Genomic DNA, 45,412 nt, shown 5'->3' on the forward strand with positions numbered 1-45,412 from the left:
GAAGAATATCAAGACGAGTTTTTATCATGGGATGTTGATATCCATGAAAATAATGGAAGTAGTGGAGACGGTCTTTATGGGTATTATTGGTGAAGAACGTATCAGTATTAACTTCAAGATGATTAAGCAAGCGATTGATTACATTAATTAAAAGCAAGCCTTTATCATACCTTTAAATTTATTTGAAACATATCCACTCAATAGAAAACAATAAATATCTCATGAGGTAAAATAGTAATGAACGTTAAAGAATTGATTGTGATCCTTCAGCAGCTAAACCCAGAAATGGAAGTTATTGGATTTACCGCTAATGGAGAGAAGTTCAATGATGCAAATCGAGTATATAAACTTGAAGAACTAAAGCTGATTAAGGCACGTAGAGAGCGTGCAAGAACTAAGTTAGTTGATGCTACGTTGAATTTTTCTCCTGATGGTGAAGAGCAAGCCGTTCTCTTCTTAACAAGTGACTTTTAATCTACTCCATTGAGTGTTTTGTCCATTAAAGGTTTGGAATAAGTATTCTAAACTGTCCAAAATTGAGCCAGTGAATCACTCTACACCAGACTGATTCACGCTATCCCCTAAAACCCGCTCAAATGCACAGTTTTCGGTTATTCGAGGGCGTTTTTTACCCTAAAAATGAATCAAATCTCTTAAGAATTGATTCAATGCCAAATAATGGAAATTAAGTCGGCTTCTGGTCGTGAAAATTTGCGCTTAAAGGACAGAGTGATTCATCCATTAAGAAATTTTGTGGATTAAAAAAATAAGCTAAATAGGTACGCCGGAATTAACGGTATTAAGCACAGTCATGGAAGTGACCGTCCGTGGCATGGATGCCACGTTCGAGCATATATGGACGGACTGGCTGCGAGTCACTGTAGTGGCAGTGCTTAATCTCTATTGCTGACGGTTTTTAGTCCCTAATACCTGTTGTGTTATTTACCTTCATCATTAAATCTATTAACAATTCTTCAATGTCCGTGTAGTTTAGGTAGCTTATAAAAACAACAATAGGTTATCGCTATGACTTTACCCTCTGTATCACCATCTGCTATCTCAACATCATCGATCCCAAGATCATTTGGGTTTAACTTTTCTGCAAACAAAGCCATTTTTTCCAAGACCTTACTCGCTTCGGCTTTAGCCTTGAGCTTTATGGGCGCGGGTTTGAGTTCGGCGCAAGCGGCGACCAGTGCTGTGCCGGATGCGGCTAAGTTGGCGGCGGGTGTGGAGCAAAAGGTGATCGACTGGCGCCGCGATTTACATCAACATCCTGAGTTGTCTAACCGTGAATTTCGCACCAGCAAGATTATTGAAAAGCATCTGAAATCATTAGGTTTAGAAGTACAAACGGGTGTGGCGCATACGGGCGTGGTGGCCATTTTGAAAGGCGGGAAGCTGAAAGGTGGCAAGTCTGGTCCCTTGATTGCGATTCGAGCGGATATGGATGCCTTGCCTGTGACTGAGGTGGTTGACTTGCCCTTTGCCTCTAAAGCGACCGACACTTACCGCGATCAAACGGTGGGGGTGATGCATGCCTGTGGGCACGATACCCATGTGGCCATGTTGATGGGCGTGGCTGAAAACCTCGTGAAAGTGAAAGATAGCCTCGCGGGTGATGTGATGTTTATCTTCCAACCTGCCGAAGAAGGCGCGCCAGACGGGGAAGAAGGCGGCGCGGAGTTAATGCTTAAAGAAGGGCTGTTTGCTAAGCGTAAACCTGACCAAGTGTTTGGTATGCATGTTACCTCTAGCATGCCGAGTGGCATGATTGGTGTGCGCAGTGGTCCGGCGATGGCGAGTGAAGATTCCTTTACGATCAAAGTGAAAGGCCGCCAAACCCACGGTTCGCGTCCTTGGAATGGGGTCGATCCTATCGTCGCCGCGGCGCAAATTATTACCAATGTGCAAACGATTGTCAGCCGTCAGGTGGATATCACTAAAGCCCCTGCCGTAGTGAGCTTTGGTGCGGTTAATGGTGGCATTCGCTCTAACATTATTCCCGATGAAGTCGAGCTGATTGGCACTATTCGCACCTTCGACCAGCCCATGCGCGCCGATATCAAAGTGCGTTTAGCTGAAATGGCCGAGTTGTCGGCGAAAACGCTTGGTGCGAGTGCGACAACAGAGATCCACCCAGGTTATCCTGTTGTGGTCAACAATCCCGAATTAGTCGCTAGCATGCGTCCTGTGCTCGCCAGTGTAGTCGGCGATAAGATGCTGATTGAACCTGGGTTAATCACAGGTGCCGAAGATTTTTCTTACTACGCCTTAGAAGCGCCGGGGATGTTTTTCTTCCTCGGGGTGACGCCAAAGGGAACGGATCCAGAAACCGCGGCCAGCAATCATTCTCCGGCTTTTTATGTAGATGAAAGTGCGTTAAAAGTGGGAGTTGAGGCCATGACCAAAGTGGCATTAACGGCGCTTAACGCGCAATAAGCCGCGCAAGTCTTATTCCGTAAGCTCTTCGGTATAACTTGAGCTTACAAAAAATCGGCGCGGGATACGCTTTCTGCGCTTGATTTGTTAATCAATATGCCCTCATATGTGAATTTTTACAGCAAGGAGCGAACAAGATGAAGCGCACGCTATCGGCTCTGGTGTTGGCCATGGGACTTTTGAATCCCCTAAGCCAAGCACAGGCCACCACGGCAGAAGACATTAAGAGTTTCACGCTAGATAACGGCATGAAAATCATGGTGCTAGAAGATGCCTCTATTCCCAATGCCAACATGTACTTGTTTTGGAAAGTCGGTTCTCGTAACGAAGTGCCCGGCATTACCGGTATTTCGCACTTTTTCGAACACATGATGTTTAACGGTTCGAAAAAGTACGGTCCAAAAATGTTCGACCGTACTATGGAAGCCGCAGGTGGCGCGAATAATGCGTATACCACTGAAGACATGACGGTTTATACCGATTGGTTCCCCGCCAATGCGCTTGAAACTATGTTCGATCTCGAAGCCGACCGTATCGCAAACTTAGATATCAACCAAACTATGGTCGATAGCGAACGTGGTGTAGTGCAGTCGGAACGCTCCACTGGCTTAGAAAACTCTAACTGGAATGCCCTCGAAGGTGAGATCAAAGGCGTGGCGTTTTTAGCCCATCCGTATTCTTGGTCGGTGATCGGCCATGAGTCGGATATTGCCGCTTGGACGCTGGAAGATCTCGTGCAGTACCACAAAACCTATTATGCGCCGAACAATGCCGTGGTTGTGATTGCCGGTGATGTGAAGGTTGCCCAAGTTAAAGCCTTGGCCGACAAATACTTTGCGCCTATTCCTGCACAAACTCCGCCTAAAGCGATTCGCACCGTAGAACCTGAGCAAAAGGGCGAGCGTCGTACCTTTGTGCAAAAGGCATCGGTGAGCACACCGAATGTGATGCTGGCTTACCATATTCCGGCGGCGACTCACGCAGATTTTTATGCGCTGGATTTATTAAGCTCGATTTTAAGCCAAGGTAATAGCTCGCGTTTATATCAATCACTGGTTGATAGACAAGTGGCCTTAGAAGCGCAAACCTATATGCCGATGTCGGTCGACCCTAACCTCTTCTATGTGATGGGTGTTGCCACGCCTGAGGTGAAAGCCTCGACGCTGGAGCAGGCACTGATTGAACAAATCGATGCGATTGCGACAACGGGTGTTACCCAGCAAGAGCTGGATAAAGTTAAAAATATCAAGTTGATGGATTTTTATCGTTCGATGGAAACCATCAATGGCAAGGCCAATACCATAGGCACCTATGAGATGTATTTTGGCAGTTATGACAAGCTATTTAATGCGCCAGAAGCCTATAACAAGGTGACGCCAGCGGATATTCAACGTGTTGCCCAAACCTACTTACGTAAATCGAATCGCACTGTAGCTGTGCTGGCGGCAAACGAGGAGAGCTCCCAATGAAAGCGATGGCAATGAAATCAACGGCAGCGAAATCGATGGCAATGAAATCGACAGCAATGAAATCACTTAAGATGGCATCACTCGGGAAACCTTCTAAGTTAATGGCCGCATTAGCCCTAGGCACAAGTTTAGCCTTAGCAGGTTGTGCTACGACATCGGCGCCAAAACGCGTCGAAACTGGCAGCTTTGTGATGCCAAGTTACGACAAGTTCGTGCTGGATAACGGCTTAACTGTGTATTTAATGCCGCAGCGCGAAGTGCCTTTAGTCACCTTAAATGCCGTGGTACGTGCGGGAGCTGTCAATGACACCACCGCAGGCGTGGCGCAAATGACGGCAGAAGGTTTGTTGTTAGGGGCGGCGGGTAAATCTAAGGCGGATATCGAGCAGCAAGTGGATTTTCTCGGTGCAAGTTTAGGCGCTGAAGCGGATAAAGAAGGCAGCTATCTCAGCGCCGATTTTATGGCGAAAGATACTGATGTCATGCTGGGCTTATTTAGCGCGGCGATGTTAACGCCGGACTTTGATGCTGCCGAGTTCGATAAACTCAAGCAACGCGCGATTGCGGGTTTGCAGCAAGATAAAGAAAGCCCACGGGCGGTGATTGGTCGTTACTTCGATAAGCTGGTATTTGGTGCCCATCCTTATGGTAATGCGGCTTCGGGTAACAGCGATTCGCTTGAAAAAGTGACAGTGTCGCAACTGCGCGCTTTCCATAAGAGTTACTACCAACCGGCCAATACTGCGATTACCGTCGTGGGTGACTTTGATGTTGCTGCGATGAAGACCAAGCTGACGCAAACCTTTGGTCAGTGGAAAGGCAGCGAGAAACTGGTGCAGCCTGACTTAAATCAAGGCTTGCCTCAGTTAACTGCGGCTAAAGTTTTGCTGGTGGATAAACCCGATGCAATCGAAACCACCTTTGTTATCGGCGGTTTAGGCATTAGTCGTGACAATCCAGACTATGTCGGTTTAACGGTAGTGAACACTATTTTAGGTGGTCGTTTTACCTCTTGGCTTAACGACGAGCTGCGGGTAAACGCTGGCTTAACCTATGGCGCACGCTCAGGTTTTAGTCCTTATACCGACTCGGGTGTGTTTACTATTAGCACTTTCACTAAGACGGAAACCACTCAAGAAGCGATTGATCTCGCACTGAAAACCTATGCTCGTTTATGGGAGAAAGGCGTAGATCAAACCACCTTAGATTCGGCTAAAGCCTATGTGAAGGGCCAGTTCCCACCTAAGTTTGAAACCTCAGGCCAACTGGCGGGATTGTTGTCTGGCATGTATCTATACGGCTTCGATGATAAGTTTATCAATGAGTTCCAAGCTAAGGTGGATGGTTTGACCTTAGAAGAAACCCAAAGACTCGTGAAAACTTACTTCCCGCAAAAAGACCTGCAATTTGTGCTGATTGGCAACGCGGCTAAGATTGCACCTATCGCCGCTAAGTATGGCAAAGTGCAAACCGTGGATATTAAAGCGACGGGATTTGGCCAATAAGCCAAGCCATTTTAAATCAAGTTATTTTAAGTTAAGTCTTAAAAAATAAGATGTTAGTTTAGGTTCTGGTTTAAGTTAACCGATTAAAAAGGTCTGCATTGCAGACCTTTTTTGTATCTTATGGATGGTGTTTAACGCGCGCCAGGTTCGGCAAAGTGGGTCATCCACTTCTTCACTTCGTTATACCAGTAGACTGAGTTATTGGGCTTCATAATCCAATGATTTTCATCGGGGAAATAAATCATCCGCGATTCAACATGTCGACTTTGCAGGGTGTGGAACAGTTCGAACCCTTGGGTCGCCGGCACTAAGTAATCGAGTTGGCCATGACTGACTAAGGTAGGAGTGTTGAAGTTAGCCGCAAAGTAATGGGGCGAAATGGCTTTATACAGTTCTGGATTATCCCAATAGTTGCCAAATCGGGTGCTGTGTACGGCAAAGTCCGACGCCATTTGTGCATACATGTCGTAGACCGCAGCATGGATCAATAGCGCTTTAAAGGGATGCGGCTGACCTAAGATAATCGAGGTCAGGTAACCACCATAACTTGCACCACCCGCCACCATGCGATCACTGTCTATCCAGCTTTGTTGTTTAAACCAGTCTGCCGCCTTGAGCACATCCTCGAGGGGTTTTGTCTTCCAATCGGGATTAATGGAATCGGCAAATTCCTGACCAAAGCCGCTCGAACCGTGGAAGTTTGGCCACGCTGTGACATAACCCCAAGAGGCAAAGGTTTGCGCGTTCCAACGGTAATGGAAACCGTCGGTAATGGCATTGTGTGGCCCGCCGTGGACGAGCATAAACAGTGGGTATTTTTTGCTGCGATCAAACCCTGCGGGATAGTGAACCCACATTTGAATATCTTTACCTTGATAGCCTTTGTAGGTCACTGATTCATAAGTGCCTAGGTCGACATCTTTAAGAATGTCGTCGTTAAAGTTTTCTAGGCGTTCAATCTTACCGTTGCGAGGATTGATGCTAACCAAGCGAGCGGGATACAAGAAGCTCTGATTGGTGGCAATCAGTTCGCCGTCTTTGCCTATGGCGGGTTGGCTAAAATCGGTTGCCTCTGTGATGGCTTTTACTTTGCCGTTCTTGGCATCGATAGAGTAAATGCGGTTTGTGGCGGCGTCTTCCACAGTGGCATAAAAGCCCTTGTTGTCGGGTGTCCAACTGAATTGAGAGACAGAACGGTCCCAGTCTGATGTGAGTGTTGTGAGTTTACGGCTGTCGATATCCAGCAGCATCAGCCTTGAGGTATCGGCGTAGAAACCGGGGATTTTCTGGCGGGTAAAGGCGAGCGTTTTACCGTTAGGGCTAAAGCTAGGATTTAGATCCGGCGCTTGATTATCAGCGGTGAGATTTTCGGCCTTGTTGTCTCCAATCGTGGCGAGAAATATATCAATTTTAGGATCGACTTTATTCTCTGAACCATAGGCGTTGAAGGCAATCCAGCCCTCATTGGGGGAAACATCATAGCTTGCACTGCTTTGGTCTGAGCGTGGTAATTCATGGCCCGCAGGCTGGGTGATATTTTCGACATTACCGCCTTTGGCCGGAATTCTAAATACATGGGCTTGGCGACGTTCATCTAACCAGTGATCAAATTGGGAATAGGGCAAGGCGTTCCATTGATGGGCGGAAACCTTATTGTCTGTATCTGTGGCGAGCTGGGTTTTCATTTCTTCCCAGCTTTGATTGGGAAAGATATTGCTGATGAAATACAGATGCTTGCCAACCCACTTAATGCTGTTAACTCCTGTGGGAATATCGGTTAAGCGCTGCGCTTCACCCGGACCATCCATCGGCAGCAGGTAAATTTGGCTCGCCTCGTCTTCATTGCGCTTGCTTACAAATGCCAAGGTTTTGCCGTCGGGGGAAAACACGGGCTCGCTCACCCTTAAACCTTTGGCTGTGATGGCTCGGTTTTGCTTGCCATCGAAACGCCACAGCTGGGTCGAGCCTTTATCAGCTTTGAGATCGTACTCTGTGACTGGCGCGATAATGTGTTCACCCGTGGGGGATACAATCGGGCTACCGATACGTTTGAGTTGCCAAAGTAATTCCGCTGAGAGTGGTTTGCCTTGGTCTGCAAATGCCGAGCTAAAGGGCATCAGTAAACAGAGTAATAAAATGCCTGTCTTCTTCACTATGAGTCTCCTTGTGATACAAACAGTTACTAGGATTATGATGTTGCGTATTTTTGCTAAGTGGCAAGTTAGCATGAAAACCCGCTATGCCTGAATAAGCTGTTATGTAAGCAACTGTGAATCTTTGTTGGGTATCTCAGCTCAAAAGAGGTTGATGTAGGCGGTAAACTGTCAGGCTAACTGCAATACAAAAGCGTTCATTCCGTCGTTAAAGGAATCGTTTGTGATGGGGGATTTGTCGATTGATGCTTTTAACGCTAATGTATTGATCTGTTTCGGGTAGGTGCTAGAGATATGCCGCTTAAAATCGACCGTTTGAACCTTATGTTGGGTCTTGCCATTGTACTGAGCGTGTTTTCGTCCTTCTCAGTCATGGCCGCTAAGGTCAGTTTCAAGGAATTTTGTCCACAATTGGTGGGGCAATGGGCGGGTGATGCTGCCAAGGCGGGGGAAATTCCGAAAAAAGTGGCCGTTACGGGCTTTTGCTCCCACGATCAGCGCCAGTTGATTTTATCTGTGAGTATCGGCACGAAGGCGCCCTTTAGCGAAACTTGGTGGTTTAGGGAGCAGGGCGATCAAGTATTACTGACCTATTACGACGGTGTGGCGGAAGATAAACAGCAAGTCTTTAGTTTATATCGACAAAATGGGGATTATTCCCTGCTAGGGGAAGGGGTTGTCAATGCGAGACCCGCGTTGATCCAGTTACTCTTCGATGCTCAGACTCAGACTCAGACTCAGACTCAGACTCAAGCGGGTGGCTGGCAATGGACGCAGAATATCCAATATTTAGACGATGATATCGACCGCTATCAGCTTTTTCGTGGGATAGAGATGACGTCTGTCGCGCCATCGAATTAAGCCGACTTATTCATACTCGACAATACGCAACTCACTTTGGGACATAACTGAGTTATGGAGACTACTAAATTAGCGTTTAACGAATTACTTTGGGTATAGCAAAGCCTCTAGTGTAGTGGCCAATTTCACTTGGCCACTACACAAGCTAGGAACAAATGAGCTAAATGATCCCGCTATTGATTAACTAAAATTTCATAAGTGAAAGTTACATGCTCGGGTACATACTGTTCAGTATTTATTTCAGGTTGGACTTCTTCGATAGTCAAAACACAGAGAGCCCCCTCACTATTCAAGAGCACGGCTTTTTGTCCGACAGTAGGGGGTGATTGTTCGACCGGGGGTTAGAAAAGAATCAACTGTTGAGGGGGTAAAGTTTGAAGTTGTTATTAGCCCCACAGCTTTAAGGCCACCGTCAGTGTATACATAGACACTATTTCCTGAACACCCACTGAAATGAATTTTGAACTGGTACTCACCATTTCCAACTGTATAACCTGAATGCTCTCGATAGCGAAAAGTTACACGCCCATTTAGAGCTGGGTTTGCATAATTACCAGAGTCTTTCAGAACATCAATCCGCTCAAGTCGCGCTGCTCGTTTATGAATGACTGAGAGAGGTATCGCATGTCGTTTGTCTGCGGGAAGTCCTTCAATCCACCGCCATACTGCGTCTATCTGGGTTGATCCTGGATATCTCCTTGCATCAGGGTTTGAATTAAAATCAAAACCTTTAGGACTTTTAGCTTCTAGCCAACGAGGCAATCTATTGTTAGGGTTTCTAACAAAAAGAACGGACAGCCATGTGTTTGGTTTACTCTCAAAAACACTGCTTATCCATTCTGTCTCAATACCTACTCCTGATGTTGGGGCATTGTCTGCACGTTCGACATAATTTTCATCAACAACTAAAAGTACATGAGAAGCATCGGTTACTTCTTGCATGAAGCCACTTAAACTCGAACCATAGTCGACTGCTTCGTCAATTTTCACCGTGTAACCCATTAAATGAAGTTGGCTTGCGAGTAGGTGAACCCACTCTTTATGCTCATTTGACGTCCAAGCGTATGAAATAAATAAATCCGTTTTCATTTGAATGTGTTTTCCTTATGTTCATGACGCATTGTTTAAATGCAATATTTTACTTGAAAAGTCCAGACCTCATCAAAAATGCAATAGTAAACAAAAAGAGAATTTAAAAGCTACTCAGATTAATGACAATGAGCGCAGATCCATCAAACTTCTATCATCTTCGGATTACGATTTATTAGTTTGAACATATACCAAGGCAGCCCAAACAATCACACTCCCTAGCTCGAAATGGGGCATTAGCCTTTTCGTCGGATGAACAGTTCAATGGTCGTCAAAATTGTCACTGTTGCAACAGTGACCGTTGGCGGCATGGCCACTCTTTCACATCTGACCCATAGGGATATGGGAAATGCCACTATGATGTTGGGAACATCATTGGCCATGTGATCGCGGCATTTACACTTCCGTGTGCTGCAGATGCCGCCGTCGAGCCTATAGGGATACTTCTTGTAAAATAAAAGGGCGGCGTGTCACTGGGGAAACAGTGGCAATGTATATTACGCAATATCCGATTCAGCCGCCTTGCTTTGGGGAATATCTTTTAGTTGAACAAACAGCTAGAGGGTAGCGAGGATTGGCATTGTTGTACCAACGATCTTCTAAAGCAGGAATGTTTTAGTAGAGCCTTCATGGATACTTCTTGTGAAATAAGGCAGCTTATCACTGGGAAAGAAATCTTTCAGAGCAGATGGCTGAATGATTTGGCTTAGTGATTGGAAAATTGGCTGGTTAAGTCCAGCCTAATCCAAATCATATTCCTAGGTATTAAATAGCGCCTTCAAACCCGAGCTGACGCCATGCTTCGTAGCTGATAATCGCCACCGCATTCGACAGATTCAAACTACGGCTGGTTGCCGCCATCGGAATACGCAGTCTCTGCTCGGTCGGGATAGATTCGATAATCGCCATCGGCAAGCCGCGGGTTTCAGGGCCAAATAGCAGCACATCATCTTTTGCAAAACTCAGCTCAGTATGCGGACGACTGCCTTTAGTGGTGCAGGCCATAATGCGCTTACCTGCCATGGCTTCGAGGAAGGCATCGAAGTCTTTGTGGCGAGTTACATTGGTCAAGTCGGCATAATCTAAACCAGCGCGGCGCAACTTTTTCTCTTCTAGATCAAAACCTAATGGCTCAATCAAATGCAGCTGACAACCGTTGTTGGCGCATAAGCGAATGATATTACCTGTGTTAGGTGCGATTTCTGGCTCATAGAGTGCGATATGGAACATACTGGCCCGCCTATAGAAAAATGACGGCTGATTATACGGCAAACGGCAGCTAAGCACAGTGACAGAGTGATGCTTTATCACGTTCTCATTTGGATACGAGGAATGAACGCCACAATCGTTGTCGTCTGCTAAGCTTGAGAAAGCCACCGAGGGACCACTCATGTTCAGTCACTTTATCACCTTGTGTATTTTTTCTGTACTTTTCCTTCACAGCATTTTCACCCCAGCCTATGCCGCGGATGATGCTGTCATTAATGCTGGCGGCAAGCGGCAGATGACGGCTTATTTAGGGGAGATCCCTGGATTAATTAATGCCGATGGCACAGGGCCATTTGTGGAACTGGTTAAAGCAATTGATAGGGCAGATCCTGAGGTTGAAATTGAGATTAAGGTTTTCCCGCTTTCACGGGCGATGCTAGGCGTGACGCTTGGTCGTGCTGATTTTGGTTTGCCCGCAATCCGTAATAATGCCGCGTTAGATGCCTTACCTTACCGTTTTAGTTCTGTTTCATTTGGGCAAGTCACCCACGTGCTTTATACCAATGTGGATAAGCCGATAACGAAGGCCATGTTATTTGATCAGCAGCAAACGGGGCGCGTATTTACCGTGGAGGCGATTCCGGATTACATGCCTATCCCTGCGGAGCCTTCAATAACCATTAAACGTTCTTTGCTAAAACTTTCTCATGGCCGTATCGATGCCTTCGTTTGGGCACAGGAAGAGGCCGATATGATGCTGAAACAGTTGAAGTTGCATAATATCCACCGTGAAGACTTTGGCGATTTTGAAGATGTGTTTGTGATTGCCAAGGGCCCCGAAGGGGATGCCGTAGATGCATATTTGAGCCGCATGATTGAACTACTGCGGCAGACTGGAGAGTTAAGCCAGATTTATCAAACTATCCATCTGTCCTACAATGACTGGCAACCTTAGTTTTTAAATCAAATAGTTAACTTGATTAACTCCCACCGATAACGAGATATTCATAAACTTCACTTGCTAGGAGTGAAGACTGAGAATAACATATCTTCACATCAAGATACTTTTTAAAGAGTTATTATGCCTTTTGTAATCGCCTTACTCGCCCCTGTATTTTGGGGGACGACCTATGCGTTAGTGAGTCTCTACTTACATGACATGTCGCCCTATTGGGTGGCCGTGTGGCGCGCGCTGCCTGCGGGGATACTTATGTTGATGCTGCGTCCTCGCTTGCCAACGCTGGTGTGGTCAAAGCTCGGTTTGCTGGCTTTTTGTAATATCGGTGCCTTCTTCACCTTGTTATTTATCGGCGCGTATCGTTTGCCGGGCGCAGTGGCGGGGACATTAGGGGCGACGCTGCCGTTAATTTTCTTAATCTTAGCTTGGGTGATTGACAAAAAACGCCCTGGGATGAAGTGGTTACTATTAGGCTTAATGGGCCTTGGCGGGGTGATTTTACTGCTTAACCCGTCGGCGGATCTCGATCCTATCGGCGTGTTGTGCATGTTGAGCGCCACGACGTTAATTGCTTTCTCTTCTCGCTGGATGCAAAAGTGGGATGTGGGTGACTTTTTAGTGCTCACCGCCTGGCAGCTGTTTTTGGGTGGTTTGATGTTAATCCCGCTAGCGTGGTTTATGGCGGGCCCGCCGCAGTTACCGAGTCTGACTGTGGTGCCATCGTTAATATGGTTAGTGATTGCCAACACCGCCATCGCTTATTGGGCTTGGTTGTGGTCGATGCGAAATTTAGGGCCAGAAATCATGGGCATGGTCGCTTTAGTCAATCCCGTGGTTGCCGTATCATTAGGGGTCATGATTGTGGGTGAGACATTAGACATGCGTCAGTGGGCGGGGATAGGTGTAATATTACTGTCGCTGTTGTTGATGAAATTGCCACAGAATTTAAGGTTAAATCTATTTAAAAAAGTGCAGCCCTAGTCAGTATTTTGGGGTAAATGAGGGATAGATGCTAAAACGTTTGGATCTGAATTTACTACCCGTACTTGAAATCCTGCTTGAGGAACAAAGTGTGACGGCCGCTGCGGCGCGGTTGCATTTGAGCCAGTCGGCGGTGAGTAAACAACTGACACGCCTGAGGGAAGTGTTTGATGATCCTCTGTTTGAGCGCACCGCCTACGGTTTAAAGCCGACGCCTAAGGCTTTGTCACTCGCGCCTGAATTGCGCCAATGTTTACAGCAATTGGCGCAATTTACCCGGCCCGACACCTTCGAGCCCGCCTTAAGTCAGCGGCAGTTTAGAATGCATTTGGTTGAAACCACATACTCGCTGACCTTCCCGCATTTTATGCCCTCGCTGCTCGCCCAAGCGCCCGGTGTGAGTCTCAATTGCCAAACCTGGCGTCTCGATACTATGGACAGATTACTGCGCTGCGACATCGACTTAGCCATAGGTTGCCGCGAGTGGGACGAGCGTTCGCCTATGCATGTGAATCATATTCCCGACGACTTGTGCCATGTCGAGCTAGTGCAGGATTATACTGTGTGCTTGATGCGCCGCGATCATCCGGCGTTAGCACAAGAGTGGAATTTAGACACCTTCTTGAGCTATCGCCATCTGCAAGTGGCTTTTGGTGGCATAGAGCATTGGTTGCTGGATGATGTGCTGCAACTTGAGGGCCGTCAGCGCGATATCGCCGTGAACATGACCGACTTTCAGAGTGCTATGGCCCTGTGTGAACAAAGCGATTTAATTCTTTGCGCGCCGTCCCGTTATGCCTTTGCTGTGATGAAATCCTTCGAGCTTCAGTCTTTACCATCTCCTATCAAGCTGATCCCCGGCGCGTATTTATTGATGTGGCATAAACACTTCGAGCATGACTTGAGCCATAAATGGCTACGTGAGTTGATCATTAGCCAAGTGCTGCCGTCGATTACGCCTCGGGTTTAGGCTCTTTTGGCGCCGCTAACCAAGCGGTTAATGTGGGTAAGACTGCTTTTCCATCCGCTAGCCCTTGTTGATAGACGGCGGTCACCTTATCGATATTGCGATCGAGCCTGGATAAATTAAGTGGCTGCGCTGGGCGGATCACAAAGGCGTTATTTTCTGCAACTGCTTGGTCTAACTCGGTTAATGCTTGATTGTAAACTCGGTGGCGTTCACTTAACGCATGGGCAACCGCGGGGTAGCGTTTGTAGGCTTTGCGGGCTAACCAATTCATTTTCATTGCGGATTTTTGGTAATGCTGATCTTGAGTCAAGATCACCACTTGGCGTGCATAACCATCTTTGCGTGATTGCGCTAACGGTATCGGTTCGCCGATGCCGCCATCGAGGTAATGGTGTTGGTTAATCACGCTGGGTTTAGACATAAAAGGCAGGCTAGAGGAGGCGATGAGCACGTCGAGTAATTTATCGTGGTCATTAAAATCGGCCATACCGAAGTAATCGGTTTTCCCTGTATTGCAGTTAAAGGCGCCGACCTTAAATTCGGTATGACTATTTAAAAATGTATCAAAATCAAATGGCAGTAACTCATAGGCCATGCGGCGATAGGTAAAGTCTGTGTTGACATAGTTGCCTGTCGCCAACCAATGGCGCAGGCCCATATAGCGTTTATCGTTGAGATATTGCTGCTGAATTTGAAGATTACGCCCAAATTGGCGTGACACATAGGAAGCTGGATAAATGGCGCCCGCAGACACCCCAATCACATAGCTGAAGTTGAGCGACTGCTGCAAAAACGCGTCTAACACACCTGCGGTATAAATGGCTCGAAGGCCGCCACCTTCCAACACTAAGGCCACATCTTTCATTGAGTTACATCTTTTTTATTGGTTTATCCCAGCAGAATACCTCAGCTTAGCGCAGAAATGAATGCGCAAAAGGCACACTTAAGATGCGTGATCGACGTTGGTGTGATGGGACGCTTGCTTGGGCTTTATGGGTAAAATATTGGTCACGCAATCCTTTGTGCCACCATTTTGAACAGGCTGTTTAGATTGAACTGCAGGGGTAAAATCCGCCTGACTGAAGTATTGGCTAAGTGTATTGAGCGCTTCTTTCACTTTTGCGGGCTGCTTATCCCGCGCCGAAGTGACGCTGTAAACGCTGTAAGTATTGAGTGACCACTCGGGTAAGAGGGTCACAAGCTGGCCGCTTTCGAGATATTTATGTATTTCTGGTTCGGGCAGAGCGGCAAACCCGAGACCATCGAGAGTGAGTTGGATTAATGCCTGCATATTGTTGACCGTAATGCGCTGGCTTGTCAGTTCGAAGCATTCTTTGCTGCGGCTGTGAGTTAAGATTTCACTGTTAGCGCTGGGGTGATTAATGCGATTAAAGACAGCTAATTCAACGGGATGCTGAATAGTTTTGTGCATTGGCAGATAATCGGGCGAGGCGCACAGCAACATGCGCCAATCGGCTAAGTGGCGGGCAATTAAGTTGGAGTCTGATAAAGGCCCGATGCAAATCGCCAGATCTATGCCCTCGTTGACTATATCTATCGGGCCATCCTGCAGCAGTAAATTCAAACTTATCTGCGGATGCGCCGCCAATAGGTAGTTAAAGGGTTCGCTCAACAAGCCGCCGCCAAAACCTATGGGCGCGGCAATCTTTAATTCCCCCGAAGGAATCCCTTTCAAGTTATTGAGTTTCTGCTCAGTGCTTTCGACTATCGCGATGACTTTTCGGCAATTTTCATAGAACAAGCTGCCCGCTTCTGTGAGGGTAAGATTGCGAGTATTGCGGTGGAATAGACTGATCCCCATGTCCATTTCGAGCTTAGTTACTTGTTGACTCACCGCCGACGAGCTGAGATTTAATTGCTGCGCCGCGGCGCTCATTGAGCCCTTTTCTGCGATTGCCGCAAAAACGATCATGCCTTTGATCATGTTTTTATTCATTTTTAAGTAACTCTTACAAGTGAATACCTAAAGTCTAACTTGAGCTGATTGTAACATAGGGATACATTGCCGTATTGAAAATTGTTCTCATTTACAATCTTTGTCCAATGGAGACTTGTCGGTTATGTTGTTAAGTCGTAAGAAGTACCTCGCTCAAGTGATCACCGCTTTATGTTTGTTGCCCGCAGTACCTGTGACAAATGTCCTTGCGGATACCGCGCCTGATAAAGAAAAGATGATGGAAAGAATCGTGGTAACCGCATCGGGATTTGAACAACAAATTCGCGACGCGCCCGCATCTATCAGTGTGATCACCCGTGAGGATCTGGATAACCGCTTCTATCGCGACTTAACCGATGCCATGTTAGAAGTCCCGGGTGTAGTGATTACCGGCGGCGCTGACCGTCAGGACATCAGCCTGCGGGGCATGGGCAGCCAATACACGTTAATTTTAGTGGATGGTAAACGCCAATCTTCGCGCGAGACACGCACTAACAGCGACGGTCCAGGTGTTGAAGGCGCTTGGACTCCACCATTGGCGGCCATCGACAGAATTGAAATTGTTCGCGGGCCTATGTCATCACTTTATGGTTCGGATGCCATTGGCGGCGTGATCAACATTATCACCCGTAAAGTGCCGAATGAGTGGCAGGGTGAAGTGCGACTCGACACGACGTTGCAGGAAAAGTCGACCTCGGGGAATGTGTACCAGAGTAACTTTTTCGTCAATGGTGGTTTGATTAAAGATCTGCTGGGGATGCAACTGTACGGTCAATACACTCAGCGTGAAGAAGATAATATCTACGGCGGTTACCGTGGCCGTGATGCGACGAATCTGACCGCGCGTTTTGCGCTCACCCCCAATGAAAACCACGACATCATGCTCGAAGTTGGGGTGTCAAACCAAGAACTCGACAGCAGCTTAGGCAAAACCGTTACACCGCTGGCACCGGGCGAAGCCTGTGGTCGTCGCGGTTGTCCTCAATCTTCAACGACAGAATACGAAAACAGCACCATTTCGCTGTCACACACAGGGCGTTGGGACTTTGGTACCTCGGATTCTTATATCAAGCATGAGGTTTTTGATAACAAAACCCGCAAGATGAAGATCACTAACACGGATGCGCAATCTAGCCTGATCACCACCTTAGGCCAAAGCCATACGGCGACTTTTGGTGCGGCATTTAACCATCAAGATTTAACCGACGAAACGGGTAATCAGGTTAGCGACTTAACCGATATCAGTCGCAGACAATGGTCGGTATTTTCTGAGGATGAATGGCGCATAGTCGATAACTTTGCCCTGACCATGGGGCTACGTTTGGATGACGATGAAAACTTTGGTCACCATGTCAGCCCGCGTGTTTACGGCGTGTGGGGATTAACCGACAGCACCACCTTAAAGGGCGGCGTGTCGACGGGCTTTAGGGCGCCGAGTTTGCGCCAGACAGTGCCCGATTGGGGACAAGTGAGCCGTGGCGGCAACATGTACGGTAATCCAGATTTACAACCCGAAACCTCAGTGAACTATGAGTTAGGTGTGTATTCGGATCTGACCGAGAGCATTACCGCCAGTGCGGGTGTGTTCTATAACGAGTTTAAAGATAAGATCACCCGCGTGGCCTGTCCTGCGACTCAATGTACCGATGGCCCCAATCAATTTGGTTCCGACCCAACCACTTATGTGAATATTGACGATGCTGTGACTCAAGGGATTGAGCTGAGTATCGATTATCGGATTCGCTCAAACCTGAGCTTTACGGGTAACTACACTTACACGGATTCAGAGCAAAAGACGGGTGCTTACAAAGGCAGTCCATTGAATCAATTGCCTAAGCATTTGATCCAAGCGTCGTTCAACTACGAGCCTATTGATAATTTAAGCACTTGGTTGAGAGTGAACTACCGTGGCGAAGAGAGCCAACCGACGACGGGACCGTCATCGAACAGTTTAATCGCTCCTTCTTATACTCTGCTGGATTTAGGGGCTAACTATCAGTTGAACGATAGCCTGAAATTTAGCGCGGGTATTTATAACGCCTTCGATAAGGATATTACCCAAGAGGAATACGGTTATATCGAAGACGGCCGCCGCTACTGGTTAGGTATGACCTACAGTTTTTAAGCCGACACCTTATTGCTAACACTGAAACGAAAGCCAGAGTATTCACTCTGGCTTTTTGTTAGTTGTATTCATCAATAGGAATGACTATTTGTTTGCTAGCGGGTGGGCGCGGGCGAGTTCGATGGCCGCACCTATGGCGTTTCGCGCTTGAGGACTGTTTTTCCAGCACGTGGTGCGCAGCATGCTGGCGACTAAGTTTGCGATATCATCCACTTCGTGTTGTGCCAGTTGTTGCAGTGAACTGATACCAATTTCTTCGAAGCGCTTTATCACAGTAGGGCCAACGCCTTTGAGTGCCAATAAGGCGTTTTTTTCTTGTTCATTAAAACCCATAACCCATACTCCTTTATGACTGGGATCGCGCTCAAGCTAGCATTAATACGATTGGTATAAGGCAAGACTACCTTTAAACCAAGTTAACAAAAAGGCCCTCGAAGGGCCTGTTTAGTCTTTATGAATCAACAATCATCCGTAAGTGTTACATATCACAGGGTTTGAGCGGTTTACGCAATTGGGCGCGCACATTGTCCATACCTGAATAAAACTCTTTCATCATCAAGAGACCCATCATCTTGCCGTTGTCGGTCACGATCAGATTGTCGGGATCCCTTGGGTCATTCTTGATCGCGCCAATTAACTTCATCGACGTCATTTCTTTAAACAAGGCGGTATCTAAGTTGACGCCAAAGGTGTCGCGGAAATATTTACGTGATAAACGGCCGGAGAACATGCCCAGCAAAAAGCGATATTGCATCACGTCTTTTTTGCTGTAGTTCTTTTGTTGCTCGACACCCATGTGGCCCGCTGCGATGCGTTCTTGGTACTTACGTAGCGAGAAAGTGTTCACATATAAGGTGTCATTCAAGAAGCTGAATGAGCCAGAACCTACCCCTAAATATTCGTCGTAGTCGATAACGTATTCGTCAAATCCTTCGTCATCTGTTTTACCAAATGCCCATGCAGACAATTGATTATATTGGCCATTCAGGCTGTTTAAGATCTGGCGATATTGGTTAGCCATATCCGCCTGCGGCGCCGCTAATTTGCCTTTTACACTCTTGCGAGTCTGGTGGGTGATCATCAGCGGATAAGTGGTAATTTGTCTTGGATCTAAACGCGATGCCATGTCGAGATCGTGTTGGATCACTTCATCGGTTTGGCCGCGGAAACCAAAAATCAGATCGACGTTGATAATGGGGAACAGCTCTTTGGCGCCCATGATCTTGTCGAAGGTTTGTTGACCCGTACCGAACTTATCTAGTCGGTCGGTCATTTTTAAAATATCGTCATTAAAGCTTTGCACGCCGATGGACATGCGATCCACTAGGCCTTTGAGTTGCTTAAAGCCTGGGCTGTCTAAATGCTGCGGATCGGACTCGCAGGAGACTTCTTTAATGCTCGGGAATAGGGTTTTCGCGTGTTCGATAGTACGGGCTAATTCATCTTCTAATACTGTGGTGGTGCCGCCGCCAATGTACATAGATTCAAAGTCATAGCCTAGGGCTTTGACCATTTCCATCTCTTTACGCAATGAGATGAAATAGGCGCGTGCCTTGTCTTCCTTGAACATAAAACGGTGGAAGGTGCAGTAAGAACACAGGGTGTGGCAGAAGGGGATATGCGCGTACAGCATATACTTTTTGCCTTCTACGGGCGCTGGCATCATTTCTGCGGAAAGGGTATCGAGGCGAAGATTCTTATCGACGTAGTACTGCATGACTCGTTCCATCGAGCCGAGCATCCAGTTAGGGACGGTAATATTCGCTTGATAAGGCGTTGCGATAGCGCCGTTGAGCGTTTGGATAACTGATGACATAACGATTCCTATCTGTGAGTGCTAACCGTAAACACCGAAATTGCTTTAGGTAATTCACGACTACCTAGCGCAATTAGACTACCTCGTATGTAATTGTTAAAACGTGAACTGGTTATAAGTTACGGTTTCCTAACAAGGAAATCACGGGCTTTTTGTTAAGCAGATCATGTTTTAGTGATTAAGCATGCATTTTTAACCTGTACTTTTTGGAGGAATTTACTGTGAATTTGAGGAGTTAACTTAAGGTGTCAGTCGAAATGTGGAGATTAAAATATCACCATTAAAGGCTTTTATTGCTGACGGATTAGCGCTTGTCTATCCAATGCTCGACTGTCATCATCCGAGCGATGAAATAACCTCATGATCTAAAGGGCTAGCTATGTTGGTAAACGTAAACCGCTTCTTCCCGCTGTTGGCACTGATAGGCGCTGTGACCGCTTATTTGATGCCGAGTTGGTTTACTGAGCTTAAATCCGCCATAGTGCCGCTGTTAGTGATCATCATGCTCTCTATGGGACTCACCTTAGATCTGCAGGATTTTGCTAATGCATTCAAACAAAAACGTGCCGTGCTGACTGGGCTGATACTGCAATTTTCGGTCATGCCGCTTAGCGCATTATTGATCAGCCAGTTATTAGGATTAGATAGGGAACTCACCATAGGCATGGTGTTGGTGGGCAGCGTGGCAGGCGGCACCGCCTCAAACGTGGTCTGTTATTTGGCAAAAGGCGATGTGGCTTTATCGATAACCATGACGGCACTGTCGACCTTAGCGGGCGTAGTATTAACGCCACTGATTATTAAGCTGTTGATTGGCGAAATGATCGATATTCCCTTCGCCGACATGCTACTGAGTTTAGTGAAAATTGTGCTGTTCCCTGTCAGCGCAGGCGTGATCATCAATCATTTCTTTAAATCGCTGGTGGCCAAAGTCGCTCTCGCATTGCCGTTGATTTCAATCTTGGCAATCGTGATGGCGATTACCATTATCGTGGCATTAAATGCCAATCAGTTTGATAAAGTTGGCCCCATTATTTTGCTGGCAGTGTTCTTACATAATGGTTTAGGCCTCGCTTTAGGCTACTTTTGCTGCCGTTTATTAGGCTTTAACCATACCGTCAGCAAAACCATTTCTATCGAAGTCGGTTTACAAAACTCGGGTCTCGCTACCGCTTTGTGTATTAAGTTTTTTAGCCCTATTTCTGCCATCCCCAGCGCGATATTTTCGATATGGCATAACCTATCAGGCGCCATGTTGGCGGGATATTGGGCGAGGGAATAATAAGATGTTGCTATCGAAAATAGACAATACCTGTGGTCTAGCAAGCGCGGTCACAGGCTTAGATTGCTGTGACTAATCAACCGGTAATGGGGTCTCGACGGGCATAAGTGTCAGCTGCAAGATATTTTCTTGCTGGCTTAATGCCAGTGGCAGTGTGTAGTTAGGAAAGCGCAATCCGAATACGGCACCTTGTTGTAATAAGCGATACAGCTGATCTGTCATGGCAATCGTTAAGCTGGCACAGCCATGCTCGTCGACTCTGCCTTCAAGTGGTAAAGCGATTTTGTCGGCTAAGGTCAGATACGCCGCCATACGCCAGTGCGAGTTTTCTCCAATATTGTATGTGCTGCCATGCAATTGGTTGTAGCCTAAACCACAGGCTTGCAAGCTTAATTGGATTTTGGCCGCTGTGGGTAGCGAAAGAGTCTGTTGCCGCTGCTGTGCCAGAAACGTGCCCCATGCCAGCCGATTTATAACTGAGTCCAGTGAGATGGGAACATACTGATCTTGCTGTTTTAGCGCATTAAAGCGGGCAATGCCTTGTTTCAATTTAGTGAGATCGTCTTCATATTCCAGTTGTGCCTTAAGCAGCTCATAAGCGGGAGCCTTCGCTTGTTCCATGCCCGCTAACGCCGCTTTCTCGTAGTATGCCAGTGCTTGCACTTTATTGGCCTCTGCGCCCAAACCACGCTCTTCCATGCTGCCTAAATGATAGTTAGCGATGGCAACTTGACGTTTAGCACCTTGTAAAAATGCGGCTTTCGCACCGCTGTAGTCATTTTCGTTCAACAGTAGGGCGCCGTAGTTTGTCCACGCCGTACTATCATCTGCTGCCATACCCAATTCCAGCCACTTTATGGCTTGCTGGCGTAACTGCGGGAGGTCGAGACTTTCTCTTTCGCTGCCGACACTTTGCATCGCTATTAAGTAAGCGCGCAGATACTCGCGTGAGGCATTATCCAGATAGAGGTTATCGAGTTGAAGTTCAAAGGCTTGCCCAAAGTAACTCCCCGCTCGCTGCGCCGCTGCGATTGCTTTCGTTAGATAGAACCTTGAACTGGGATCTGCCGGACTGTGTGCTCGCCCTAGGTTATATAAGGTCGGTAGTTTAAGACCCCGCGCCAGTGCTTCTTCTAACAAGGGGATGGCCTGCGTTTTTCGATCATTATCCAGCGCCATGCTGCCTAGATTATGGCTGGCACGGGCCGAACCTAAGGCTCTGGCTTGTTCATAGTATTGGCTGGCGGTGGCATTGTCTTGCGTGACGCCACGGCCGAGATGGTAGGCTTTACCCAGTAGAAATAACGCATCAGCATTGTTTTCTGCGGCTTGCTGCGCTTGTTGTAAGAAAGCGTCGTATTGTTGTTGCTCAAATAACTGTTCCAGCGCGGATTTTTCCGCTGTTGCTGCAAAGCTTAGGGTCAACAGTAATAGGAGAGTCGCAATCGTGAATATCTTCATAACATCCTTGTAGTTAAGCTGGGTACTTGCAAGTGGTAGTGTTAGTGAAGTTGGCTAACATAGTGGCTTGTTATGCTACAAGCAAGTCTTGCTGTTTGCCACTGTGTTATGACTGGCGGATGAGTTGCAGCGATAGCACTGCCGTGACTATTGTGTGGCATTGCCAGTTTGAAGGGGCTACCGACATTTTCCTTGTTACCTAGTTTACCTACCAAAATAGCCGTTTTGCGGCTTTATGCCTCAACGCTGATTTGTGTCACTATTGACTGCAAAAATTGGGTGCTGCTGCATAGATAAAAGCAGTTTTAGTAAGTGAACTCGTTGAGTTCCACGCACTCATTTGCGCCATAGCGTCTAAAGCCAGCTTAGCTCTTTGCACGACTTTGGCAGTGTAATTGCCAGTGGGATCTTTATACTTAAAGGACACTTCGGCAATCACGGGTTGCTGCGAGGCACTTGGGGAGCTGGTGTACCACAGCGTGAGTTCGAGTGAGGCATCTATGCTACCTAAATCGATTTCACAGCCTTCAAACACATATTCGTTAATCGTAAGGCCACCGACTTTGGCGAGTGTGAGATTGCTACTTAAACCGTAAGCGTCGGCAAAGCCTGAAAAGTGACTATTTACATCGGCCATATCATTTAAGGTGCGAGTGTTTGGCGTGGTGGTTGAATGGCTATATACAATGCGGATGCCATTATTGATATCGGTACTGATGTCGGCTTCGAGTTTAGTGTCGGCTTGATTATCGGGTGAGCTGAGATCTTCAAAGTCAGCAATAAATCGATCAGGGCTGCGAAATTTCAGGGTTACTTCACTTTTGCCATCGCTCGTTCGGTCACGAAAGATATAACCTAACTGCTTTAGCTGACAACTGGTTGGGGTGTCATAGAAGGCTACTTGACGTGTTTTGGTTAATGCCCAAGAGCCTGTGACATTGCGACTAATTGCGTTGCTAATGGTTTGTTTAGCATCCGTTAGATAGCTATTGGCGGTTGTACTTTGAGTGGCGTAATTAAAGTGGCTTGGGTCGAGCAGTAACTTATATTCCCTTGATGTTTCAACAGGATTTGCTTGTGCTGCATATGAGGCGAGCAGGGCACTTGAGACTAACGTGAATGACATCATCGCCTGTGAAGCAGTTTTCATCGGTTAATCCTTAAGTGATGTGCTGATGCAAGGTTGTTTATGTTTTCGCGATAACGACTTCTATTACAACTTGAGTGTGTTATGAGCCACCACTATAAGACAGTGATGGCTCATGTGGCTGAATACTTAATGGTTATTTATCAGCCGATAAGGATAAGTCGTCAACTATATACAAAGTGTTGCCGTCGATATCACTTTGCGCACTATCGAGATATTTCTGTTCTAAGGTGTTGTTATTGCTCCAAGTGGCAAAGTCATCGTCATTTAGCACACCCAAACGCTTATTATCAATGAGCCACAAACCTTCCATTTTGTCATGGGGATATTGTGTTTTGGCGGCCATATCTAGCACCAGTGATTTTGTCGCGGGTATGATGCCATTGGCTGCAAGTGCCTCCCAGCCATCGCTTAGCGCTACCTGTTCTAAGGTTTTACCTTTAAGGGTTAAACCTAACGCCGCATCTTGGGCGATATCAGCTTGTGCAGCGACGGTCTCTAGATCTGTCGCGCCGCTTATATCTATCTTGTATACATGCTTCATCACATCAGTGTCGATATTAAAAAACTTGCCATCACGTTCTAACACTAAAAATTGGCTGTTACTTAAGGCAACGATCGCTGAGTTAGAGTTCTGGGCAATTTCTTGCTGATATAAATATTGGCCAATAGCGCCGGTCACCAAGTTGATGGTCACGATTCGAGTCAGGGTATTATTGTTAACACTCTTATCGGGATTGGAAATGGTCGATTGCATTATGCCCACAAGTGTCGACTGATCGGGCGTGATGGTCAGCCCTTCCATCCCGCGGTTGGCACGGCGATGAGCAAACTCTGCTGGTAGGCTATATAAGTTGCGTGCATCGTCTGCGAAAGGATTAATCCGCGCTATTTCTACGCCTTCAGCCGAGTAATGCACTATATGTGGACCATACTCGTCGCTGACCCAAAAACTGCCATCATCCATGGCGGCAAGACCTTCTGAATCTAACCCATAGTCATCGAGCTTGATGGGGGTGGTCTGGGCATTGTAAGGCTGGCTCATGTCTTGACGAATGACTTCACCTGCTGCGTCATAGGGGATTTCTCCTGTGCCGCCAAGGCTGCTGCTATTGGGAAGTCCGGTGATCAAGCTGCCATCTGGGCGTTTAAATAAGATGTCTTTGACCTTAGTGATGGTGCCATTGGTTTGGAGTTCAAATAAACCGATACGTGGTGTGTAGTCCGGCGTTGGAAACATCTTACCTTTGCCTAAACTACCTGTGTAATCCGCATTCGGGCCGCGATCGGTGAGGGCATAAAATTGAATAGGATTATTGGGATTGGGCGCTGCATCAGAGCCATAGCCGCCGTTACGAATTTCAAATTTAGTACCAGGCATAGCGCCATTGTCTAAATCAGCGCGCAGCACAGTGAAAGGTAAATGCACCGCTTTATCCGTAAACAGGTCGGCATTACATGTATAGCTGCTATCAACCACTTCATTACTGTCGAGCTTGCCGTTATCGTTGCTATCAAGACCTGAATCCGTGCGAGTGCCGCCCATCCAGCAGTGGCTATCACCGCCAATTAAGGTGGTTTGTGTGGTCAGGCTACTGATGTCTTTATCATCCGAATTACAAGCACTCAGTAGCAAAACTGACAGGCACAAGCCTGAGGTGACGAGCACATTTTTCATCTTAATATATCCCGATTCTCAAAGTGATTAGCTATGTTGTTGGCAGGTAATATAAAGTTAGGCTGTGAACTAAATGTGACAAGTGTGCCGCTTAACGTATCGAGTACGAATACGGTGTTCACGAGTAATACGGTGTGTTGGTTGTGCATGAAAGCCCATGATGGCGTGGTTGATTGGCTGAGTCCGAAGTTTTTTAGTGGTATTCAATATTTAAGGAAGAATAAATATGAAACTCTTACCTGATGAATGGATGATAATAAAGCGAGTAATTATATATATTGTTATTGCATGTTCATTTACGGCGAGTGGCAATGAACTGCCTTTAAAAAGAGAAAATATACTACGCGTAGAGCATCCCAGCGCCATTCAATTTACAAGTGCCCTAATCCAATCTGGAACATCCAATACTTTAGTGTATGAATCTTGGAGTGGATATAAGATGGAAAAAGCTTGGTTGAGGTATACTCCTTTAAATTTTGATCATGGCGTATTAGATAAAGGTTCATTAGTCAATATTTTACCTGAAAGTCCTTCTAATATAGTCTCGTCCGTGAGTTTAGTTAACTTTAATGGCGAAGATTGGTTGTATTATCTTGAGGCCCGCAGCTTTAAGTCTGAGGCTGATGTATTTCGAGCCAAATTGCGTAATGGGGTTTTAGTCGAAATAGAATCTGTATCATTAAAGGATGCGATTGCGCCATCAAGTAATATTAAATTTCATCGAGTTAGTCGCAACAGTGTTGCTATTGTGTATACCGCCAAAAAATGTTGCAGTCTTTATTTTGCACTAAGTAATGATGGCGTCAAATTTGATACCCCCTCTGCTATAGATAGTTCAGGTTTTATGCCTTATCTTTCATCTTTCTCCGGTGGTAATATTGTCTATTTTTTTCAAAAATCCTTCCGCACAAGTCAAACTCAGCCCAGCGGTAAACCTGCCTATATCATTAAGACTCATTTTAGAATATCCAGTAATTTAGGGCATACTTGGACAGAGGCTATACCTATTAACTTGACTGATGCGACAGTGCACGATGCTAAGGCTATTATCAGACCAGATGGCAATATTGATATTTATTATGTTTACCCCATTCAAGAAAATAGTGGATTATCCCTTTGGCGTCGATGTCTGAACCCTAATGGTCAATTAGGTGTTGAGGAGTTAGTGGTTGAGCCTAGTTTCGGCAATATTGCTAAGCCGACTCCGCATCGTCTTAATACTGGAGAATTACTCATTACCTTTGTCGAGCAAGGAAAAGTCGTATTAGAGGGTGATCATAATCTTCATGCTGCAATTATCTCCCGTGATGCTAGCTGTGATATTGGGCCAGCTGTAATTCAGTAGCCGTGACTTGATACGTTCTTTGCAGTTAAATAGCGACTCAATAAAAATTAAGCGAAATCCCTTGCGAGTTATGACACGCAAGGGATTTGTGTCAAGAGTGGACGAGTAAATATAAACTTAAAGCTTAAAATGTGAGACCACGCCGACGAGTTGTTCTTTCGTCGCGGCCAAAGAGGTTGCGCTATTGAGGGTGGCTTTACCGCTTTGATTCAGTTCATCGACCATTTCACGAATGGTGGTCAGATTACGGTTTATCTCTTCGGTCACGGCGCTTTGCTCTTCGGCGGCAGTGGCGATTTGATTGCTAAGCCCATTAATATCGAACACATAAGCGGTCAGGGTATCGAGGTTTTCCGTTACCAGAGTGGTTGTGTCAGCGGCTTGTTGGCAACTGTGTTTGGTTTGCTCCATTGCGGTCACTGCTGCATCGGCACCGCGGCGTAAACGTTCAAGCATCTGATTGATCTCGGATGTACTGGCTTGAGTACGAGCGGCCAATGTACGCACTTCATCGGCGACAACGGCAAAGCCTCGACCTTGTTCACCTGCGCGGGCGGCTTCGATAGCCGCATTGAGCGCGAGCAGATTGGTCTGATCGGCAATCTCGCCTATTACATTTAAAATAGCGGCGATATGACGAGTGTTTTCGTTCATATCATTAATCGCATCGGCTGCTACATCGACTTTAGTCACCAAGGCAATCACAGTGTTGGCGGCCTGTTCAACGGCTTTCTTCGATTTATCAGCTTGTTCATTGGCTTGCTGAGTAAACTGGGCTGCAGACGCGGCATCACCTGCAACGTTATGGGCAGTCGCGCTCATTTCTGTCATGGCCGTTACGACTTGGTCGGTTTCGACTGCGTGAGTTTGTAGCGCACCACTATTAGTATTGGATTGCACATTCAGTTGGCCAATTTGGTCAGACATGTGATCTGAGGCTTGGGTAATATCTGAGATGATATGGCGTAGATTATCGATAACGCGATCGAGATCGGTGGCGAGTGAGCAGAGTTCGTTGTCACCCTTTATGTTTGTCTTATGTGTCAGGTCGCCATTGGCTAGGCGTTCCATTACCAGCTTAATGTCATTGACGATTCGGACTAAGCGTTTGCTCATAAAGAGCGCGCTGAGAAGTGAGGCGACGATGGCAAATAAGATCAGGCCCAGTAACAAGCTTTCTGCGATAGCAATCTTACTTCCTGCCTGAGTTCCTAACTCATGGTTACGGATAGTGATTAGTGAAACGAGTTGATTAATTTGATCGCTGACTTTAGGACCAAGTTCACGACGTTCCTCAGTTAATTCCGCTTCTGTGGCGGTGCGCTCAGCAAGCGTAACTTCTTGTCGGTAAAGACGGACATATTGCTCTATCTGTGGCTGTAAAGTCTGAATGTTACGCGCATTTTGGCCCATGAAATTGGTATTAAATTCAGAGAGTTTAGCGACTAGCTGGCTAATGTTCTGTTGATGTTCGGTAATGCCTTTCTCATTATGGACTAGCGTCGCTAAACGAATTTCAAAGAATTCAGCACGTATATTGGTAAAGGTTTCTGCCAGTTGGGTATTGTTGACTAAGCGACGGCTAGTTTCACCGAGATCGGTAAAGCTACGATAGGATGAGATACCTATGATGATGAGTAGAATACTCGCGATCACCGAGGGCAAAGCCGTCAGAGTGCTGGTTTTAGCATTATTAAACATAGTGACCTTAAGGATGTAGAACGGATAGAAGAGGTGATGTAATAAAATTACACAATATGGTCATTTTACAGCCTGAAATAAGAGGGTGCAAATTGATGGTTGTTTAAATTACGCCGTAAGGCATTGTTTATTAATACTTGTTTTCATATTGTTGCATGTAATCAAACGCTGGGTTGATTATATATTGAGTTGCAAAATAACGTTGAATTCTAACTTATTGTTTTTAATTTATAATTTGTCAAATCTCCTAAATTTCGAAACATAGAAACAACACAGGTATTGCCGCTTGTGAGCGACATCACAGATTGAGTAAATGTTTTAAAATGTATCAATATTGGCATGAAGAAAAACACCTCGACGCTGCGAGGTGTTTTTAGTTAAACCGACGGTTTCTTTTATGCGTTGAGACGAGTCAATGACACTAGTCTTTGTATTTCAAGGTGCCGTTAGCTTTGATTTCGTCAAACCACAGGTTGTGATGTTGGCTTGCCCAGTTTTCATCACAGTAGCCAGACACCATACATTCCATACCGCCTTCTGACATTACGGTTGCCATGAAGATGTGTACGATAGAAAAAGCACAGATCACGATAGCGCTCACTGAGTGCAGCACGAGTGCGATCAAGCTTAATGTACGGCTAGGTTCGAATAGGTTAGGGAAGAGTAACAACATGCCTGAGGCCGAAATCACTAATCCAAATAGGGCAAAGGCCCAGAACCACATTTTCTCACCGGCGTTCGCAAAACCTGCGTCTGGGTGCTTACCTTTAAACGGGCCAAAGTTAATGTAACCGCCCACGACTAAGAACCACTTTACGTCGTACATTTTTGGCAGCTGGTTTTTCGCCCAGAGGGTGGTCATTAATGCCCAACCTATCATGAAGGGAATCGCCATCACGTCATGGATTTGCTTCGCACCGTAGACGATGGCTTCCCAGATGCCTTCGCCCAACCAAGGTTGGAAGAAGAAGCGACCTGCCAGCAAGGTTAAGCCCGTTAAAATCAACAGTAAGCACGGGATCGCGCCTAACCAGTGGATTGAAACATCAAACTTAGACCAGCGATGCACTAACTTGCCTGAAAAACCATGGTGCAGCTTAGAGATGCCATTCACCTTGATAAATAAGACAAAGATAATAATCATGCCGAATAGTGCTGCCATTAAGGCCGGCGCTAACCAGTCGCTACGTAGCTCTAATACCCGTAGATCATAGGTATTGATGGGTTGAGCATGAAACTCACTTTGGGAGGTAGTGTATCCCGTGGCACCATCCTTCAGTTGTGCCCAAATTTGGGCATCAGACTGTTGAACTTGATTCGCCAGTTCATCACCACCATTGGCTATACACACGGCACTAAATAGCAGTGCTATGGCTAAACCTATGTGTTTGAACCATTTGTTCATCATACATCCTCTCTCACTTAGTCGCGCCCGCCTGAGCAGGCGCTAAGCTAAGTCTGTGGACAGATCCTGTTGACCTGAATTAATTCCAAGCCGCGTTTTTAGCACCACGGTAAGCCACACGTTCACGGAAGATGTTTGAAACAATTTCAGCATCACCCGCTAACAGGGCCTTAGTGGCACACAGTTCTGCACACATAGGCAGTTTGCCTTCGGCAATACGGTTTGAACCGTATTTTTGGCGCTCTGCATTTGAGTGGTTTTCTTCTGGGCCGCCAGCGCAGAAGGTACATTTATCCATCTTGCCACGGCTACCAAAGGCACCTTTTTTCGGGAACTGCGGTGCACCAAACGGACAGGCGTACAAGCAGTAACCGCAACCAATACAGGCATCTTTGTTGTGTAGCACTATGCCATCGTCGGTTCTGTAGAAGCAATTTGCTGGGCAAACTGCCATACAAGGTGCATCTGAGCAATGCATACAGGCGACAGAGATAGAGGCTTCACCACGTTGACCATCGTTAATGGTCACTACGCGGCGGCGTTGGATCCCCCACTCGAGAGCGGAGTCGTTTTCGTTTTTACAGGCAGTGACACAACCGTTACATTCGATGCAGCGCTTGGTATCACACAAAAATTTCATTGTAGCCATAATGGCAATTCTCCTAGCTTAAGCTGCACTTACGCTTTAACGATCTGACAGAGTGATGCCTTGGTTTCCTGCATTTGTGTCACAGGATCATAACCATAGGTCAGCGCAGTGTTAGCGGATTCACCGATAACGTAAGGTACTGTGCCCTCTGGATAATTAGGCGCTAAACTTTCACCGTGCATCACACCCGCAAAGTGATATGGCATAAAGGTCACGCCAGGTTTAACGCGTGGCGTCACCATAGCTTGTACCTTAATGCGGCCACCTTCGGCGCCTTCTAACCAGACGTCTTCACCGTTACGAATGCCGCGATCAGCTGCATCGGCAGGGCTTATCTCAACAAACATTTCCTGTTGAAGTTCAGCTAGCCAAGGGTTACAACGAGATTCTTCACCACCACCCTCGTATTCAACCAGACGGCCTGAGGTCAGTACCAGTGGGTACTTGCCGCTCATGTCTTTGTCTTGGATTGACTTATACAGCGTAGGCAGACGGTGCACTTGCATGTCGGCATAGGTTGGGTATTGGGCCACTAAGTCACGGCGCGGCGTGTATAACGGTTCGCGGTGAACTGGCGCTTGGTCTGGGAAAGTCCAAACAATACAACGGGCTTTAGCGTTACCGAAAGGAATACAGCCATGCTTGATCGCTACGCGAACTATGCCGCCTGACAAATCAGTCTTCCAGTTTCTGCCTTCGGCTTCGGCTTTTTCTGCCGCCGTCAGATCATCCCACCAACCGAGTTGTTTGAGCAGTTTGTCGGAGAATTCTGGATAACCGTCTTGGATTTCAGCACCTTTAGAGAAAGAGCCTTCGGCCAATAGGTTTTTACCATTGTATTCAACGCCATAACGGGCACGGAAGTTACCGCCACCGTCTTTAACATGTTTGGATTGATCGTACAGAATTTGGGTGCCGGGGTGTTTCGCTTCTGGCGTGCCCCAACATGGCCAAGGTAAACCGTAGGTTTCGCCTTTCGCTGGTCCGCCTGCGGCTTCCAGCGTCTTGTTGCTGAAGGTGCCCCAGTTTTGGGTATGCAGTTTCAGACGTTCAGGGCTTTGGCCCGTCATACCGATAGTCCACATGCCGCGGTTGATTTCGCGGGTGATGTCTTCAATCACAGGCAAATCATTTTCTTTGGCGATGCGTTTAGTGTACTGCTCAGCAAAACCAAGTTTTTGCGCTAAGCGATACATGATTTCGATATCGGTTTTAGATTCAAACAATGGCTCTATGACTTTTTCGCGCCATTGCTGACTGCGGCCAGAGTTAGAAACTGAGCCTTCAGTTTCAAACTGTGTCGCTGCTGGTAGCAAGTAAACACCATTCTTACGGCGATGCATCACACCTGCCATAGTTGGGAATGGATCGACCACCACCACAGTGTCCATCTTGTCTAAGGCATCACGCACATCACGTTGGCGGGTTTCGGTGTTCACCGATTGTCCCCAGAAAAACGCCATGCGAATGTTATCTTGCTGCGCGAGTTTGCCTTTCTCTTCTAGCACACCATCGTGCCAGCGAGAACAAGGGATACCCGGCGTAGTCATAGGTTCGCGGCCAAGATAAGTGCCTTGATCGAAACGGCCTTTCATCCATTCCATGTCTAGATCCCACACGTGGGTCCAGTGAGTCCAAGCACCTGTTGTTAAGCCGTAGTAACCCGGTAAGTTATCGAATAACAAACCTAAGTCAGTCGCGCCTTGTACGTTATCGTGACCACGGAAAATGTTCGTTCCGCCGCCTGATACGCCCATGTTGCCTAGCGCTAATTGCAGAATACAGTAAGCGCGGGTGTTGGCATTACCGACGTGGTGTTGAGTACCCCCCATACACCAGATCACAGTACCTGGGCGGTTATCAGCCATGAGTTTCGCGGCTTGATAAACCTCGGCTTCACTCACACCTGTGATGTTTTCCACTTCTTTAGGTGGAAATTTTTTCGCCTCGGCGCGAATGGTGCCCATCTCGAAAACACGTTGTTGGATAAAAGTTTTATCTTCCCAACCGTTTTCAAAAATGTGCCATAACATACCGTAGATAAACGGAATATCAGTACCTGGACGCAATGCGCAGTGCAGATCTGAATGCGCCGCGGTGCGAGAGAAACGTGGATCAACTACGATCAACTTAGCGTTGTTTCTTTCTTTAGCGATCAGAATATGTTGCATCGCCACTGGGTGGGCTTCTGCTGGGTTAGCACCGATAAAGAAAATCGCATTCGCGTTTTGGATATCGTTAAAGGAGTTAGTTTGCGCACCGTAGCCCCAAGTGTTAGCAACACCGGCTACCGTGGTAGAGTGACAAATACGAGCTGAATGGTCGACGTTGTTTGTGCCCCACATGGCCGCCAGTTTGCGGTACATGTAGCAACCTTCGTTAGAGAACTTAGCGCTACCCATGAAGTACACTGAGTCTGGGCCGGATTCTTTACGAATGTTGAGCATTTGGTCGCCCACTTCGTTAATCGCATCTTCCCAAGAGATTTTTTTCCACTTGCCATCAACCAATTTCATTGGGTATTTCAGGCGTTTTTCGCCATGGCCATGCTCACGCAGTGCCGCACCTTTAGCGCAGTGACCACCGGCGTTGAAGGGGTGATCGAATGCTGGTTCTTGACCCGTCCATACGCCATTTTGTACTTCGGCATACAGACCACAACCGACGGCGCAGGCACTACAAATAGTACGTTTGACTTCGATGGGGGCATCATGTGGCACTTCTTTGGCTTCGACGCGACGCATCATGCCTGTGCCCATTAGTGATGCCGCCGCAATACCACCGGTGGCAATACCTGCGTGCTTCATAAATTGACGACGGCTAATGCCTAACGCCGGTTTGTCTGCCACTGGGGCGACACTAGACTTGCGAGTTAACTTCATCGCTGACTTCTCCTAGATTAGCTGCGCAAGCTATTGTAATAGCTGCTGATGTGCGCAGTTTCGTGGTAACCCTTTGACGCTTTGTTGGTTACCTTGCTGCTCTCGCTGGCCTGTGCCACGCTCATGCCGGTTGTGGCAATCGCGGCACCCGCTACGCTGCCGACGGTGAGCGCTTTAAGCAAAGATCGGCGAGATAAATCGCTGGGTTGCTGCTTCATGCTGACTCCTGAAATTAGGGTTTAGTTTTTTGAGATCGCACGGCTTTTTGTGGGATTCATCTTGTTATCAAAAAGTGAAGATTAGCGGTGGAAAAGATAATGAAATCATCTTGTTTGCCATCAATCATCGCGCGTGACGGCAATATAGTAGGAAAGGGTTGAGTAGGAATTGATCTAGGACAGTTTGCAGTGTTGAAATCGGCTGCCGTTCTCTTAAAGCGTTAACTCGCTCATAGTTTCGCAACTCCCTTGGAAGCAGGGCGCTGGCGGCTTTTTGTATCACAGCGTTTCAGGTGTTAAGTTTTTGTATTGTCGAATGAAGTACAGATAAAAGAACACCCCGCATTGCGGGGTGTTTTAAGGACCTAAAAGCTGCGGTTTAACTTAGTCTTTATATTTTAAGTTGCCGTTGGCTTTGATTTCGTCATACCAGAGATTGTGGTGCTGGATTGCCCAGTTTTCATCACAATAGCCTGACTTCATACACTCCATACCGCCTTCGCTGAGTACGGTCGCCATCCAAATATGCACTATGGTAAAGGCAATCAGAATAATGGCGCTGATAGAGTGGATCAGTAGCGCGCCCATGGAGGCTTCGCGCGGTAAGTCTAAGCCAGGTAACACCAACATGATGCCAGAAACACTGATAAATAAACCAAACAACATCAGCGTCCAGAACCACATTTTTTCACCGGCGTTAGCAAAACCACTGTCGGGGTGTTTACCTTTGAACGGGCCAAAGTTGATATAACCACCTACCACTAAAAACCATTTCAAATCATACATCTTGAAGGTTTGTAGCGGCATCCATTTGACGACACAGACAGCCCAAGCCGCGATAAAGATGGGACCTGCCCAATCGTGGATGGTTTTGCTGCCGTAGATCAATGGCGCCCACAGATCAGGCCCTAACATTGGCTGAACAACATGCTTACCTAACATTATGGTTAAACCGGTAAACATTAGTGTCAGACAGCTGCTCGCCATGATCCAGTGGATCCACAGATCCGCCTTAGACCAACGTGCCACTAACTTGCCTGAAAAGCCTTTGCTGAGTTTTGATGGACCATTCACCAGATAAAACAATAAGAAAGCCCCGAACACACCGACAACGGCCAACGCCATAATCGGGGTCAGATATTGGTTTCTCAGTTCTTTACCTTGGTTACCGGCAACGTTAATCAACACCCCAGTATCTATCCCTTTGGCAGTGGTATAGCCGGCATCGCCTGCTTTTACCGCTCGCCAAAGATCGGCATCGCTGGTTTGCGCTTTCGCCTGTTGTTGACTCGATTGCTGATCACTTGCGTGTACTGGGCTTGCGCTCATTACTGAACCTAATCCCAATCCCATGACGAGCACCAACAGAGCAAACAGACTGCGCAGTGATTTGTTTAACTGTTTGTTTAACATTTTCACTCCTTGCCAGAGGTTAGGGATGACTCCCTAACCCTCGCTCTGCTTAGTTAATCTCACCTGTCTTGGGGTTGTAACCCCAAATCACGTTAGGATTGCCACGAGAGGCCATACGTTGACGGTAGATATTGGATACCACTTCCGCATCACCCGCGAGCAGGGCTTTTGTCGAACAAAGCTCAGCACACATAGGTAACTTGCCCTCAGCAATACGGTTGGCACCGTATTTTTTACGCTCGGCTTCGGAGAAGGTTTCTTCTGGGCCACCGGCGCAGAAAGTACACTTGTCCATCTTGCCACGACTACCAAAGGCAGTCTTTTTCGGGAATTGCGGTGCACCAAATGGACAAGCATAGAAGCAATAACCACAACCGATACAGGTATCTTTGTTGTGTAGCACTATGCCGTCTTCGGTACGGTAGAAACAATCTGCCGGACATACAGCCATGCAGGGAGCGTCAGTACAGTGCATACATGCCACTGAAATTGAGGCTTCGCCAGGTAGACCATCGTTAATCGTCACCACGCGGCGACGTTGGATTCCCCACTCGAGAGCGGAGTCGTTTTCGTTCTTACATGCAGTGACACAACCGTTACACTCGATGCAGCGCTTGGTGTCACACAGAAATTTCATGACTGCCATAATGGCTTATCTCCTCATCAAGTAGGTTAGGCTTTGCTGATCTGGCACAAGCTGGACTTAGTTTCTTGCATCTGAGTCACAACGTCGTAGCCATAAGTTAAAATGGTGTTTGCCGATTCGCCTATCACGTAAGGCACTGTGCCTTCAGGATAGTTTTTCGCGAGGCTTTCGCCTTCAAACACACCAGCAAAGTGGTATGGCATAAAACATTCACCGGCAATAACGCGCGGTGTCACCATAGCCTTAACCGTGATCTTGGCGCCTTCTGGGCCATGTACAAAGACATTGTCACCGTCACGCACGCCGCGATCCGCAGCATCCGCAGGGTTCATCTCGATGAACATTTCTTGTTGCAGCTCAGCAAGCCAAGGGTTAGAACGGGATTCTTCACCGCCGCCTTCGTATTCCACTAGACGACCAGAGGTCAGCGTCAGCGGGAAGCCTTGGGTAAAGTCCTTATCTTGGATTGACTTATACAAGGTCGGCAGACGCGCAACCATACGGTCTTCGTAGGTTGGGTACTTGGCGACTAAGTCACGACGAGGAGTGTAAAGTGGTTCGCGATGTTTCGGGATATCATCTGGGAAAGTCCAAACGATACAACGGGCTTTCGCATTACCATAGGGAATACAGCCATGCTTGATCGCAACACGTTGGATGCCACCAGAAATGTCAGTTTTCCAGTTTTTGCCTTCGGCGCGTTTTTTCTCTGCATCTGTGAGTTCATCCCACCAACCCAATTGCTTGAGCATGTCGGCGGAGAATTCAGGATAACCATCTTGAATTTCACTGCCTTTAGAGAAAGAACCTTCGGCAAGAATGTTGACGCCATCATGCTCGACACCGTAACGGGCACGGAAGTTACCGCCACCGTCTTTCACGTGTTTTGATTGATCGTACAGGATCTGGGTACCAGGATGTTTCATCTCTGGTGTACCCCAACATGGCCAAGGTAAACCGTAGACTTCACCCTTAGCAGGGCCGCCCGGTGCTGTTAGATTATTGACATCGAAAGTGCCCCAGTTTTCTTGGTGCATTTTCAAACGCTCAGGGCTTTGACCTGTATAACCTACAGTCCACATACCGGTATTGAATTCGCGGGTCACATCTTCAATCAAAGGCTCTTCGCCATTCACTTGAATGTGCTTACAGAATTCTTTTTCAACGCCCCATTTTTTAGCGAACTTATACATGATGATGTGATCGGGCAGAGACTCAAACAGTGGCTCGATGACTTTAGTACGCCATTGGAGCGAACGGTTTGAGGCCGATACTGAACCATAGGTTTCGAATTGCGTCGCCGCAGGCAATAGATACACACCGTCTTTACGTTGGTGCATAACACCTGCCATGGTTGGGAAAGGATCGACCACAACCACAGTATCCATCTTGTTCAATGCTTCACGCACTTCACGACCACGGGTTTCAGTGTTAACCGATTGTCCCCAGAAGAACGCCAGACGGATATTGTCTTTCTGCGCAATTTTGGTTTTATCTTCTAACACCCCATCGTGCCAGCGAGAGCAAGGAATACCGGCTGAGGTTTGTGGTGTTTGGCCTAGGTATTCACCTTGGTCGAAACGGCTGGCAATCCATTTAGGATCGAGATCCCATACATTGGACCAGTGAGCCCACGCGCCAGTCGTTAAGCCGTAGTAACCGGGTAAGTTGTCGAATAACAAACCAAAGTCAGTCGCGCCTTGCACGTTATCGTGACCACGGAAGATGTTAGTCCCGCCACCAGAAACACCCATGTTGCCAAGGGCTAACTGTAAAATACAGTATGAACGGGTGTTGGCATTACCGACGTGGTGCTGAGTACCGCCCATACACCAAACGATAGTGCCGGGTTTCGTTTCGGCCAGCATTTTAGCCACACGGTACATTTGCGCCTTAGGCACGCCTGCAACCAGTTCAACTTCTTCTGGGGTGTATTTTTTGGCTTCTTCACGGATACGCTCGATGCCATATACGCGTTGCTTGATAAACTCTTTATCTTCCCAGCCGTTTTCAAAAATGTGCCATAACAGGCCATAAATGAAGGGGATATCTGTACCTGGGCGGATATGCACGTACTCGTCAGATTTCGCTGCAGTACGGGTGAAACGTGGATCAACAACAATCACTTTCGCGCCGCGTTCTTTGGCGACCAGAATATGTTGCATTGCCACTGGGTGGGCTTCACTTGGGTTTGAACCCACAAACATGATGCACTTGGTGTGGCGGATATCGTTAATCGAGTTGGTTTGCGCACCGTAGCCCCAAGTGTTAGCAACACCGGCTACCGTGGTAGAGTGACAAATACGGGCTGAATGGTCGACGTTGTTCGTGCCCCACAGTGCCGCTAATTTACGATATAAATAAGCTTGTTCGTTCGAAAACTTGGCGCTACCCATAAAGTAAACGGAATCTGGACCTGACTCTTGACGAATCGCTGCCATCTTGTCGCCGACTTCATTAATCGCTTGATCCCAAGAGATCTTTTTCCACTTGCCGCCTTCTAACTTCATTGGGTATTTCAGGCGTTTTTCACCGTGGCCGTGCTCACGCAGTGCCGCACCTTTCGCGCAGTGTCCGCCTTGGTTAAAGGGATGGTCAAATGCCGGTTCTTGACCTGTCCACACGCCATTTTGTACTTCTGCATATACACCACAGCCGACGGCACAGTGAGAACAGATGGTACGTTTAACTTCGGTGGGAACATTGTGGCCTATGTCTTCTTGGGCTTGTGCTTTACGCATCATACCTGTGCCCAGCATGGACGCCGCAGCGATGCCACCTGTGGCAAGACCTGCCGATTTTAAGAACTGACGACGATTGAGACCCAGTGCTGGCGCTTTAGATTCGACAACCTGGTCTGTTTTGCGGGTTAATCGCATCACACACTCTCCTCTGGTTAGTTGTTCAACGACGCATAATAGTTACGGATATGGTCGGTTTCGCGGTAGTTCTCACTCTTAGGCTCTGTGGTTGCTGCCGTTTTTGTCGAAGCTAACGCCTGACTGCTCACGGTTACCACTGCGCCTGCCGCACTGCCGAGTGCCAATGCTTTGAGCAATTGACGACGGCCCATGTCGGAAGCTGGCTTCTTCATAGTGTCTCCTTGTGTTGCGGGATAAGGTGGCACAAGCGGCGACCACCTCGGTTATTGTGAAAGCCTAAGCTTTCGTTATTGTTGCTAAGGTGCGTGTGACTTCACCTTCGCTGTTTGAACTCATCTAGCATTGACATCTAGCGCGCACATGTCGCGCTATTATTAAGCTTAGTCTTAGTTCATTAATTCCACTGGTTTTGCTAAATCGCTGGTGGCCGGTTGTAGGTCGGCGCTGCCTGGGCAATTGACGGGAATATCTAAGCTCAATTGTTCAAAGGCACTGGCTTCCATTTCAAAGAAGGCTTTTGCCAGCTGGGCGACGGTCGCGTAAAACGCAGCGCTGGGTGCTTTAGCTAAGTTGTCGCAGAAGCGGCCAATCCAACTGCCGATATGGCGTTGGTAAAAAGCCAGTTGGCGATAGCTCGGCGCTTCTAGAATCAGGGTTCCCATCACTTCACACAGGGCGGCTACATGATCTTCGGGTTCTTTGACGTTGTCTTCGCGTTCAAATCCAAGTTGCATTAGGTCTTGGCGCAGTAATGCCAGCGGTTTGTCCATTAAGGAGCCCGTCATAAACCAGCTGCCATAGGGCAGGATTTCACCAGAGCCCACGCCGAGGAATAACGCAAAATACTCGTCTTCAAGCTGTTCATCGCTGAACTGCTGGGCGGCAAGTTGGAGTGATAACCAGGCTTTGGTCATCTCGTTGTCTTCATTGGCATCGATTTCAAGATTGGCCAAAAATTGCAGCAGTTCAGGGCTCGGCTGACGGCGCAATAGGGCGGCTAACAGTTGATAGATATCGGCTCTCAACTGATCGTTTTCTGAAACTTGTCTTACTGATTCGGTCATAGCGGATCTCTTATCGCAGTTGCTTTTCAGGATCTTGAAGAATGTCTTCAAACATGTCTTTTACCCGGCAGTCGCCACACATTTTCAAGCGCTCAATATTGGCAGAAAATGCGCTGTGCGCGCCGACCATATCCAGCATCCGATGCACCATAGATTGGGTCGCAAAAGGAGAGCCGCAGCGAATACATTCGAAGGGAGCTTCTTCTTTCAGGGTGTGTTGTTGCTGACGAGCAGCTTTATCAAAATTAATTTGTGGCGTTAGGCTTATCACTTTTTCAGGACAGGCCGCTTCACATAAGCCGCATTGCACGCAGTTTTGCTCAATAAAGTGTAGTGCAGGTTTGTCGCCGCCATCTTGCAATGCCACGGTTGGGCAAATTGCCACGCAGGACATACACATAGTGCACTTTTCGACATTCACGCTGACTTTGCCAAAGGGAATGTTGTTGAGGCTAAGGCAAGTATCGATTTCACCCGCTTGGCTATTGAGGTGATCTATCGCTTCAAATAGCGTGTTGCGTTTAGTGGTCGAGGCAAATGCAGCGGGCACGATCACGGGCCAATCTAAGCTGATATCGAGCATCGAATCTAAATCGGCAAGCATGCTTGGGTCGATGAGGCTGATACGTTGCGGCTGGCCCATCTCATCTAAAATACTGTTGGCTAACGAAAGCTCGCCTTTAAGCATTTGTGTAAGAGTTGGCGCCGTGGCGTCGGTATTGAGGATCAGCACTTGGCGTGCGCCCCATGCGAGTACCGACAGCCAATGATCTAAGCTAGCAACAGTAATTTCTTCTAGGGCGACGGGGATAATATCACCCGCTAGATCGTCGGTAATAAAGTCGGCGCCGACGGCATTATCGTGGAACAAAATCACCGGTGCGGTTTGGGCTTGCTCGCGGAAACGACTAACGACTTTGTTCAGATATGAATGTAAAGCCTGCGGCGTCGGTAAATCGTAACTGATGGCACCCGTTGGGCAAGCGCTGGTACAACTGCCCGCGCCGTGGCAAAGGTATGGGTCGATTTCAATTTTCTTCGCCACGCTACTAATCGCATCGGCTGGGCAAAAGTTGAGGCAACGATTACAACCGTTAATGCCATTGCGGTCATGGGCACAAATATCTGGGTTGATTTTGACGTAGCGAGGCTTGTCGAATTGGCCGACGAGATCGGGAATTTGCGCTAGGGCATCTTCGAGTTTCTCGGCGTCTTGACCGACATAGAAATAACCGGGTGGCAGCATCTCTAAGTTCAAACAAGCTGTGCTGCTCAAATCGAGCACGATATCGAAATGGGGTTTACGAATCGACACTAAACTGAGTTCGGCCGCGCCATCTTGATGTTCAACACTGACTTGGAATTGGCCTAAAAAGCCTTTTACGCCAATGAGTTTGTTGTAGTAACTTTCGACATCGGTTGCCGCCGCCATCACACGTTCGAGGTGCGCTTCGTCTTGGCTGGTAATGGCTTCATTGGCTAAAATCACACGATGGGCCATAGTGGACAATTTGTCCGTGGCAAGGCGAGCCAGATCTTCTGGGCCGATAATGAGGACATTGCCTTCGGTGGTGTAGCTGACGGTTGGCGGGATCAGATTCTGCAACATCTGAGTTTGCGCTAACACCTGTTGTCGCGCTTGTTTTAACGCTTCTTGGGTTTGATTGGTCATCAAATGAGTGCTCACATTGCGTTCCTGAACAGTACTTTGGCTGTTTCTTGTTTTACTGTATCTGGGCAGATTTAGGCGGCTGGTGATAAGTAAGTCATTGCCTTTTCTGCTTTTATCTAAGCTTTTTTATGTCTTAGTACAGCAATTCACATACCAAAGTTACGGACATTAAAATTAGCTAAACTGACGTTAAACAACTCGGGTTTGGGCCTGAGCCGAGGGCTCTGGTGCATTTTGGGGTAGGTCATCAGTCTCCCCATCCAAATTGTCCGCTATCGGCTCTGCTGCCAATTCGGTTTCGACTGCTTGAGTCGTGGTTTCGCTTACATCAAGACTAGCGGATGGATTAGTTTCTGCAGCTTGTTTGGCTAAGGCTGACTCTTCATCCGGCGTTTCGCTGTCTTTGGTGATGTAGCGGAAGACTTTTTGCGCTAATTCTGCTGAAACTTCGGCGCTGAGTTTGGGCTGATTACTGTAATCGAGCGCATATTCTAAAAGCCCATCTATCTCGTTGAAATGTGGTTGTTTCCACAGTGCTCGCAGCGCCGCAGATTTCGCCGCCGGATCGACATTCGCGCCCATAAAACTCGCAAAGCTGCCGCCAATTTCAATTTCGTCGGGATTGGGTAAATCCGCCGCCGTGAGCATGCGATTCGGATCGTCACATTCGGCATTATTGGACTCTGTTGCTGGCTCCGTCGGTTGAAGCGGCTCAACTGCCACAGTGGCTTCGGTCGCGATCGGCGCTTGAGGCGTGGCTTCTTCTTGAGTTTCTCGCGCTTGTTCAGCGGCAACTTGTTCGCGACGCTGGTTCCAGCGACTCAGTAACCCAGCCGTTTTTTGCGTGGATTCAGCCATTAGTCCCTCCGAAGTGGATCGTGACTCGGGCCTTGATTCTTACGGCCATCGACATGCTTACGGCGATGGGCGGCGATTTCGACTTCGCCATGCTGGGTGATAAAGGCTTCAATCCAACAAGCGATGGCTTCTGGCATCAATAGGTTGATAACAGGGGTATTGCCCTCAAGACAACCTGCGGCGACGTTTTGGTCTGCCGACAGTGCTGCGGGTATCCAAGTGCCATCGGCCGTTTCATCGCACACTAAATACAGCATAGCGTTATCTACATCGAGATTGAGGCGGTAGCTGGCGCGTTCGTCTTTGTGCAGTTCGAGGAGCACTAAGGTCGCGTCGTCAGGGGCTTGATGGGTGGCGGGAAGTAGGTGTTCAATTTCCCATTGTACTGAGGTCCAGCGGCCAACTTGTTTTTCTACTTTTTTAAGTGAAACGTACATGGGCCAAACATTCGTTGTATGTTGCATTGTCTCTCCGTCTCAGCCGTGTTGATGGACGAACCGTAGATCGAACGGATCGGTTTTACCAACAAATTGCGATAAAAGGTCACTGCAATATTGGTGCCAGTAAACATGGGGTATTAGTTTGAACTAGATCATCAAAAACCCCCTAAAAAGTGGACATTTTGTCCAATGCTAGGTTTTGTTTGGGACATAAAAGGGCTAATGAAAAATCAGCATTGCGGCAGATCACGCATTTAAACCCGAGTTTTATACCTAGGTATAAATATTGCTATGCTCAGGCCATGACTCGTTAAGCGGTAGCATTATGATTTCGGAAAACAGCATGGGCACAGATAAAGAAGTAGCGGCAGCTAACCCCACTCAAAAGCCTCATCATCAGTGTTCTTTTGTGAGAACCCAAGCGGAAGTACCGTTAACCATTGCTGTAAAAGCAGTGAATGAAGCTGGGGAAGTGCTGGATAAATTTGTCGCCTGCGAACGTCCACTTACCGTTTATTTAAACTGGCGTCCGATAGTGACGCTGATGACACTAGGGGCAAAACCTGAGTCTCTGGCGTTAGGTTATCTTAAGAACCAAGGCTTTATTTCGGATGTGAGCCTGCTGGACTCTGTCATCGTCGATTGGGATGTGAGTTCTGCGGCTGTGGTTACCCGTGAACAAACTGCCGATCTCGACGAGAAACTCTCCGAAAAAACCGTGACGTCAGGCTGTGGTCAAGGCACGGTTTATGGCAGTTTCATGCAGGATCTAGATAACATCAATTTACCTACACCGAGTTTGAAGCAAAGCACGCTGTATAGCTTATTGAAAAATATCAACGAATATAACGAAACCTATAAGAATGCTGGCGCTGTGCATGGCTGTGGTTTGTGCGAAGACGATAAGATTATGGCCTTCGTTGAAGATGTCGGCCGCCATAATGCCGTCGACACCTTGGCTGGGGATATGTGGCTGACGCAGGATCGTGGCGATAACAAAATATTCTATACCACAGGCCGCTTAACCTCTGAAATGGTGATTAAAGTCGCCAAGATGGGGATCCCCATTTTGCTATCACGTAGCGGCGTCACTCAGATGGGCTTAGCACTGGCGCAGCAGTTAGGCATTACTATTATCGCCCGCGCTAAAGGTCGACACTTTTTGGTGTATCACGGCAGTGAAAATCTGCAATTTGATGCCAATACCGCTCCTTAGCCCCAATTTAGCTAAGACAGTAATGCTAAGACTTGCATGCAGTAATAAAGAATAAGACAAGGAAACAAAATGACGTCTGCCAGTGAATTGGTTTACATGAGCGCGAAGCAAGTGGCCGAGTATTTAGATCTTAACGAGAAAAAAGTCTACGCCATGGCCAATGACAGAATTCTCCCCGCCACTAAAATCACCGGTAAATGGCTATTCCCGAAAGTGTTAATCGACCGTTGGGTGATGGATTCGTGCCACAGTGGCATGCTCACCGACCGTTTGTTGATCACCGGCAGTGACGATCCACTCTTATCTATGCTGGTGGCGCGCTTGATGGCACAAGTCGGTAGCCGTGAGTTGATAAGCTACAGCGCGACAGGTTCACGCTTAGGATTAGAGTTACTCGCTAAAGGTTATGCCGATGTGTGTACCTTGCACTGGGGCAGCATGGAGGATCGCAATATCCGTCATCCAGCCTTACTTAAAGGGTATAACAATCATCAACAATGGATCATGGTGCACGGTTACTCCCGTCAACAAGGGTTGATCATGCGTGCCGATATGCACCACAGATGCCAAGAGGAAGATAAAGTCGTGAACTTACCTTGGCGTTGGGTGAGTCGTCAGGGCGGCGCGGGTAGCCAGCAACATTTAGAACATTGGTTGTTAAAGCAAGGCGCTCGCTTAGATCAACTTAATGTCGTGCTGACGGCCTATAGTGAACGCGAGCTGGCAGGTTATATCGCCCGTGGTGATGCCGATATAGGTTTTGGCTGTCAATCTGTGGCATTGGAGAGTGGTTTGAGTTTCGTGCCACTGATTAAAGAGTCTTTCGATTTCGTTATGCCGCAAAGCATTTACTTCCGTCGTCAGCTTCAACAACTCTTTACTATGTTGGCGAGCGGCCACTCGAGGCAAATGGCGGCGCTACTGGGTGGCTATGATCTTACCGACTGCGGACAATTACTCTGGAGTGCGAGCTAATCCGCTCGCTCGGTAATGGGTCAAGCTAAATAGAGTCGAATGATCTCTGCCTTACTTATGACAGTTACTTACACTGCTACTTATATAGCTAGTTACCTAATAAGTATTAAAGAGATCTCTCCCTGTCCCTGAGTAAGTCATTTCAGCTTTACTATGGCGATGGGATGAAGGCGCGACTATGACTATATAGCTAAAGTATCTTTATCGCCGAATGTGTTAGCGCGTCATCTATATTGCTCCCCGTTATATTCCATTTATGGCTCTATATAAGAGTTGGGAGGAGATATTCCGGTTCGAGCAGTCGTTATCCTTATCTAAACCTAATAGATTTTATACTTTGAATCTTCGCCTTGATGCAGTACATCCTCAAAATATGAGGTAGAACTGCAAAGAAAACGCTATTTTGTGGATAACTTCGGGGGTAAGTTGTGGGTATCTTGTGGCTAGTTTAGGTAATCAGAATTAACTGCAAATTTCCTTAAAATAGGGGTTGCGCACTTTCTCAATCTCCCTATAATGCGCATCCACTGACACGGCAGACAGCGAAAGCAAGCTGACAAGTCAGGTTGAATTGAATGGCTTACTCTCTGTTGAGAATGGCACTTAATTCAATCGCAGCAAGAAGTTGAAAAAACTCCTTGACGCGAAACGGGAAATGCGTAGAATACGCAGCCCTAGCCACTTGGAAGCGTTCGGCGCTCAGTGTGGTACTCAAGTCATCTTACGGATATTGAGTTGCTCTTTAACAAGATAAAACAAGAAATCTGTGTGGACACTCACAGGTGTTGAGTTAATCGAAACTGCTTAACCTTAGGGTTGGCAGTCAAAAATTTAAATCAATGAACAAGAGTGTTCATAGCAATATGTACGGTTTGTTTGCCCTTTTTTATAAGCGGAAACAAAAAACAGAATTCATTGAGCCGCTGAAGTCGTAAGACGGAAG

General features: G+C 47.3%; 37 protein-coding genes. 14 read left to right on the forward strand and 23 right to left on the reverse strand.

Features of this window, described 5'->3' with window-relative positions; genetic code table 11:
• Window positions 1-237 precede the first annotated feature (237 nt).
• From FW758_RS17510 to FW758_RS17525, 4 genes are all read left to right on the forward strand, one after another.
• Window positions 238-474 carry a hypothetical protein gene (locus FW758_RS17510; RefSeq protein ID WP_173242358.1) on the forward strand — a complete coding sequence of 79 codons (237 nt, stop codon included), beginning with the start codon at window positions 238-240 and terminating at the stop codon, window positions 472-474.
• A gap of 552 nt (window positions 475-1,026) precedes the next feature.
• Window positions 1,027-2,442 (forward strand): amidohydrolase, encoded by a 1,416-nt coding sequence (locus tag FW758_RS17515; RefSeq protein ID WP_446446061.1) that lies wholly within the window; start codon window positions 1,027-1,029, stop codon window positions 2,440-2,442.
• A gap of 137 nt (window positions 2,443-2,579) precedes the next feature.
• Window positions 2,580-3,911: a M16 family metallopeptidase gene (locus tag FW758_RS17520; RefSeq protein ID WP_446446062.1), complete on the forward strand. Its 1,332-nt coding sequence runs from the start codon at window positions 2,580-2,582 to the stop codon at window positions 3,909-3,911.
• Window positions 3,912-3,952: 41 nt separating this feature from the next.
• Window positions 3,953-5,416 (forward strand): M16 family metallopeptidase, encoded by a 1,464-nt coding sequence (locus FW758_RS17525; protein ID WP_446446079.1) that lies wholly within the window; start codon window positions 3,953-3,955, stop codon window positions 5,414-5,416.
• A 131-nt stretch (window positions 5,417-5,547) separates the two neighbouring features.
• Here the strand turns inward: FW758_RS17525 and FW758_RS17530 are convergent, their stop codons facing one another.
• The gene (locus FW758_RS17530; protein ID WP_446446063.1) at window positions 5,548-7,569 is read right to left on the reverse strand and encodes a prolyl oligopeptidase family serine peptidase; all 2,022 of its coding nucleotides are present in this window, start codon (window positions 7,567-7,569) and stop codon (window positions 5,548-5,550) included.
• A 294-nt stretch (window positions 7,570-7,863) separates the two neighbouring features.
• On the opposite strand from FW758_RS17530, the gene FW758_RS17535 reads away from it, so the two are divergent.
• On the forward strand, window positions 7,864-8,430 hold the full coding sequence (locus tag FW758_RS17535; RefSeq protein ID WP_446446064.1) for a hypothetical protein: 567 nt from the start codon (window positions 7,864-7,866) through the stop codon (window positions 8,428-8,430).
• A 285-nt stretch (window positions 8,431-8,715) separates the two neighbouring features.
• Here FW758_RS17535 and FW758_RS17540 read toward each other — a convergent pair whose 3' ends face one another.
• Window positions 8,716-9,519 (reverse strand): toll/interleukin-1 receptor domain-containing protein, encoded by an 804-nt coding sequence (locus FW758_RS17540; RefSeq protein WP_446446065.1) that lies wholly within the window; start codon window positions 9,517-9,519, stop codon window positions 8,716-8,718.
• 264 nt (window positions 9,520-9,783) lie between these two features.
• Here FW758_RS17540 and FW758_RS17545 point away from each other — a divergent pair, with 264 nt between their 5' ends.
• Window positions 9,784-9,906, forward strand: coding sequence for a hypothetical protein (locus FW758_RS17545; protein ID WP_446446066.1), 123 nt, complete (start codon window positions 9,784-9,786; stop codon window positions 9,904-9,906).
• Between the two features lie 378 nt (window positions 9,907-10,284).
• Here the strand turns inward: FW758_RS17545 and trmL are convergent, their stop codons facing one another.
• Window positions 10,285-10,749: a tRNA (uridine(34)/cytosine(34)/5-carboxymethylaminomethyluridine(34)-2'-O)-methyltransferase TrmL gene (gene trmL, locus FW758_RS17550; protein WP_113940306.1), complete on the reverse strand. Its 465-nt coding sequence runs from the start codon at window positions 10,747-10,749 to the stop codon at window positions 10,285-10,287.
• A 160-nt stretch (window positions 10,750-10,909) separates the two neighbouring features.
• Here trmL and FW758_RS17555 point away from each other — a divergent pair, with 160 nt between their 5' ends.
• The 3 genes from FW758_RS17555 to FW758_RS17565 all read left to right on the forward strand — a co-directional run bounded on the left by FW758_RS17555 (window position 10,910) and on the right by FW758_RS17565 (window position 13,637).
• The gene (locus tag FW758_RS17555; RefSeq protein ID WP_261273615.1) at window positions 10,910-11,683 is read left to right on the forward strand and encodes a transporter substrate-binding domain-containing protein; all 774 of its coding nucleotides are present in this window, start codon (window positions 10,910-10,912) and stop codon (window positions 11,681-11,683) included.
• Window positions 11,684-11,809: 126 nt separating this feature from the next.
• On the forward strand, window positions 11,810-12,667 hold the full coding sequence (locus FW758_RS17560; RefSeq protein ID WP_446446067.1) for a DMT family transporter: 858 nt from the start codon (window positions 11,810-11,812) through the stop codon (window positions 12,665-12,667).
• A gap of 28 nt (window positions 12,668-12,695) precedes the next feature.
• Window positions 12,696-13,637: a LysR family transcriptional regulator gene (locus FW758_RS17565; protein WP_012090512.1), complete on the forward strand. Its 942-nt coding sequence runs from the start codon at window positions 12,696-12,698 to the stop codon at window positions 13,635-13,637.
• Here the strand turns inward: FW758_RS17565 and FW758_RS17570 are convergent.
• Both FW758_RS17570 and FW758_RS17575 read right to left on the reverse strand, forming a co-directional pair.
• A complete protein-coding gene (locus tag FW758_RS17570) occupies window positions 13,621-14,502 on the reverse strand; it encodes a patatin-like phospholipase family protein (RefSeq protein WP_446446068.1) in 882 nt (293 codons plus the stop codon). The genes FW758_RS17565 and FW758_RS17570 overlap by 17 nt on opposite strands.
• Before the next feature lie 78 nt (window positions 14,503-14,580).
• On the reverse strand, window positions 14,581-15,594 hold the full coding sequence (locus tag FW758_RS17575; protein WP_446446069.1) for a LysR family transcriptional regulator: 1,014 nt from the start codon (window positions 15,592-15,594) through the stop codon (window positions 14,581-14,583).
• Between the two features lie 124 nt (window positions 15,595-15,718).
• Here FW758_RS17575 and FW758_RS17580 point away from each other — a divergent pair, with 124 nt between their 5' ends.
• Window positions 15,719-17,719 carry a ligand-gated channel protein gene (locus FW758_RS17580; protein ID WP_446446070.1) on the forward strand — a complete coding sequence of 667 codons (2,001 nt, stop codon included), beginning with the start codon at window positions 15,719-15,721 and terminating at the stop codon, window positions 17,717-17,719.
• Window positions 17,720-17,803: 84 nt separating this feature from the next.
• Here FW758_RS17580 and FW758_RS17585 read toward each other — a convergent pair whose 3' ends face one another.
• Both FW758_RS17585 and FW758_RS17590 read right to left on the reverse strand, forming a co-directional pair.
• On the reverse strand, window positions 17,804-18,052 hold the full coding sequence (locus tag FW758_RS17585) for a helix-hairpin-helix domain-containing protein (RefSeq protein WP_259577439.1): 249 nt from the start codon (window positions 18,050-18,052) through the stop codon (window positions 17,804-17,806).
• Window positions 18,053-18,197: 145 nt separating this feature from the next.
• Entirely contained in the window at window positions 18,198-19,535 is a 1,338-nt protein-coding gene (locus FW758_RS17590; RefSeq protein ID WP_259577437.1) for a coproporphyrinogen III oxidase family protein, read from the reverse strand.
• 379 nt (window positions 19,536-19,914) lie between these two features.
• Here FW758_RS17590 and FW758_RS17595 point away from each other — a divergent pair, with 379 nt between their 5' ends.
• A complete protein-coding gene (locus tag FW758_RS17595) occupies window positions 19,915-20,817 on the forward strand; it encodes a bile acid:sodium symporter family protein (RefSeq protein WP_446446071.1) in 903 nt (300 codons plus the stop codon).
• 72 nt (window positions 20,818-20,889) lie between these two features.
• On the opposite strand, the gene FW758_RS17600 is transcribed toward FW758_RS17595, so the two are convergent.
• The 3 genes from FW758_RS17600 to FW758_RS17610 form a co-directional block, all read right to left on the reverse strand.
• The gene (locus FW758_RS17600) at window positions 20,890-22,278 is read right to left on the reverse strand and encodes a tetratricopeptide repeat protein (RefSeq protein ID WP_446446072.1); all 1,389 of its coding nucleotides are present in this window, start codon (window positions 22,276-22,278) and stop codon (window positions 20,890-20,892) included.
• Window positions 22,279-22,537: 259 nt separating this feature from the next.
• Window positions 22,538-23,428 (reverse strand): hypothetical protein, encoded by an 891-nt coding sequence (locus FW758_RS17605; protein ID WP_446446073.1) that lies wholly within the window; start codon window positions 23,426-23,428, stop codon window positions 22,538-22,540.
• Between the two features lie 133 nt (window positions 23,429-23,561).
• Window positions 23,562-25,103: an esterase-like activity of phytase family protein gene (locus FW758_RS17610; protein ID WP_446446074.1), complete on the reverse strand. Its 1,542-nt coding sequence runs from the start codon at window positions 25,101-25,103 to the stop codon at window positions 23,562-23,564.
• A 226-nt stretch (window positions 25,104-25,329) separates the two neighbouring features.
• On the opposite strand from FW758_RS17610, the gene FW758_RS17615 reads away from it, so the two are divergent.
• Window positions 25,330-26,448 carry a hypothetical protein gene (locus FW758_RS17615; protein WP_446446075.1) on the forward strand — a complete coding sequence of 373 codons (1,119 nt, stop codon included), beginning with the start codon at window positions 25,330-25,332 and terminating at the stop codon, window positions 26,446-26,448.
• Between the two features lie 117 nt (window positions 26,449-26,565).
• On the opposite strand, the gene FW758_RS17620 is transcribed toward FW758_RS17615, so the two are convergent.
• From FW758_RS17620 to FW758_RS17680, 13 genes are all read right to left on the reverse strand, one after another.
• Window positions 26,566-28,149, reverse strand: coding sequence for a methyl-accepting chemotaxis protein (locus FW758_RS17620; protein WP_446446076.1), 1,584 nt, complete (start codon window positions 28,147-28,149; stop codon window positions 26,566-26,568).
• Window positions 28,150-28,570: 421 nt separating this feature from the next.
• Window positions 28,571-29,554, reverse strand: a complete 984-nt coding sequence (locus FW758_RS17625; RefSeq protein ID WP_012090501.1) for a formate dehydrogenase subunit gamma — start codon at window positions 29,552-29,554, stop codon at window positions 28,571-28,573.
• 79 nt (window positions 29,555-29,633) lie between these two features.
• Window positions 29,634-30,203: a formate dehydrogenase FDH3 subunit beta gene (gene fdh3B, locus FW758_RS17630; protein ID WP_446446077.1), complete on the reverse strand. Its 570-nt coding sequence runs from the start codon at window positions 30,201-30,203 to the stop codon at window positions 29,634-29,636.
• Window positions 30,204-30,232: 29 nt separating this feature from the next.
• Window positions 30,233-33,085 (reverse strand): molybdopterin-dependent oxidoreductase, encoded by a 2,853-nt coding sequence (locus FW758_RS17635; protein WP_446446078.1) that lies wholly within the window; start codon window positions 33,083-33,085, stop codon window positions 30,233-30,235.
• 17 nt (window positions 33,086-33,102) lie between these two features.
• On the reverse strand, window positions 33,103-33,303 hold the full coding sequence (locus FW758_RS17640; protein ID WP_310802956.1) for a twin-arginine translocation signal domain-containing protein: 201 nt from the start codon (window positions 33,301-33,303) through the stop codon (window positions 33,103-33,105).
• A gap of 384 nt (window positions 33,304-33,687) precedes the next feature.
• Window positions 33,688-34,716 (reverse strand): formate dehydrogenase subunit gamma, encoded by a 1,029-nt coding sequence (locus FW758_RS17645; RefSeq protein WP_006083567.1) that lies wholly within the window; start codon window positions 34,714-34,716, stop codon window positions 33,688-33,690.
• A 49-nt stretch (window positions 34,717-34,765) separates the two neighbouring features.
• Window positions 34,766-35,362 carry a formate dehydrogenase FDH3 subunit beta gene (fdh3B, locus tag FW758_RS17650; RefSeq protein WP_006083566.1) on the reverse strand — a complete coding sequence of 199 codons (597 nt, stop codon included), beginning with the start codon at window positions 35,360-35,362 and terminating at the stop codon, window positions 34,766-34,768.
• A 26-nt stretch (window positions 35,363-35,388) separates the two neighbouring features.
• A complete protein-coding gene (locus FW758_RS17655; protein ID WP_011848145.1) occupies window positions 35,389-38,241 on the reverse strand; it encodes a molybdopterin-dependent oxidoreductase in 2,853 nt (950 codons plus the stop codon).
• A gap of 17 nt (window positions 38,242-38,258) precedes the next feature.
• Complete coding sequence (locus FW758_RS17660) at window positions 38,259-38,456, reverse strand: twin-arginine translocation signal domain-containing protein (protein ID WP_006083564.1); 198 nt, start codon at window positions 38,454-38,456, stop codon at window positions 38,259-38,261.
• Between the two features lie 174 nt (window positions 38,457-38,630).
• Complete coding sequence (locus FW758_RS17665; RefSeq protein WP_012090496.1) at window positions 38,631-39,308, reverse strand: TorD/DmsD family molecular chaperone; 678 nt, start codon at window positions 39,306-39,308, stop codon at window positions 38,631-38,633.
• Between the two features lie 10 nt (window positions 39,309-39,318).
• Window positions 39,319-40,980, reverse strand: a complete 1,662-nt coding sequence (locus tag FW758_RS17670; protein WP_446446080.1) for a 4Fe-4S binding protein — start codon at window positions 40,978-40,980, stop codon at window positions 39,319-39,321.
• A 189-nt stretch (window positions 40,981-41,169) separates the two neighbouring features.
• Window positions 41,170-41,838, reverse strand: a complete 669-nt coding sequence (locus tag FW758_RS17675) for a DUF3306 domain-containing protein (protein ID WP_259483564.1) — start codon at window positions 41,836-41,838, stop codon at window positions 41,170-41,172.
• Window positions 41,838-42,302: a DUF3305 domain-containing protein gene (locus tag FW758_RS17680; protein ID WP_006083560.1), complete on the reverse strand. Its 465-nt coding sequence runs from the start codon at window positions 42,300-42,302 to the stop codon at window positions 41,838-41,840. Before FW758_RS17680 ends, FW758_RS17675 begins: the two co-directional genes overlap by 1 nt.
• A 319-nt stretch (window positions 42,303-42,621) precedes the next feature.
• Between FW758_RS17680 and FW758_RS17685 the strand changes: the two genes are divergently transcribed.
• Together FW758_RS17685 and FW758_RS17690 are read left to right on the forward strand one after the other, a co-directional pair.
• Window positions 42,622-43,494, forward strand: coding sequence for a formate dehydrogenase accessory sulfurtransferase FdhD (locus tag FW758_RS17685; protein ID WP_081248409.1), 873 nt, complete (start codon window positions 42,622-42,624; stop codon window positions 43,492-43,494).
• Window positions 43,495-43,563: 69 nt separating this feature from the next.
• Window positions 43,564-44,469, forward strand: a complete 906-nt coding sequence (locus FW758_RS17690) for a helix-turn-helix transcriptional regulator (RefSeq protein ID WP_006083558.1) — start codon at window positions 43,564-43,566, stop codon at window positions 44,467-44,469.
• Window positions 44,470-45,412 lie beyond the last annotated feature (943 nt).

The organism is Shewanella sp. 1180_01 (genome assembly GCF_052850535.1).

What these genes read in the sequence shown, in the direction of transcription:
- FW758_RS17600 (WP_446446072.1), bottom strand. Translation starts at nt 22,278, where the DNA reads ATGAAGATATTCACGATTGCGACTCTCCTATTACTGTTGACCCTAAGC.
- FW758_RS17520 (WP_446446062.1), top strand. Translation starts at nt 2,580, where the DNA reads ATGAAGCGCACGCTATCGGCTCTGGTGTTGGCCATGGGACTTTTGAAT.
- fdh3B (WP_446446077.1), bottom strand. Translation starts at nt 30,203, where the DNA reads ATGGCTACAATGAAATTTTTGTGTGATACCAAGCGCTGCATCGAATGT.
- FW758_RS17540 (WP_446446065.1), bottom strand. Translation starts at nt 9,519, where the DNA reads ATGAAAACGGATTTATTTATTTCATACGCTTGGACGTCAAATGAGCAT.
- FW758_RS17585 (WP_259577439.1), bottom strand. Translation starts at nt 18,052, where the DNA reads ATGGGTTTTAATGAACAAGAAAAAAACGCCTTATTGGCACTCAAAGGC.
- FW758_RS17560 (WP_446446067.1), top strand. Translation starts at nt 11,810, where the DNA reads ATGCCTTTTGTAATCGCCTTACTCGCCCCTGTATTTTGGGGGACGACC.
- FW758_RS17595 (WP_446446071.1), top strand. Translation starts at nt 19,915, where the DNA reads ATGTTGGTAAACGTAAACCGCTTCTTCCCGCTGTTGGCACTGATAGGC.
- FW758_RS17535 (WP_446446064.1), top strand. Translation starts at nt 7,864, where the DNA reads ATGCCGCTTAAAATCGACCGTTTGAACCTTATGTTGGGTCTTGCCATT.
- trmL (WP_113940306.1), bottom strand. Translation starts at nt 10,749, where the DNA reads ATGTTCCATATCGCACTCTATGAGCCAGAAATCGCACCTAACACAGGT.
- FW758_RS17570 (WP_446446068.1), bottom strand. Translation starts at nt 14,502, where the DNA reads ATGAAAGATGTGGCCTTAGTGTTGGAAGGTGGCGGCCTTCGAGCCATT.
- FW758_RS17575 (WP_446446069.1), bottom strand. Translation starts at nt 15,594, where the DNA reads ATGAATAAAAACATGATCAAAGGCATGATCGTTTTTGCGGCAATCGCA.
- FW758_RS17635 (WP_446446078.1), bottom strand. Translation starts at nt 33,085, where the DNA reads ATGAAGTTAACTCGCAAGTCTAGTGTCGCCCCAGTGGCAGACAAACCG.
- FW758_RS17515 (WP_446446061.1), top strand. Translation starts at nt 1,027, where the DNA reads ATGACTTTACCCTCTGTATCACCATCTGCTATCTCAACATCATCGATC.
- FW758_RS17660 (WP_006083564.1), bottom strand. Translation starts at nt 38,456, where the DNA reads ATGAAGAAGCCAGCTTCCGACATGGGCCGTCGTCAATTGCTCAAAGCA.
- FW758_RS17680 (WP_006083560.1), bottom strand. Translation starts at nt 42,302, where the DNA reads ATGCAACATACAACGAATGTTTGGCCCATGTACGTTTCACTTAAAAAA.
- FW758_RS17590 (WP_259577437.1), bottom strand. Translation starts at nt 19,535, where the DNA reads ATGTCATCAGTTATCCAAACGCTCAACGGCGCTATCGCAACGCCTTAT.
- FW758_RS17685 (WP_081248409.1), top strand. Translation starts at nt 42,622, where the DNA reads ATGGGCACAGATAAAGAAGTAGCGGCAGCTAACCCCACTCAAAAGCCT.
- FW758_RS17675 (WP_259483564.1), bottom strand. Translation starts at nt 41,838, where the DNA reads ATGGCTGAATCCACGCAAAAAACGGCTGGGTTACTGAGTCGCTGGAAC.
- FW758_RS17580 (WP_446446070.1), top strand. Translation starts at nt 15,719, where the DNA reads ATGTTGTTAAGTCGTAAGAAGTACCTCGCTCAAGTGATCACCGCTTTA.
- FW758_RS17525 (WP_446446079.1), top strand. Translation starts at nt 3,953, where the DNA reads ATGAAATCGACAGCAATGAAATCACTTAAGATGGCATCACTCGGGAAA.
- FW758_RS17655 (WP_011848145.1), bottom strand. Translation starts at nt 38,241, where the DNA reads ATGCGATTAACCCGCAAAACAGACCAGGTTGTCGAATCTAAAGCGCCA.
- FW758_RS17615 (WP_446446075.1), top strand. Translation starts at nt 25,330, where the DNA reads ATGAAACTCTTACCTGATGAATGGATGATAATAAAGCGAGTAATTATA.
- FW758_RS17640 (WP_310802956.1), bottom strand. Translation starts at nt 33,303, where the DNA reads ATGAAGCAGCAACCCAGCGATTTATCTCGCCGATCTTTGCTTAAAGCG.
- FW758_RS17625 (WP_012090501.1), bottom strand. Translation starts at nt 29,554, where the DNA reads ATGAACAAATGGTTCAAACACATAGGTTTAGCCATAGCACTGCTATTT.
- FW758_RS17620 (WP_446446076.1), bottom strand. Translation starts at nt 28,149, where the DNA reads ATGTTTAATAATGCTAAAACCAGCACTCTGACGGCTTTGCCCTCGGTG.
- FW758_RS17665 (WP_012090496.1), bottom strand. Translation starts at nt 39,308, where the DNA reads ATGACCGAATCAGTAAGACAAGTTTCAGAAAACGATCAGTTGAGAGCC.
- fdh3B (WP_006083566.1), bottom strand. Translation starts at nt 35,362, where the DNA reads ATGGCAGTCATGAAATTTCTGTGTGACACCAAGCGCTGCATCGAGTGT.
- FW758_RS17565 (WP_012090512.1), top strand. Translation starts at nt 12,696, where the DNA reads ATGCTAAAACGTTTGGATCTGAATTTACTACCCGTACTTGAAATCCTG.
- FW758_RS17690 (WP_006083558.1), top strand. Translation starts at nt 43,564, where the DNA reads ATGACGTCTGCCAGTGAATTGGTTTACATGAGCGCGAAGCAAGTGGCC.
- FW758_RS17605 (WP_446446073.1), bottom strand. Translation starts at nt 23,428, where the DNA reads ATGAAAACTGCTTCACAGGCGATGATGTCATTCACGTTAGTCTCAAGT.
- FW758_RS17555 (WP_261273615.1), top strand. Translation starts at nt 10,910, where the DNA reads ATGTTCAGTCACTTTATCACCTTGTGTATTTTTTCTGTACTTTTCCTT.
- FW758_RS17610 (WP_446446074.1), bottom strand. Translation starts at nt 25,103, where the DNA reads ATGAAAAATGTGCTCGTCACCTCAGGCTTGTGCCTGTCAGTTTTGCTA.
- FW758_RS17510 (WP_173242358.1), top strand. Translation starts at nt 238, where the DNA reads ATGAACGTTAAAGAATTGATTGTGATCCTTCAGCAGCTAAACCCAGAA.
- FW758_RS17545 (WP_446446066.1), top strand. Translation starts at nt 9,784, where the DNA reads ATGGTCGTCAAAATTGTCACTGTTGCAACAGTGACCGTTGGCGGCATG.
- FW758_RS17670 (WP_446446080.1), bottom strand. Translation starts at nt 40,980, where the DNA reads ATGACCAATCAAACCCAAGAAGCGTTAAAACAAGCGCGACAACAGGTG.
- FW758_RS17645 (WP_006083567.1), bottom strand. Translation starts at nt 34,716, where the DNA reads ATGTTAAACAAACAGTTAAACAAATCACTGCGCAGTCTGTTTGCTCTG.